The sequence below is a fragment of the Paenibacillus brevis genome (assembly GCF_018919145.1).
Lineage (GTDB): Bacteria > Bacillota > Bacilli > Paenibacillales > Paenibacillaceae > Fontibacillus > Fontibacillus brevis.
In genome coordinates, this window is the sequence record NZ_JAHLQJ010000002.1 from 173,015 (window position 1) to 230,685 (window position 57,671).

Genomic DNA, 57,671 nt, shown 5'->3' on the forward strand with positions numbered 1-57,671 from the left:
AGCAGAACAGTGATCTCTGTCCACATAAGCCCTCGCTTGCGCAAGGCTTTATAATCATACTTGCCCGAGCCCATCTTACGCAGATTCAGCCAGGATACGACAATCAGCACTCCCAAAAAGATAAAAGCACCGATCCAGTCTTCTCGTGCAATGGAGTTCAGCAACGTAGGTCCTCCCGCCTGTTATGTGTGTAGTTCCTGAATAAATTGTAGCTGATCGCCCTCTGGGCCGCAATGGTTATGCAATCCAGTGCTTCACGAACATGATGAATTCATAGCTTGGCAACGGCTTGCTGAAGAAGTAACCCTGGAATTGATCACATTCCAGCTCGGTCAAATACTCCAGCTCTTCGGACGCTTCAATCCCCTCGGCAACGACCTGGAGATCCATGTGATGTCCAAGCTCAATGACCGCCCGCACAATCGACGATTTCTTCGAATCTTCGAGCAGACCGCTAAGGAATGAACGATCAAGCTTCATCTCCGATAATGGCAAACGATCAAGCTGGCTTAACGACGAGTATCCCGTCCCGAAGTCGTCCATGGAGATATGAATTCCCATCTGCCTTAATTCCTCAAGCACCTTCACACTGTATTCCACATTACGGATCAGCATGCCTTCGGTGATTTCCAGCACGAGGTATTGCGGCTCGAGTCCGGTCTCGCGGAGGGTGCGGGTGATCATGGAAATGAGATTATTCTGGTAAAAGTGTCTGGCTGAGATATTCACGGCGACAGGGAATCTGGCCAGTCCTTCATCTTGCCATTGCTTATTCTGGCGGCAAGCCTCACGCAGCACCCATTCATCGATATCCAGAATGAGACCCGAATTTTCCGCCAATGGAATGAACTTGTCCGGAGGCACGGAACCGAGATCCGGGTGCAGCCAACGAAGCAGGGCTTCTGCACCGATAATCTCTCGGGAAGCGGCGTCGATCTTCGGCTGATAGTAGAGCCGAAATTGGCCGCCGTGCAAGGCCCGGCGAAGGTCGGCCTCCAGCTGCATGCTCTCAGCCCGTTCATTTTCGACTAAGTTGTCATAGAAATGGTAGAGGCCATCTCCTTGCTCTTTGGCTACGTACATGGCAATATCGGCGTTGCGCATGACTTGTTCCATGCTGAAGCCGTCGAACGGATAGACGCTGATGCCTACGCTTACCGTAATATACTGCGGGCGTCCTCCAATGTCGAACGGCTCGTCGAGCAGCCGGCAGATTTGCTGCGCCACCTCCTGCACGTCCTGGATATCCTCATAATGAAGCACGAACAGGAATTCATCCCCGCTCAACCTGAACAGCTTGCATGCCTCCGATACAAGTGTAGCGAAGCGGGCGGATACCATGCTGATAAGCAGGTCGCCTATGGAATGGCCAAGGGTATCGTTCACCTGCTTGAACCGGTTCAGGTCTGCAAACATGACCGCGAAGGGCCGTTTCGGCTCCTTGTCGCTCTCCAGATTCAGGGAGCGTGTATATTCCTTGAAATGCAGCCGATTCGGCAAATCGGTCAGCATATCATAGTAAGCCAGCTTATGGAGCTTCTTCTCTGACTTGAGCAGTCGTGAGGTCTGCTCCTCCAACAGCAGGTTATTCTGTAGGGAGTCCTGAAGCATATGAACCAGCTTGTTGGACATCATACGGAAGTTGCGAATGAGCGAACGCACCTCATAAATCCGGCTCTTAGGCCACGTCACCTGTTGGGAGGAGACCAGCTTGTCGGGCAGGTTGGTCGTCATCGTGGTCAGTTGAACTAGGCTCCGGAGAATTCGCTGGGTTAACAGCTTGCCTACGGCGGAAGCACAGAAGAACAGCAGGACAAGGACTAAAAATTGGTTCAGGTGCTGGGCATAGATCTCCGCGCGGTAGGGAGCTAGAGGAACCAGAATGTCCAGCCCCAAAGGAAGCGGTTTCAAATCTGATTGAAAAATATATTGTGCGCCATCCCATCTTTCCAGGGGCATCATGATCCTTGCCTTCTGCTCAGAGAGATAAAAGTTGGATGGCCGGTTTAAGGAGTACACCGGATCCATCATAGAGGAAGCTGATCTTGATTCGTTGCTGCGTTCAGACAGAGTAGCGCTATCCGCTATAATTTCATTCTGTGGTCCGCTTAGGATGATTCGATAGTCGTCCCTGGAGCTGTATCGCTCAATGAGGGATTTAAGTTCTTGTTCCTGCAGCGGGGTGAGGCTTAGCCCGCCATCCGCATAGGAGATATCACTGCTGTTGATATCCATCGATATATGTTGGGCCGTATTGGATGCCAGTTGCTCAGCATAGCCGGAGACAGAGCTTTCCGCGGTACGGCTGTTGTTCACAGCATAGAACAGGAAAGGCAGAGCAATGCAGACGCTAATGATTTGAAAGAGGATTCTGCTGAAGGTTAACGGAGCCTCGCGAATCGTAAAGCCCTTTTTTATCTGAACGACGGGCAAATACCTGCGCAGAATATCGGCAACGAGCACATTGGCTAAACCATTGGTTACCGAGACGAAAATCATTAACCAGCATTCGATAGAAACGCTATGGTCTTTTACGAAATAGACAGCCAGAATTAAGGGTCCTCCAATACATAGCCAGAACAGGCTATCCGCCCGCAGCATCGCATCCTTCTTGGATTGGCGCAGCAGCAAGCCGACAGCAATCAACTCCAGCAGGAAGACCGCACGGAAATAAGGAGCTCCCATGCCCCAGATAGAAATTCCGTACACAAGAACAGCGACAGGCAATCCAAGATATAATCCATAGCATCGGATCATCATCAGGAGCACAATATTGGTGAAGACCAGAGATATGCCGAAAATCAGGTGCAACTCATTTGCTTCAAGGACAAGGGCCAAGGCCGCCAAGGCGGTGAACCAGCCTGCCAGAAGTAGAGGAAGATATTTCTTCTTATGCTGCAACATACCTAAATTGCCCCCTAGGATGACAGATCTTTCTACAATCTTTTCTACATGGAGCAAGAGGATTCCTTTTTTTTCGTGATGTTCTGACATCCCATGTCGTAATGCAATATAATAAGCTAAGATGCGAGAGGATCAAGAGAGAGAGAAGGAGAGACAACATCTATGTTTATTGTAAAATACTTAAAGCTGGTTGAGATCCAGACGAAGGTTGCCAGCATCATTCCTTTCATTCTGGGAACGTTGTATGCTGTCTACCGGTTTGGGGACTTTGAACTTCTGCATTTTGCGTTAATGCTCATCTCATTACTGAGCTTTGATATGGCGACAACGGCTATTAATAATTACTACGACTATATAAAAGCCAAGCGCAAGCACGGCTACGGATACGAAGTGCATAATGCGATCGTTCAATACAAAATGAACCCTAGAGGAGTAGCGGCAATCATTATAGTATTGCTTATCCTCGCAATCGGAGCAGGCTTGTGGCTGTTCATGGAGACGGGCTGGCTGCTTCTGCTGCTGGGAGGATTATCCTTTGCAGTCGGCATTCTGTACTCCTTCGGACCGCTCGCTATCTCCCGGATGCCGCTCGGCGAGATTTTCTCCGGATTGTTCATGGGATTCGTCATTCCTTTCGTCTCTGTCTACATTCATGCACAGGACAAGCTGGCAAGTCTTGACCTGGATATTCAAAGTCTGACGGTGACCCTGCACGTGGATTTATTGGAGACACTGCTGATTCTGCTGATCTCCGTCCCGGCAATATTCGGAATTGCCAACATTATGCTGGCGAACAACATTTGCGATGTTGAGGATGATATCGAGAACAGACGGTATACCTTGCCGGTCTATATTGGCAGACCAAGGGCCATTCAATTATTCCGCTGGCTGTATTATGCCTCCTATATCGATCTGATCGTATTGATCATGTTGAAGGTGCCTCTTCTTCTGGTCATTCTGGCGCTTGCTACGCTGATTCCTGTTCGGAAAAATTTAATCAGATTTGCTGATAATCCGGTCAAGCAGTATACATTCAAGCTGGCGGTTCAGAACTTCGTGCTGATCTCGACAGGCCGGATTGTGATCCTGGCTCTGGCCTTGCTATTTATGCTCTGAGCTGCAACTGAATTGAATATTCTATAAATAGACGGTTATGAACAACAACTTCTAGAAGGAACAGAAGACTCTGACGAATGTGGGAGATGAGACGGATGCAAGAAGTGATAGCAGGGGGACAAGGAAAGTGTACCTTCGGTATTTTGGGAGGAGGCTGGCGCTCGGAATTTTACCTTAGGATTGCCAAGGCTTTGCCTGAGCTGTTCGAGATTGGCGAGATGTGGATGCGGGATAACCGGAAGGCCCGGGAAATGGAATTAAAGTGGGGAGTGAAAGCTACCTCGGATCTGGAAGGCTTTCTATCGCGAAGAGCATTTGACTTTGCCGTAGTGTCCTTGCCTCGCGATGTGGCCCCGGAATATATCATTCGGCTGTCGGAAGCCGGAATCCCTGTATTGACGGAGACGCCGCCTGCAGACAGCCTGGAGGGATTGGGGAATTTATATCAGCGGACGCATTCCGGTCAGGGGATCCAGGTCGCGGAACAATTCATTCGCCAGCCCCTGCATGCGGCCCGGTTAGCTGTAGTGAAGTCGGGAATAATTGGCGGCGTATCGCATGTTCAGGTGTCTTCCGGACATGGCTATCATGGCATCAGCCTGATCCGCCACTTGCTTGGCGTCGGGTTCGAAGAGGCGGAAATATCCGGTGAGCAGTTGGTCGCCCCGATTATTCAAGGCCCGGGAAGAGCAGGTTGGCCAAGCGAGGAGCTGCTGGTGGATTCGAGGCAGGATCTTGCTTTGCTGAAGTTTGGCGGCAAGAGCGCAGTGTATGATTTTTCCTATGACCAGTATTTCTCGGCAATCCGGCAAAATCGGGTCCTGATTCGAGGGTATCGGGGCGAAATGGAAGGAACGGATATCCGTTATCTGAAGGACTACCGTACACCTGTAGCGATTCAAATGCAGCGTGTGGATGCCGGGCAAGCCGGAGATTTGGAGGGTTATTACCATAAAGGGGTTCTGGCTGGCGGAGAATGGGTATATCAAAATCCATTTCCGGGAGCAAGGCTAAGTGACGAGGAGCTTGCCATGGCCTCATGCCTGCTGGATATGGCGGCCTATACTGCCGGGGGGCCCGCTTTCTACAGTCTGGCGGAGGCCTGCCAGGATCAGTATCTGAGCCTGCTGATGGGCGAAGCTATCCGGACCGGGCAGACCATGATCTCCGAGCGGCAGGTTTGGGCTGAAGCGTAGGGGAAGGCAAGAGCGCAGCAACAGCCATACGCATTTGTTTCGCCTAAACAGAAGATGGGCTATTTGAACAGATTCTGTAAAATTCCGACCAAGTCTGCATTATACACACCAAATTGCAAGACTGGAAACCAGTCTCTTAACACAAACAGGGCCTCCCGCCAAATCAAGTCTTTTGGGAAAGCCCTGTTTTGCTGTTCAAGAGATTGACTCAGCATCGAATCTTGCAGATTCTTGCAATTACCCTTGAAACTTTTTCTTTGAACTCGCAATTTAAAACTTTCTCTTCTTCGGAGATAGCATCACACCTGCACCAATTGCGATTAATGCAATCGCGAGCAAAGGCTGGCCGAGAATGGTCTTGTTGTAGAGAGAGCCCAGGGAGAAGACGGCGAAGAACAATACCGATAATCCGCCAAGGATGTTGATCGGAATGAGCAGCCATTTATTCCGATTTCCGAACCAGTAAAATTCAAACAGGCCGACGGCAGGAGCAAGAAGGAAACCCGGCCATAAATATTGCCAGCTGTCAAACAGCGTGGCAATCTGGCAGACGACGCCGACGGTAAACAGTATTCCCCCGGGAATGAGCAGTCCGGTTGTTCTATGGTTGCTTAGCGAGAAGTACAGCCAGTGGAAGAACAAGCCTAGCGGAATAATGAACATCGTAGCCCAGAAGGTGCCGAATAAGGTTCCGGCATCGATGGCCTCTTTGCGGAAAAAGAATAGATAGATCCCCAGTAAAATCAATACCGGGCCAAGCCAATTTTTACGGTGCATGCACATACTCCTTCACTTATGTAATGGATATAATACAGATTACTATATTCGAAGCCCCGATGCTTCCGTCTCCAGGGTAGATGATCGCTGGACTTTAGTCTAGGATTTGGGTGTAATTTACAGATAGATTACTTCCGGCCAGGAGCTAATGACACCGGTCAAAATTTACCCATTCCATCGCAGAGAAGTTCAGGTATAATTAGAGTGTGATATTTTTAACACTCTATATTATGAAACGGGAGATGAACTCAGCTTGAATACATGGACAAACTTCAAGAAAGCATCCCGATTCCGGGTCATTCCGGTCATGCTGGTTCCTGTCTTTCTTGGCGCCCTTGGCGCTTTTATGTGGAAAGGAGAGTTCCACCCCTGGCTGTTCGTACTTACTCTGATCGGTTCAGCCTCGGCGCACCTATTCTCCAATATGATCAATGACCTGTGGGACTACCGCAGCGGAGCAGATACTTTGGCCCAGGAGACGACAGATGCCATCTCGACCAATTCAGGTTATTTGGCAGGCGGCAAAATGAGTGAGCGAACCTTTGCCCAGTTAGCTTGGTCCCTGTTCGGACTGGGGATCCTGAGCGGTGTCATACTCAGCCTCTTCAGCGGTTGGCTCGTCATGGCATTCGCTATTCTCGGAGGGCTGATCGCTTATTATTATGTTGCACCGCCGATCCGGTTCGGCTACCGGGGCAAGGGATACGGCGAGGTGGCAATCCTGCTGTCCTTCGGAGTGCTGCCTGTCCTCGGCTCCTATTATGTGCAGACCGGGAGCTTAAGCTGGGAGGCGGCGTTATTATCGATGCCCGTCGGGTTGCTTACCACCCTGCTCTTATTTAACCATCATTTTCTGCATTGGCAAGCGGATAAGCAGGCAGGGAAGAATACGCTGGTTGTCGTGTGGGGAGAACAGCGGGCCCTGCGCTTCTCGAAATGGCTGCTCTTCCTCGCCTATGGCTTTCTGATCCTATGTGCCGTGATCGGTTTGGTTCCGTTATATGCGCTGCTGGCGCTGTTGACGGCGATTCCGCTTTACCGCATTTACGGACGGCTCGGGGCGCATAATCCGTCTTCGGCTTATCTGCCGCTGATGGGAGCCTCCCTGCAGGCTTCGATCCGCTGCGGGCTTATCATGATGGCAGCATTGCTGGTTCAAGGCTTGATCCAACTGTAGCTTGACGCATCTTGTATAAAAGGGCGGGACAGAATACCAATTAGGAGGATTATCATACATGGAACAGGTAAAAGTCTTCGGCGATTTTCATACGATCCTAAATGAGGGACAAGTCTGGAAAATGGGCGGTTTTCCGCTTCCGGACGGGAGCTTCTGGGAGTACCGCGAGCCGGAAGCAGTCGTTATTGTACGCAACGGCATCCTGTATGTGCGGGCACCATTGAGCCGCCAGCATCATCAGGTGCAAATTCTGGACAATGCCAAGCATATGTATTATTCGAATGAAGAGGTCGTCATTCCCGAGGAGGGCGAGGTCAGCTTCGAGCTTCAAATCCGAGCCCGGACGCAAAATACCGCACCGGGAGATCTATATGACGGCTATGTATCGCTGAATCTGCTTGATTTTTCAACCGGAGCTGCATTGGACTTCTTCGCAGGCAATGATAAATACGCCAGTGTCTATGCCGTGCTTCAATTCCCGGGAGTGACTGTACCGGATACCGGCAAGACCAAATACTTCTGTGTGTTCAAAGAAGATACGGACTTTAAGCCGCGCGAATTCAATACGTACAAAATTACGTACAACCGCGCAATAGATGAGGTTATTTTCTATGTTAACGGTCAGGAGGTTCGTCGGGAGAGCGGCGTGCCCATCAAGTTCAATCGCTTCACCATTGCCCTCGGCATCATGACGGAGAAGGATATTTCGCCGGAGGGCAGTGTTTCCGTTCATGGCCAGGTGGTTACTGCTGAATGGTCGCCGGTGACGGTAACGATTAAAGAGTAGGAAGCACAGCTTGGAGCTTCGCCCTCGTTCTCAAGACTGGCGCATAAAATCTTTCCGTCTGTCACAGCCTATTGCTTGAATACAGATATTCATGGCAGGAGGGTGCAAAATGGGAAAGCGTGATAAGCAGAGCCGCCGGGACGGAAATGGCAGCAGTAACGGACAGAATGCCCCGTCTGGAAATGGCGGAGAGGGCCGGGCTGGCCGGTTAAGCCAGATCAAAAATCATAAAGGACCCGGCGATGAGGCTCTCAATGAGTTCATCTCCGGCGAGGATCTTTATGATCACTAGCTTGCATTGGCGGATCAACACGAAGGGCTGCTCCTATCTAATAGGGCAGCCCTTCGTGTTGATCGGTATCGGTAAGCGAAGCAAAAGTAGACCGAAAAATGTTACTTTTTGGTTCCATGCTGCTTATTCGGCAATTGGCTGGAAGGGGTGCCTTTCCCATGCTTGCGGTTCTTGGCGTCCTTGTCCTGCTTATCGTGCACCTTCTCCACGAATTCATGCAGATTGTCCATTATCCAGGCTTCCTCCTTATCGGCGAGTTGAGTCGTTCTTAAGAATACACCCATTACTATGCGTAGGTGCATATCAATTCATGCGAAATAAATGCTTGTACATCAAAATCCTTCCCCGAGAAGCAGTGACAGCTGCTTGCTCCCGGAGGGATTTTTTGCGTTCGTCGCAAATGAGAATGAATACCAAGGTTAATCGCGCAATCCTTCACCTTTCCCTCATGCAAGCTTCATGAAGCAGGCTGGCAGAGGATGCTACAATAAAAACATAATTTAGACCAAGTCTAAGTATAATGATAACCGGAGGGTGATGAATAGATGAATAACAGAATGACCACAAACCAAGGAGCACCAGTAGGAGATAATCAGAATTCCCGGACAGCGGGACAAGGAGGCCCGACTCTGCTGGAGGATTATCATCTGCTGGAGAAGCTGGCCCACTTTGACCGCGAGCGGATTCCCGAGCGGGTTGTGCATGCTCGCGGAGCAGGAGCGCATGGGGTGTTCGTGACCGAGCGCAGTATGTCCGAGTTCACAAAAGCGCAGTTCCTGCAGGAAGCAGGGCGTGAGACGCCGGTACTTGTCCGCTTCTCGACGGTAATCCACGGGCAGGGTTCCCCGGAGACGGCCCGGGATCCTCGCGGCTTTGCTGTTAAGTTTTACACTGAGGAAGGCAACTATGATCTCGTAGGCAATCATTTGCCCGTCTTCTTTATTCGGGACGCGATCAAATTCCCTGACATGGTGCATTCGCTTAAGCCTTCCCCCGACACGAACATTCAGGACCCGGCGCGGTATTGGGACTTCATGACCCTGAGCCCCGAGTCGACGCATATGATGACCTGGCTGCTGTCGAACAACGGAACACCGGCGAATTACCGACAAATGGATGGGTTTGGTGTGCATGCCTTCAAGTGGATTAATGCGGAAGGTAAGACCGTCTATGTAAAATACACCTGGAAATCCAAGCAGGGGGTTCGCAATCTAACTGCGGATGAGGTCCGCGAGGTTCAAGGCGGCGATTTCAACCACGCAACGCGTGATTTATACGACCACATCGCACAGGGTGATTTTCCGCAGTGGGAACTGAATGTACAGCTGCTGCCTGTGGACGACCTGGATCTGTGGAGCTTTGATCCGCTTGATCCAACGAAGGTGTGGCCGGAGAGCCATTATCCGCTTATCCCTGTGGGGACGATGACGTTGAACCGAAACCCGGACAATTTTTACGCGGAGGTAGAGCAGGCGGCATTTTCTCCAAGTGTACTGGTGCCGGGCATCGAGCCATCCGAAGACAAAATGCTGCAGGGCCGCCTGTTCTCCTATCCGGATACACAACGATATCGCCTGGGAGCCAACTATTTGCAGATCCCTGTCAATTGCCCTTACGCACCGGTTCGTAATCACCAACGGGACGGCTTGATGAATGTGAAGCAGGATCCTTCGCCGGTGAACTACGAGCCTAACAGTCTGGAGAGCAGCCCGAAGGAGGACCCAAGCTATAACGACAGCGTAGTTCCGGTAGACGGAATGATCGGCAGAGCGAAGATCGCGAAGACCGATGATTTTACCCAGGCCGGCGAGCTCTATCGGGGCTTTACCGAAGAGGAGCGCAACCATCTGATTGCGAACATGATCAATGATCTGAAGCAAACCAATGAACAGATTCAGCTTCGTGCCATCTGCAATTTCTTCCGTGCCGATACCGAATACGGTATGCGGCTCGCCCAAGGGCTTGGCGTGGACATTTCCTCCTTCACTCGGCTGCCGTCCCAGCCCTAATACCATCATCGAAAGAACCGGTCTTTCCAGGAGCCGGTTCTTTTTTTTGTTCGTAATGTGATAGGAGTCCGTGCTTTTTTACCGTTATTCCTTCATAATTAGAGATTAGATAATTATGGAAACTCACTCATAGTGGAAAGGGTGGAGATGAATGACTTATCGGTTCGACGGTAAAAGCTCGGAGCCTGTCATCAGGATCCGCGATTTGCGGATGAAGTTCGGAGATCGATACGTGCTGAACGGCATTGATTTTGATGCGTATCCCGGACAAATTATAGGCTATATCGGACCTAATGGGGCCGGCAAAAGCACCACGGTAAAGATCATGCTCGGACTGGTGGAAGGCTATCAGGGAGAAGTACGGGTATACGGGGCAAATCCCGTTGACGGCGATACAGAGTACAAACGACGCATCGGCTATGTGCCGGAGACCGCAGATATTTACGATACGCTGACCGCCCGCGAATATTTGACGTTTATCGGCGAGCTTTACGGCCTGTCCATGGAGACTGCCGAAAGCAAGGCGCGGCGCATGATGGATCAACTTGGGCTCAAAGATGCAGCGAATGCCAGGCTTTCTACCTTTTCCAAAGGGATGAAGCAGAAGGTGCTGATCATTTCGAGCCTGCTGCATAATCCGGATATTCTGTTCCTGGACGAGCCGCTTAGCGGGCTTGATGCGAACAGCGTGATGGTCGTCAAAGAGCTGCTGGCCCTGCTGGCTGCACAAGGGAAAACGATCTTCTATTCCTCGCATATTATGGACGTTGTCGAGAAGATCAGTCATCGAATCATTTTGCTGGACGACGGGAGAATCGCAGCTGACGGAAGCTTTGAAGAGCTGAAAGGCCAGAATTTGCAGGGCTCGCTAGAGCAGATTTTCAATCAGATTACGGGATTTAATGAGCACCATGAGATCGCCGAACGATTCGTATCGATTGTGCAAGAGGTGTAGCAAATGAAGGAAATGAAATTTTTGCAGATTCTGGATCGATTTAAGAGCTTGCTGGAGAAGCAAGGCATCGATTATCCCGTGATGCGGCGCATTTTGCAGACCAAGCTGCTGATGGACGGGAGAAGGGCCCCGACCATTGTCGGCAAGTCCGGGAGAAACCGCCAGGGCCGTCATGTCCGCGATGCCGATCATGATAAGAATCAGTTCTTTGGCTCGTTGTGGCTCTATTTGCTCTTTGGAGGATTTACCTCCCTATTTGTTCTGAACGGCGACAATTATATTTTTCAGATGAGCCTTGTGTTCGGAATTTTGATGTTTATGATTATGACCTCGCTTATCTCGGATTTTTCTTCGGTGCTGCTGGATATCCGGGACCGAAGCATTTTACAAACCAAACCCGTGAACCGTAGAACGATCGCGATGGCGAAGGCCTTGCATATTTTCTACTATTTGTTTTTTCTAACAGGTGCGCTGGCCGTCATTCCTCTCGGTGTTGGACTATTCCGTCACGGAGTAGGCTTCTTTCTGATCTTTGCGGTGGAGCTTGTGCTGATGGATCTGTTGATCATTGCGCTGACCGCGATGCTGTATCTGCTTGTGCTTCGTCTGCTTGACGGCGAACGGCTGAAGGATCTGATCAATTACGTGCAGATCGGGCTTACGATCGGGATCGCTCTGGGGTATCAGTTGTTAATCCGGGCATTTGAGTTCATAGATCTGCAAGCGGTAATTCAATTTAAGTGGTGGCATTATCTGATTCCCCCGGTTTGGTTCGGAGCACCTTACCAGATGCTTCTTCAAGGAGATTACCGCACGGAGATAGCAGCAGCTTCAGGCCTTGCCCTGCTGGTCCCTGCTGTTGCCGGGATTATCTATGTCTTGCTGATGCCATCCCTGGAGAAGAACCTGCAGAAGCTGGCTGGCCCGGGTGCCAGTCAAAGAGAGGGAGCAGGAAGATGGGTGAACAGACTCGCCCGGATGCTATGTCCGGAAGGGCAAGAGAGGGCTTTCTTCCGTTTTGCCTGGAGGATGATGGGCAGCGAGCGTGAGTTCAAGCTGAAGGTATACCCTAATCTCGGCTTTTCGCTGATCTTTCCGCCGATAATGTTGTTTGCGATGGGGATGCAGGATGGATGGGCGAGCCTGCGGGGGACGCAGCTTCATCTCTTCATCTATGGCTGTGCCTTGTTAATGCCGAGCCTGGTCTGGATGCTGAGGTATTCAAGCAACTATAAGGCTTCATGGATATATCGCACGGCACCGGTGAGCAGCCGCATCCCGATTCAGCGAGGAACGCTGGCCGCCGCGGTCGTACGGCTGTTGTTGCCGGTCTATGCGCTTGAAGCCGCATGCTTCATGGTGCTCTTCGGTGCAGGGATCATTCCTGATCTGCTCGCGGCAGGGCTTGGGCTCCTGGCCTACGCCGTGATCTGCTTCTTAGTTGTGAACAACAAGAGCACCTATCCGTTTTCGGAAAGGTTTGAAGCAGCGCAATCGGGTGTAAGCTTAAAGATGATAGGCCTGATGCTGATGCTTGCGGTATTTGGCCTGTTCCATTATATCGCCGCCCAGTTCAGCTTCGGCCTATTGATTTATATTGCGGTATTGCTCGCAGCCAACTGGTTCTTGTGGTTGCGGGGATTCGGCGGTCCAAAGCTGACGGGACAAGCGGACGGAGGTCAAGCATGAATGTGACAGAACAGCGGGGGGCCAGCCGGACGGGAGAACGGCACAAAGAAATCGATGGTCCGAGAATCCGGCGGGAGAAGACGACCGTCAAGCGCATGATTTCCATGTATTGCAAAATCAAGCATCCAGCAGCGAGCATGGACAATGAGCTATGCCCAGAGTGCCGGAAACTGTCCGACTATGCCTCGAACCGGCTGACTTACTGCCGGTTCGGGGAGGACAAGTCCTCCTGCCGTTATTGCGAAGTACATTGCTATGCTCCCGATTATCAGCAGCGCATCCGCGAGGTGATGCGCTTTACTGGCATGCGGATGCTATGGAGACATCCCTGGTTGACCCTTCGGCATATGACAGATGAACGGCAAAGCAGGAAATGAATTTATAGAAGCCTTATGGTCACAAATCTTTCAAAGATGGAGCGTTTGGAGAAAACCGCGGCAGATCAAGGGATTCCCTCTGGCGTTCACGAATGTGACATTTGTCATGTGATTCTTGTCACAAAATTATTACTTTTAAGCCGTTCATTTTCATTTTGCCGTGATAGAATTCACATTAGTTAAGAATTAATATCGAGAGAAGAAAGAGGGAGTAAATGATGGATCCGTTGATTCTAGCGCGGCTTCAATTTGCAGCGACAACGATTTTCCACTACTTTTTTGTCCCGCTGAGCATCGGTCTTGTTGTGTTGATCGCAATTATGGAGACGCTGTATGTGGTAAAGGGCAAAGAAGAATACAAGAAGATGACCAAGTTCTGGGGCAAGCTGTTTCTGATCAACTTTGCCGTAGGGGTTGTCACAGGAATCATCCAGGAGTTCCAGTTCGGGATGAACTGGTCGGATTATTCGCGGTTTGTGGGTGATGTGTTCGGTGCGCCGCTCGCGGTAGAGGCCTTGTTTGCTTTCTTTATGGAATCTACCTTTATCGGTTTGTGGATTTTTGGATGGGACCGTCTATCGAAAAAAGTACACTTGCTCTGCATTTGGCTGGTAGCCCTCGGAACGACCATGTCGGCGTTCTGGATCTTGGCTGCTAACTCGTTCATGCAGCGTCCTGTGGGCTTTACGATTAATAACGGACGGGCGGAAATGAATGATTTCTTCGCCTTGATTACGAATGGACAGCTCTTGGTGGAATTCCCTCATACGGTACTCGCCGCATTTGCGACCGGGGCCTTTATGATCACAGGGATCAGCGCCTACAAGATGCTTCGCAAGCAAGACGTGGAATTCTTTAAAAAGTCGTTCATTATTGCAGTAATCATGGGTCTTGTATCCTCGTTCGGTACGGCATTGGCCGGCCATCAACAGGCGCAATATCTGGTTGAGACACAGCCGATGAAGATGGCTGCCTCCGAAGGCTTGTGGGGGGAGAGCGGAGACCCTGCTCCTTGGACGATTTATGCCCATATTGATACGACTGATCAGAATAATAGCTTTGAGATCAAGGTTCCTTATCTGTTAAGCTTCTTGTCCTATAGTAAATTCGACGGCGAAGTCAAGGGGATGCTTGAGCTTCAGAAGGAATATGAGCAGACTTATGGCCCTGGCGATTATATCCCTCCGGTCAAGACGACGTTCTGGAGCTTCCGGATCATGGTTGCCGCAGGAAGTCTGATGATCCTGCTTACCATGTATGGCTGTTATCTGGCATGGCGGAAGAAGCTGGATCGTCCGAACACCTGGTTCTACCGTGCGATGCTGTGGAGCATATCGCTTCCGTTCATCGCGAATACGGCTGGCTGGATTATGACCGAAATCGGGCGTCAGCCATGGACGGTATTTGGCTTGATGCAAACGAAGGACAGTATTTCGCCTAGTGTTACCTCCGGACAGATCCTGTTCTCATTGATTTCATTTTCTACCATTTACACGGCTCTGGGCATCGTCATGGTGTACCTGTTCCTGAAAGTCATCAAGAAGGGGCCGAATGCGGTCGACCTGGATCATGATGATCATGGCAGCGATCCATATGCGAAGGAGGGATACCATGCTATCTCTTAATGAGCTCTGGTTTGTTCTGGTAGCTGTATTGTTTATCGGATTCTTCTTTCTGGAGGGCTTCGATTTCGGAATTGGAATGAGTACGAAGTTTCTGGCTAAAAATGATACAGAAAAGCGCGTCCTGATCAATTCGATCGGACCCTTCTGGGACGCAAATGAGGTGTGGCTGATAACGGCAGGCGGTGCGATGTTCGCGGCGTTTCCGAATTGGTATGCCACGATGTTCAGCGGCTACTATACTCCGTTCGTCGTATTACTGCTTGCACTGATCGCACGCGGGGTTGCCTTTGAATTCCGTGGCAAGGTGCTGAATGAAAAGTGGAAGGGCGCATGGGATATTTCGATTTTCATCGGCAGCATTATTCCACCATTCCTGCTCGGCGTTGTCTTCTCCGGTCTGCTTAAGGGACTTCCGATTGACGGCCAAATGGAAATGAAGGCCGGCCTGTTCGATATGGTTAATCTGTACACCCTGGTTGGCGGAATTACGGTGGTCATGCTCTGTCTGGTACATGGACTGCTATTCGCTACACTGCGCACTACAGGCAGTCTGCAGGAACGGGCGCGGAAGCTTGCCCATAAGCTCCTGATCCCTCTTGCGGCATTGTTAGTTCTGTTTGCGATCATGACTTACTTCCAGACAGATATTTTCAAAGTGCGCGGCTTGATTCTTAGCATCATGGCGGTTGTAGGGGTTGTCTGCTTCTTGCTGGCAGGCAGATTCCTGCAGGTGAAGCGCGATGGCTGGGCATTCGGCATGACAGGCGGCTTGATCGCGCTTGCGATCTCCGGCGTCTTCGTGGGGCTGTTCCCGCGGGTCATGGTGAGCTCCATTAATGAAGCCTTCTCGCTGACGATTCATAATGCGGCATCCGGGAGCTATTCCCTGAAGGTGATGACCATTGTGGCATTGACCTTGCTGCCATTCGTATTGGGCTACCAGATTTGGAGTTACTTTGTCTTCCATAAACGGGTTCACGAAAAGGAGCATTTGGAGTACTAATGGGTCGCGGATTAATGAAATACAAGGGTATCATTCCGGTGATGGGAATCCTGGCCGGGCTGACCTTGATTCAGACGATAGCCATACTTATGCAGGCAAAATGGCTGGCGGAGGTGATCTCCGCCCTGTTTGCCGGCGGCAAGCTGCAGGAACAGGCCGGCGGAGTCGGTCTGTTCCTGCTTGCTTTTGGGCTGCGCCAATGCAGCGGTCTGCTCATGCAGAGAACAGCGGCGCGGTTCGCAGAGCGTACGGGCCTGTCTCTTCGGAAGCAAATGCTGTCCCGGCTGTTCGAATTAGGCCCGCGCTATGCGGGTAAAGAAGGGACGGGCAATCTGGTTACGCTTGTTCTGGAGGGCGTCACGAAGTTCCGCACTTATCTGGAGCTGTTTCTGCCCCGAATGCTGGCGACCGGCATCACGCCGGCACTGGTGTGGATCTACGTGTTCATGCTGAACAAAAATTCCGCGGTCATTCTCTTGTTGACGTTTCCGATCATCATTGTCTTTATGATTCTGATCGGAATGACTGCGCAGCGTCATACGCTTCGACAGTTAAAAACCTACAAGCAGCTCTCTAATCATTTTGTAGATTCTTTGCGGGGATTAGAGACATTGAAATTCCTTGGTCGCAGCAAGCAGCATATTTTGTCCATCGAGAAGGTCAGTGATTCTTACCGGTCTGCAACGATGAAGACATTGAGAGTTGCGTTCCTGTCTTCCTTCGCACTGGACTTCTTCACCATGTTGTCGGTGGCTTCGGTGGCCGTCAGTCTTGGGCTGCCTCTGATCGAGGGAGACATTGAATTACTTCCGGCCCTGACCGTACTGATCCTGGCTCCGGAGTTTTTCCTGCCAGTACGCATGGTGGGGGCGGATTATCATGCCACACTGGATGGGAAGGAAGCCGGAGAATCCATGGAGAAGATCATCTCCGCAGCAGAGGAAGAGGCTGCGAAGACAGCTCCGATCCCGGGAAATGTCTCCTGGACATGGACAGAACAGAGTACCTTGCAGCTGCGAGGTGTGGGTGTTCAGTATGAGCAGGAAGGACGGGCTTCACTGGATGCGGTAGACTTGACGCTGAAGGGATTAACCAAGGTCGGCATTATTGGCGAGAGCGGGGCGGGCAAATCCACGCTGGCCGATGTGCTTGGAGGCTTCCTGCGTCCGACCGCCGGCAGTATCGAGTTGAATGGAAGCCCGCTAGGCGATCTTTCCGCTGCGCCTTGGCGGGAGCAAATCACCTATATCCCGCAGAAACCGTATATATTCAGCGGCTCACTTGCGGATAATATCCGCTTCAATAAGCCGGCTGCTTCCCTGGATGACGTACGCCGCGCTGCAGAGGCGGCAGGGCTTGGAGGCCTTGTCTCTGGACTGCCGAACGGGCTGGATGAAATGATCGGCGGCGGAGGGCGCCCGCTCAGCGGCGGGCAGGAGCAGCGGGTCGCGTTGGCTCGGGCGTTGCTGAGCGACCGGCCGATTATTGTACTCGACGAACCCACCGCCCATCTCGATATCGAGACAGAGTATGAGCTGAAGGAGACGATGCTACCGCTGTTTGAAGGCAAGCTGGTCATCATGGCTACCCACCGGCTTCATTGGATGAAGAACATGGACGTGATCGTGGTGATGGATCAAGGACAGATCGTTGAAATAGGCACGCATGAAGAATTAATCCTGGCCCGTGGAGCTTATTATGCATTGGCCAGCTGGCAGAAGGAGGACGGCCGATGAGACGGGATTCGTGGATCGCACCTTATTTCAAAATTTATACCGGACGCTTCGTGCTGTATCTCATTCTTGGCGTGCTTACCCTGCTGGCAGCATCCATGCTGATGTTTACCTCCGGGTTTCTGATCTCCAAGTCGGCAACCCTGCCGTATAATATACTGCTCGTCTATGTGCCGATTGTAGGAGTTCGCACCTTCGGGATTGGCCGTTCGGTTATTCACTACGTGGAACGGCTGGTCGGGCACGATACCGTTCTCCGCATTTTATCCAAGATGAGAGTCCGCCTCTACCGGATGCTGGAGCCTCAGGCATTGCTTATCCGCTCCCGGTACCGGACCGGAGATATCCTGGGTGCGCTGGCAGACGATATTGAGCAATTGCAGAATGTCTATATCCGCACGGTATTCCCAAGCCTGGTCGCTATCGTGCTTTATGGGGCGGCGATTGCCTTGCTCGGATTGTTTGATCTTCCGTTTGCGCTGCTGATGGCTGCGTATATCTTTATTCTTGTGGCGGTCCTGCCCTATATTTCGCTTAAGCTCACCCGCAGTCTGGATAAGGCAGTGAAGGAGGAGCGCAACGGTCTGTACAGCAAGCTTACGGATGCCGTGATGGGCATTGGAGATTGGGTGATTAGCGGTCGTCCCGCCGACTTTCTGAGCGAATATGAGCAGGATGAGGCAGCGGTTACCCGCAAGGAGCGGAAGCTTAAGGCATGGGGCCGTGCCCGTGCTCTGATCGGTCAAATGGTCATTGGGCTAGCAGTCATTTCCATGATTTATTGGACGGGCGGAGAGGTCGCCGCAGGTGAATTGGATCGAGTGATGATCGCGGCCTTCGTGCTGGTGGTCTTTCCGTTGTCCGATGCTTTTCTGCCCGTATCGGAGGCTGTGCAGCGGCTGCCGGAATATCAGATGTCGCTGGCACGGCTGGAACGGATCTCCGGCTCAAGCCCGGATGGAGCAGCCTCGGAAGGAGAGGCTGCTTCCATTCCGGCCGGGATTAGCGAGGAGGAGATTCGGAGCGCTTCGCAAAGCGCCCGTCTGAGATTGACTGAGGTGCGCTTCGCCTACGATGCAGGCATGGAACTTGAAGGAGACGGTGCCTATTCCGTCGACGGAGTATCCCTGGACATCTCCCAAGGCAAACGGGTGATGATCATCGGGCGCAGTGGAGCCGGCAAGTCGACGCTGCTGAAGCTGATCCAGGGTGCCTTAGCCCCCTCCGGGGGCGAGGTCACCATCAATGGCATTCCGGCTGCGGCCTATGGCGACGCCGGAATGCCCAAGGTCATCTCCGTGCTGAACCAGTCCCCGCATTTGTTCGACACGACGGTGGCGAACAATATTCGGCTGGGACGGAACGATGCGGAGATGGCGGAGATTACGCACGCAGCGGAGCAGGCACAGCTTGCGGAACTGATCGCGGGTCTCCCGCAGGGGCTGGATACGCCGATGCGGGAGACCGGGCAGCGCTTCTCCGGCGGAGAGCGGCAGCGCGTCGCCCTGGCGCGCGTGCTGCTGCAGAATACGCCGGTGCTGGTGCTGGACGAGCCGACCGTCGGGCTCGACCCGAGAACCGAGCGCGAGCTGCTGTCGACGATCTTCGAAGCGACCGCAGGCAAGACGCTCGTCTGGGTCACGCACCATCTGGCCTTCGCCGAGCAGATGGACGAGGTAATCTTCATGGAGCATGGGAAGATTCTGATGCGGGGAACACATACCCAACTCATGGCGCGTGAGCCGAGATACCGTAATTTATATCATCTTGACCGTCCGTTGGACTAGGAGGCGACTCCGAATTTCGGTATTTGAAATCACATGAATAATATAGCAACACTAAGATCTCGTCCGCGCCTCTGCTTGCATGCGTAAATTGGGCGAGTCTTTTTGAATTCTCTTGAAGAGCCTTCCGTTCTTCCTCTTTACCCGCTATAATGGGGTTTAATATCTGGAACTTGACGCGGGTTGTCAGGGTTTGGTGAAGAAGGATTCGGGGGTGGGACCGTGGAACTGAGGCAAATCCAGTATTTTATCGAGGTTGCGAAGCTGGAGCATGTGACGGAGGCGTCTTATGCACTGCATGTGTCGCAGTCAGCGGTGAGCCGGCAGATTTTCAAGCTGGAAGCGGAGCTTGGAGTGGATTTGTTCGTGCATGAAGGACGCAAGGTCAAGCTGACGCCGATCGGGCGATTGTTTCTGAAGCATATGGAGCAGTTGATGAGCGTGATTGAGCATTCAAAGCAGGAAATCAGCGAATATCTTGATCCTGAGCGGGGGATAGTTCGAATCGGCTTTCCGAGCAGTCTCGCCTCGCAGCTTATTCCCCGCGTAGTCACGTTGTTCAGGGAGCGGTACCCGGCAGTTCATTTCCATCTTCAGCATGGCTCCTATAAGGAGCTGGTGGAATGGGTGATCGGCGGCGAACTGAATCTGGCTGTGATGGGCCCTGTGCCGACCAATGAACAGCAGGTTCGGAGTACCATTCTATTCGAGGAGAAATTCGTGGCGCTCCTTCCGGCAAACCACAATTTGGCCCACAGCAAGTCTGTGCTTTTGGATGGTCTGAAGGATGACCTGTTTGTGCTATTTCCGGAGGGGTTCATTCTTAGGGATCTTGTTGTCGAAGCCTGCGCGAAGGTGGGATTCAAGCCGAGAGTAACCTTTGAGGGGGATGACCTTGATGCCATCAAGGGACTTGTGTCTGCCGGTTTAGGCCTTACTGTGCTGCCAGAAATTGCCCTTGGAGAACATATCCCCTCTTCCATTGTCGCGGTTCCGATTGCAGGACCGCAGGTGAAGCGGGATGTGGGAGTCATTGTCCCGATCAACCGGGAGCTTCCGCCAACCGAGCGGTTGTTCTTCGACTTCTTGCAGCAGATAGGTGCAGAATGGACGCAAGCAGATTGAACAGTGCTTGAACTAAACTCGACAATAAACAATATATAGGTTGAAAAAATGAATATGATTAATGTCACGGAAATAGTCGCCAAACCAAACGTTTGGTGACTATTTTTATATTAAATGTGCTACAATGTTAACTGGGTTGTTTATGTTTAGGAATGTACAAATTTTCACTAACTTACAAAAGGAGAATGAACATGTCAGAGATGATTACCGATGTGAACTCGGCTCAAGAGGCGTTGGACACCGCAGACACTGCAGGTTCTGCAGCTCAGGCTACACCGCAGGCGCTCCTGGAGCAATTGCTTAAACCAGAGACCCAGAATTCGCTTACGGCACTAATTGAACAATTGCCTAAATTGACAGAAATGATGAGCACCTTGACCCAGTCCTATGACTTCGTCAAGACACTTGCTAATGACGCGACCTTTAAAAGCGATATGGTCGGAGCGATCGCGGAGATCGGCGGGCCGGTGAAGGAATCCGCAAAGGCTATTGCCGCTAATGTCATCGAGGCGAAGGATCGTGCAGAGGCCAGTCAGGAGACGATCGGCATGTTCGGCTTGCTCAAGCTGTTGAAGGATCCGGAGGCACAGCGTCTGTTCCGTTTTGTTCAGGCTTATCTTCAAGTATCCGGCGAGAAGCGCGGACAATAATACATCAATTGTGAGAAAGGAGTCTTCCAGATGTCTAAGCATATTTTAATTCTTGGCGCCGGTTACGGCGGTGTATTGAGCGCGCTTAGCGTTCGCAAATATTTGAGCAAGCAGGAAGCCAGAGTCACAGTGGTGAACCAATTTCCCACCCATCAGATTATCACCGAGCTGCATCGGCTTGCAGCAGGCAGTGTGAAGGAACGTGCGGTTGCTCTTCCGCTGGAGAAGCTGTTCAAGGGGAAGGATATCGACCTGAGAGTGGCAAAGGTAGAGAGATTCTCTGTTGAGAACAAGGAAGTTAAGCTGAGTGACGGTACACTTTTGTCCTATGATGCGCTGGTCGTTGGTTTGGGCAGTGTGACAGCCTATTTCGGAATTCCAGGACTGGAGCAATACAGCATGGTGTTGAAATCTGCGGAGGATGCGGAGCGCATTCACCGGCATGTGGAAGCCAAGCTTGCTGAATATGCCAAGTCCAAAAATCCTGCCGATGGCACGATTTTGATTGGCGGCGGCGGCTTGACGGGTGTTGAACTGGTCGGTGAAATTGCCGATAAACTGCCGGAGATGACGCAAAAGTACGGAATCAATCCTTCGGAAATCCGCCTGTTGCTGGTTGAAGCGGGTCCTAAGATTTTGCCAGTACTTCCCGACAATCTGATCGAACGGGCTACCTCCAGTCTGGAGAGCCGGGGGGTTACCTTCTTGACTGGTTTGCCAGTCACCAATGTGGAAGGGAACACGATCGAGTTAAAGGATGGGCAGAAAATCGTGGCTAACACCTTCGTCTGGACAGGCGGCGTTCAGGGCAATCCGCTCATTAGCGAGTGCGGTCTGGAAGTGAACCGTGGCCGGGCGACGGTCAATGAGTATTTGCAGTCCACTTCGCATAGCGACGTATTTGTCGCCGGAGACAGCGCAGTTGTCTTCGCCCCGGACGGACGGCCATACCCTCCGACAGCCCAAATCGCTTGGCAAATGGGCGAGTTAATCGGCTATAACCTGTCTGCGCTTCTGAAGGGCGGACATATGGAGACCTTCCATCCGGTCAATTCAGGCACCTTGGCCAGCTTGGGCCGTAAGGATGCAGTAGCTACGGTCGGAGCTAGCAATAGCCAGCTGCGCGGCATGCCAGCCAGCCTTATGAAGGAAGCGAGCAACATCCGCTATCTGAGCCACATCAAAGCCTTGGATTCACTTGCGTATTAATTGAATTAGCTTAAAAAAAGCAGCCCCTGCCGAAACCCGCTTTTTGATGCGGGCCTCCCGGCAGGGGCTGCTTTACTTTAACATAAGTTGAACAAAAGCAGAGCATAGGTAAAGGGCATAAGTTCATACGTTGCCCTGCACGAATGATTATTTGGTCAACTTTACAATTCTAGATAACGCCTTGGGCGACCATAATGTCGGCAACCTTCAGGAAACCGGCGATGTTGGAGCCGACAACGAGATTGCCGGGGTGGCCATATTGCTCGGCTGCCTGGACACTATTGTTATAAATGTTCTTCATGATCTGCTTCAGCTTGTCATCCACTTCTTCAAAGCTCCAGGCGAGACGTGCGCTGTTCTGGGACATTTCAAGCGCGGATACAGCTACGCCGCCTGCATTGGCAGCCTTGGCGGGTCCGAAGTAAACTCCGTTTTGAAGATAGATGTCAATAGCCTCAAGCGTAGAAGGCATGTTTGCGCCTTCAGCAACATATTTCACGCCGCCTTCAACCAGCTTTCGTGCCGATTCAGCGTTGATTTCATTTTGCGTAGCGCAAGGAAGTGCGATATCGCACGGGATACTCCAGATTTGATCGCATCCTTCGAAGTATTCCGCAGTAGGATGAATATTCACATATTCCTTGATCCGTTTGCGGTCCACTTCTTTCAGGCGCTTTACGGTATCCAGTTGAATGCCGTTCTTGTCATAGATATAACCGTTGGAGTCACTGCAGGCAATGACGGTTGCGCCAAGCTGTTGTGCCTTCTCAATGGCATAGATGGAGACATTCCCTGAGCCCGATACAACAACCCGTTTGCCTTCGAAGCTGTCACCCTTGGAAGCGAGCATTTCATTGGCAAAATACACAAGACCGTAACCGGTAGCTTCGGTCCGGGCAAGGCTTCCGCCGTACAGCAGGCCTTTTCCGGTCAAGACGCCGGCTTCGTTGCCGCCGCGGATCCGCTTGTATTGCCCGAACATATAGCCGATTTCACGGGCACCAACGCCGATGTCGCCGGCCGGTACGTCGATGTCAGGACCGATATATTTGGACAGCTCTGTCATGAAGCTTTGGGTGAATCTCATGACTTCCAGATCGGATTTGCCCTTAGGATCGAAGTCGGAGCCTCCCTTGCCGCCGCCGATTGGCAAGCCGGTCAAGGAGTTTTTGAAAATTTGCTCAAACCCGAGAAATTTAATGATGCTGGCGTTAACGGACGGATGGAAGCGAAGTCCTCCCTTGTAAGGTCCGATAGCACTGCTGAACTGGACCCGGAAGCCGCGGTTGACTTGAACCTTTCCTTGGTCATCGACCCATGGCACGCGGAACGTAATCAGTCTTTCCGGTTCAACAATGCGTTCCAGAATGGCATGCTCCTTGTACTTCGGATTTTGGACAAACACAGGAACAAGAGAGTCGAGGATTTCTTTTATCGCTTGGTGAAATTCACTTTCACCAGGATTCCGTTTCTTCACTGCCTCATAAACCTCATTCACATATGCTTGTGCTGCTTCAAGCTCTTGGGCTGTACTCGTTGTAATCGTCATGGTCGTTCTCCACCTTTCACTTTGCCGTAAATCACACCGGTTCTCAGGGTTCCAGTTGTACATGATTTCACGATATTTATTACTTCCATTGTAATGTCTATGTAAAGTATAAACAAAGCCTTATTGAGATCAAGTTGATGAGTTTTTGAGATCAACTTTACAGAGGATGTAAGGTTATTCCAAAATAAAAAACCGGATGACGTCGGGGGAAAGTCTCCGACATCATCCGGTTGCTGCTCGATGATGAGCAATATGCGTATTACAAGGTATTCCAGTTCACAATTTGCTCCAGCGGCAAGCGTACTGTAGGATGGGCTGGCTTGGCTGCTTTGCCTACAGCTATCAGCAGAATAGGCCTCAAGGTGTCAGGGAGCTGGAATTCCTGCGAGAATTTCTCGGGGTTGAACCCTCCCATAGGCACCGTATCATAGCCTTTGGATTTTGCAATGAGCATGAACTGCATGCTAATCAGACCGGCATCAAAAGTATTGATGTTATGCAGGCGTTCGGCTGGCAAAGAACCATACGTATTCTCGAGACGATCTACAAAAGCCGCCTTGGTAGCCTCATCCATATATCCTCCTGCTACAGCCTTGGAATAAATGGCATCTGCCTTCTCAAAGGATTTCAAATCTCCAAGCACGGCAACAATTGCGGAGGCATCTATAACCTGCTGCTGATTGTTGGCGATCGGGAGCAGCTTCTCTTTTAATTGAGGGTCGTCGATGACGAGGAAGCGCCATGGCTGCAGATTCGACGAGGAAGGAGCCAAGGTGGAAAGCTCGAGCATATCGTTCAGCTCTTCTCTCGGAATGGAGACAGATTTATCATAATGACGTACAGAATGCCGCTCGCGAAGCAGCGTATAGAAATCATTCAAATTGATGTTAGTTTGAGTTGACATTGGGGCAAACCTCCTGAGAACATGAAATGAGAAACATCGATAGTATATAATTTAACTGTAACTTTATCAACTACAGTTAATTCCTGACTTGAGATTCCTGGGAAGAGAGGATAGGCTAGAGATATTAGCACGCTTATTATAACCTGAGGGAGATGAATTCATGGAGCTGCAGATTGGAATTGTAGGTACAGGATGGTTTAGCAAGGTTCATGGTGATATATTGGCAGCGATGGATGGGGTGACGGTAGCTGCAGTATGCGGGACAAGCCTGCCCAAAGCGGAGTCGCTTGCTTCCAGATATGAGGGCTCGAAGGGTTATGATAATTTGGCGGATATGCTGGATAGCGTCAAGCTGGATGCGGTATATCTGTGTATTCCTCCTCATGCGCACGGGACAATTGAGGCCGAGTTGATTGACCGCGGCATCCCGTTTCTCGTAGAGAAGCCGCTCGGGGCGGAACTGGATACCCTCTCGATATTTATTCCAGACTTCAAGCAAGCTCCCAGCCGCTGATTCACTCTGTAGGGTATCATCTCCGTTATAAGGCACTGACGATTAAGCTTAAGGAAATCCTTGAAGGAAAGACGGTTGGCATGGCTCTTGGTTGCTGGATGGGCGATATGCCGCAAGTAGCCTGGTGGAGAGAGCAGAGCGGCTCGGGCGGTCAGTTCATCGAGCAGACGACCCACATTGTGGACTTGCTCAGATATACTGCCGGAGAAGTTGAGGAGGTATACGCCTCTTATGCGAACCGGGTGGTACATGAGCAGTATGAAGGAGTCAGTGTGGCGGATGTAGGTACGGTTACGTTGAAGCTGAAGGGCGGGGCCGTGGCGAATATCTCCAATACCTGTGTTTTGCCTGCGGGCGTTGGAGAGGTGGGGCTCAGCCTCTATACCGATCAGGGAATCCTGTCATGGAGCCCGGATGTTCTGGAGGTGTCACTGTCCGGAGAGAAGAGCAGTTTCCGAATTGAGGACAATCCATACAGAACAGAAAGTGAAGCCTTCATACATGCGCTGCGTACAGGCGATACTTCAGGGATTCGCTCCGACTATGGCGACGCACTGAAGACACAGTGGGTAACCTGTGCGGCCTTGGAGTCGGCCAGAACCGGAAAGCCGGTGCAAATCAACAACCTCTAAGTACGTGTTCATAAGGTGCTGCCTCTATAATATCTGCAATAAAACTGAAGGTGTCCTGAAGTCATCATAAATGACCAGGACACCTTCTTCTGTATATTTACCACTGGATATCATAATTGACAAAGTAGGTGTCTTCACTTTCGGTAACCGCGATATTCCCGCCCAGCAGCTTCACGATCTGCATCAATGGGCCGGCAAGACGGCCTTGTACGATAACAGCAGGAGCATCAAGGTTGACTGCTTCGCCGTTCAGGGTAGCGATTGGACTGTCAGCGGTCAGAATGAGTGTGTTGCTGCCCCGCTGAAGCGTTGCCTGCTTGGTGTCGTTGTCATAAGCGAATGCCGTGTCCGTGCCTTCTGCGAAGTCCTTGACAGCAACCCGTACCTGATCCTTCGAGGTTGTAGGAATCTGGACAAAGGAAGCTTCCTGGCCTTCTACCGTAAGTGTAAGTGAGAATATCGGACCATTCTCATTGATCACAAGCGTCTCGGCCTGGTGCTCCAGCTTGCTGGCCAGCTCATCCACATTTTCAGCCGTAATCCGATGGGTTCCGGCAGCAATTTGTTCAACGATCCATTGGTTGATGGCACCGGTATGGTGGGATAGGTCCTTGAAGTTTTCCAAATGATAAGTCACACTCTCATCACTCTGAAAATCAAAGAGCGTCACATTTTCCATAGACCCTAACTTCTCCAGCATATACTTCTTTATTTCCAATTGATTATAGAAGCGCTGCGGGTTGAGTTTGTACCACACCTGCTGGCGAATTACCGAATAAGGCGGATAATAAATCTTGAATTCAACCTCAGGGTGCGCCTTGATCAGACTGAGAACATTTTCGTCAAAACGCTGCTTAGCCAGTTCATAATCCGGCTCGCTCTCACCGGAGGTCTGCTCATAGTTCCAAGCTTCTATCCACTTGGCAAGCACCTTCTTAGATCCGTAAGTGGCATAGGAATCCCAGTTATTGAGCCGGTCAAGGTTCCGGTACTGGGGGTACTTGTCCTTCGGCAGCAGAAGGGCGCCGAAAGCATGCTTGATATTGGATATATTAAAAATATACTTATAGTCGTTAAATACATTGTCATCATACAGATAGAACGGGAAGCTCTCGGCATCCCGGACATTATTATCCCGGACGGTGAAATAGTCAAATCCCCATAGCACTGTCTTGACTTGGCCGGTACCAAAGGCAAGTTCTGCAATCATCCGCTGCTCGATGGAGGTAGAGCCTTCGATGGATAATTTCAGCACTTTTCCGCCAAGCGCTTCCTCTACCTTGGAGGGAATGAAGTTTTCCGTCATGGAGCTGCCGAGGATGATGGTGTCGTATTCATAGTTCTTGGCCAGTCCGGGATTCTGATAACGCTGCTCCCCTGAATATAGCGGCTCATACGCTGCTTTGTGATAGAACTGAAGCGGATCGACAGTGATCATGAAGCCGCCCACTGCACCTGCAAAGACCAGAACGAAGGCCAGGAATGAGAGGATAAACCGAATGTTCTTCAAGAAGATAATCTCCTTTTCCTAGAAGGTAAAGTATAAAAACTCGCTGACTTGGTTGAAGTACAGCACGGAGAATACGAACAAGAATGCGATATATACAGCGTGCTTCCAGGTAGGCTTGAACTTGCGTGCCATTTGCATGGAGTTGCGTGCGAACACCGCTACAAGGAAGGCTGCCGCGATCAGCAGAACGTTACCTGCCAGATCCAGCGACAGGGTCAGACCGAGATCCCGGAAATTCACCATGCCTTTGAGAACCTTGATGGCATCGTCAAAGGTTAGAGCGCGGAAGAACACCCAAGTAAAATTGATGAACATGAAGGTGATGAACCAGCCGCCCCAGCGAGGAATCTTTATGCCGGTTTTTTGCCACAAGCGCTGAATGACCTGGGCCGCCCCGTGAAGAAGCCCCCACAGGATGAATGTCCATCCGGCGCCATGCCAAATGCCGCCGATGACAAAGGTGGCAACCAGGTTAAAGTAGGTCCGGAAGATCCCCTTGCGGTTACCGCCCATCGGAATATAAATGTAGTCCTTCAGGAACCGGCTGAGCGTCATGTGCCAGCGTGCCCAGAAATCCTTGATGCTGACAGCCTTGTAAGGCGAATTAAAGTTAATCGGCAGCTTGATATTAAAGAGCAGGGCAATCCCGATCGCCATATCCGAATAGCCGCTAAAGTCGAAGTAGAGCTGGAGCGTATAAGACAGCGAAGTGACCCAGCCGCCAATGAAGGTCAGGTAATTGGCAGTATCGAAGCCTTGTGTCGCAATCGGCGCAAGTGTATCGGCAATGACAACCTTTTTGAACAGACCGATACAGAAGATGAACAAGCCCCGCGCTACATTGCCCGGAAGGATTCTTTTTCCGCGCTTGCGGTCGAATTGCGGCATCATCTCCCGGTGATGAAGAATCGGTCCGGCAATTAAATGCGGATAGAAGGTAACGAACAGAACATAATTAACGACGTCATATTCCTTTGCTTTCCCCCGGTAAGCATCGACCAGATAAGCAATCTGGGTAAAGGTAAAGAAGCTGATCCCGAGCGGAAGCGCCAGATGCAGCAGACTAATATGGGCGTCCGTTAATGCATTAACGTTCGTGATGAGGAAGTCTGCATATTTGTAATATCCCAGCAGCAGCAGGTCCCCGACAATTGCAAGAGTTAGAAGAAGCTTGCGTGACCCCTGTTTCTTGGCGTGGCTGATGCTTCTTCCCATAATATAGTTAAACGCGATCGAGCCGAGCATGAGCGGCAGCGATTTAATGCTCCACCAAGAGTAGAAGAATAGGGAGGCCAAAGCAAGCCATAGTTTGCCGAATAAGGGCGGGCAAAAGCGGTTGAGCAGAAAATAGACAATAAAGGTAACGGGCCAGAAGGCAAATATGAATTCATACGAGTTAAACAGCACGTCCTGTGTACCCCTTTGCAAGATAGAAGTTTTTAACCAAATACTAAAATCATACAGTAATTCGGCCTATTCCACAATGTCGAAACATCTACGGTTACAGGAAATAACCAAAAAGGAAGCCTGCCGTCAGGCAGGCCAAGAGAGAAAGCAATATATAAAAATTAGGAGGAAACACAAGTCTGGGGTTCATGCTCATCAATGGAAAAATAATAATATGATGACTGGAGCGGCTACCAGGGTAAACAAGCCTGCTACAATCATGGAAATACTGGAGATGGTGCCCGTTAAGGAACTGAACTCGAAGGCTTTGGAGGTGCCTGTGCCGTGGGCGCTTGTTCCAAACAAGACACCCCGGGCAATTTCGCCCTCAATTCGAAACAGCTTCGCAACGAGCGGGCCAAGCGTGACTCCGAGCAGTCCGGTCATAATGACGAAGACGGCAGTAATATTCGGCACGCCGCCGATCATCTCGGAGATGTTCATGGCAATAGGTGTGGTAACTGAGCGAGGAATCAGACTCGTAATCAGTTCACTATCCAGATGCATCCACTTGGCCAGGATGGCCGAGGAGAGCATCGCAACGACCGAACCGCTTAATACGCTGGCCAGGATCTCGACCATATGTTTTTTCAGCACATCAAAATATTTATACAACGGGACCGCGAACGCAATGGTCGCTGGCTGCAGCAGGAAGCTCAGCCATTTGCCCCCGGAATGGTAGGTCTCATAAGGAATCTGGGTCCAGATCAATCCAATCACAAGGGTAAGCGGCGTGATCAGGAGCGGAGACAGATAGACCCTTGGATGAATCCGGTACAGATGCTTGGAGAGCACATAGACGACAAGAGTTATGGCAAGACAGATCAGTCCAGGGAACATGTTGTCTTCTGCTCCTTTCTTCTGCTGATTCGCGTGGCGATCAGTCCGGAGCTGACCATGACAATCACGGTGCTCGAGAGGACAACGATCAGAATCCGGACGCCGTCACTCTTGAGCATCGGAATATATTCCATAATTCCGACTGCGGCCGGAATGAAGAACAGTAGCAGTTCGGCAAGCAACCAGCTTGCTCCGGCCTCGACCCAGTCGAGCTTAACAATATTCAGCTTAAGCAGAAGAAATAATACAATGATGCCGAGTATCGTGCCGGGAATCGGAAGGTGAAGCCATCGGGCCAGCGCATTCATCGCCAGAGTGAACAGAATGAGGACAATAACTTGCAGCACGATTTTTGCAGCGATGCGAATGACATTCATCTTGGCCGATCCCTTCCTGCTAGCATTTGATAATGGAAATTTTACAGTATTAATTTTCATGAGTAAAATGAATAAAACGAATGATAATCATTCCATTTGTCTATACATATTAAATTGTGGAGGAACGGTATGGATATTAAGCAAATGCAGTACCTCATTGAGGTTGCCAGGCATAGAAGCTTCACGCGGGCCGCAGAAGCGCTGTATATTACTCAGCCGACCATTAGCAAGACGGTGAAAGGACTGGAGGATGAGCTTGGGGTGGTGCTGTTTGAGCGGATCGGCAAAAAAATTGTACTGACCGATGCGGGTCAGCTTATTGTCTCCAAGGCGCAGCAAATTGTGACTGAATATCACAATATGGCCGCGGAGCTGGATGATCTCAGAAATATGAAGCGAGGGCATTTGCGGATCGGCTTGCCTCCCATGGTGGGAGCCAGCTTCTTCCCAAACGTGATTGGCAAATTCCATGAGCGCTATCCGAAGATTACGATTCAGCTATTTGAGGATGGGGCCAAAAAGGTGGAATCCAATGTCGTGGAGGGCGTGCTGGATGCGGGCGTTGCGGTGCTGCCCACCCTGCAGGAGGGCTTGGCCAGCTTTCCATTCGTGGAAGAAAGACTTCATCTCGTGCTTCCGCCTGAACACCATTTATCCGGCCGGGATCAGGTTCATCTGAAGGAGCTGGCAGAGGATGACTTTGTCCTATTCAGGAAGGACTTTACCCTGCACGACCGGATTATTGCAACCTGCGCACAGATAGGGTTCCAGCCTCGCATCGTCTATGAAAGCTCGCAATGGGATTTGATTAGCGAGATGGTTGCAGTAGGACTTGGAATTACGCTGCTGCCGGAGACGATCTGCCGGGAAATTGACGATGAGCGGGTTCGGATCGTTCCCCTGAATCCCGTAATTCCCTGGAAATTGGGTATAGTATGGAGGGAAGATCGTTATTTGTCATTTGCCACAAGAGAGTGGATTCAGTTTGCCAGAGAGATGCTTGTCACTTCAATCGATTACAGGGGAGAAGCTTAACAGCATAAATCCGCTAAATGTTCATATTTATCCCATCTTGGACCTATGCACTCCCCTTTTGATTTATTATAATTACGACTTGTGAAAGAAAATACAATGAAAGAATTAGGGGATAAACTCAAAATGAGTATATTTAGAAAAAAGTCGATTACCGAGATGCTGCAGGAGAAGGCGGCAAGCAGTGCGAAGGGCATGAAGAAGGAGCTGGGCGTCTTTGACTTGACGATGCTGGGCGTTGGCTGTGTGGTCGGGACCGGAATCTTCGTGTTAACGGGAGTTGCGGCTGCGAATCATGCGGGGCCAGGCTTGATCCTGTCCTTCCTGCTTGCGGGCATTGTTTGCGCCTTTTGTGCGCTTTGCTATGCGGAATTCGCCTCCATGGTTCCGGTATCTGGAAGTGCATATACTTACAGCTACGCTACGTTCGGAGAGATTTTTGCCTGGGTGCTGGGATGGGATTTAATTCTGGAATATGGCTTTGCTGCGTCCATGGTGGCAAGTGGTTGGTCCGGGTATTTTCAAGGCTTGCTGTCCGGGCTTGGGCTGGACCTGCCCAAGGCAATCAGCAGCGCATTTAATCCCGCCGCCGGCACCTATTTCGATCTGCCGGCCGTGTTAATTGTCCTGTTGCTTACCTTCGTGGTATCCAGAGGAGCCAAGGAATCGACACGATTAAATGCGATCATGGTCGTTGTCAAAATAGCGGTCATCATCCTCTTTATTATTGTGGGTGTCTTTTATGTGAAGCCGTCCAATTGGACCCCGTTTATGCCGTTTGGGTTTAGCGGAGTCGTGACCGGCGCTGCGACTGCCTTTCTGTCCTATATCGGCTTCGATGTGGTTGCAACGGCCGCTGAGGAAGTACGAAATCCGCAAAAGGATTTGCCTCAAGGCATTCTTTGGTCACTGGCGGTATGCTCCTTGCTCTATATCCTGGTTACCGCCGTATTGACCGGCATGGTTCCATATCATCTTCTTGATGTCAAAAATCCGGTTGCCTTTGCGTTGCAGTATATTCATCAAGATTGGGTGGCCGGGTTTATTTCCCTTGGTGCTATTGTCGGCATCACGACGGTATTATTTGTTCTCTTATTTGGACAGACCCGTCTGTTCTTTGCGATCGGCCGGGATGGCTTGCTGCCAAAAAAATTATCCAAAGTGAACCCCAAATCAGGCGCACCGGAATTCAGCACCTGGGTGACCGGGGTGATTGTGGCCCTCTTTGCCGGCTTGATCCCGCTCAATAGGCTCGCAGATTTGGTTAGTATCGGGACTTTATTTGCCTTCATCTCCGTATCGGTGGGAATTATCATCCTGCGCAAGACGCGAGCCGACCTGGAACGATCCTTCAGAGTACCGCTCGTGCCCTTTATTCCGATTATTGCCGCCTTAACCTGCGGATACTTGCTGATCAGCCTTCCGCGGATCACGTGGATTGCATTTCTGATCTGGATGGCAATTGGCTTATGCGTTTACTTCTTCTATGGATATAAGCACAGTCTCTTGGCCAAAGACAAAGGAAACTCTTGATTCATGTATATTCCGTACGCAAAATGAAGAAATTAAGGCGGAGCTTGCACATCTACAATGAAGGAGAGATTCCCTCATGCTGGAAAGGTTCGCCTTGATATCGGCTATATTGAGCTGTACGTTGCTCATTCAGCCGGCGGCAGCAGTTGCCTCTTGCTTGCCTGCAATACCTGTCAGCCTCAATGAGGTTGAACAGACAGCTTCTGCCTCCGAGAACCAGCCCTATCATTTCGGCTTCAAGCGAAGTGTGAATGGTCAGCTTCCCTCCATTAATGAAGAAGGCTTCAAGACGATTGTTGATCGCTATGATGCTGTTTTTACGGGGGATACCAGCCGTAAGGAGTTGTTCCTTACCTTTGATAACGGCTACGAGAATGGATATACAGCGCCAATTCTGGATGTACTAAAAGCCAAGAAGGTTCCCGCAGCCTTTTTTGTGACAGGACATTATGTGAAGGACCAGCCGGAGCTGGTGAAGCGTATGGCGGAAGAGGGGCATATCGTCGGTAACCACTCCTGGAGTCATCCGGATATGACCACCCTCGCCGACGGGAAGATCAAGGAGGAGCTGGATCGGGTTAAAGCAGCGGCTTCCCCACTGACAGGGACGGATCAAATGCGGTACTTGCGCCCGCCTCGCGGCATCTTCAGCGAGCATGTGCTCAGAGTTACGAAAGAGCTGGGCTATACGAACGTATTCTGGTCACTGGCCTACAAGGATTGGGACGTCAATGATCAAAAGGGAGCCTCGTACGCTTATCATAAGGTCATCGCCCAGCTTCACCCGGGAGCGGTGCTGCTGCTGCACTCTGTATCCAGGGATAACGCGGAGGCCCTATCATCCATCATTGATGAAGCCAGACGCCAGGGTTATGAATTTAAAACGCTGGATGAATTATCACTGAAGAGGAAGGCCGGATTCGGCACACCATAATAAGACAGGGAGCAGTGCCAGAGGTGATGATTTCACCGGCGCAGCAAGGCTCCCTGTCTTATTTTTTTGATATCAGGACGTATAAACTTCTGAGTATTTGCTTGACAATCATCAAGCGGGCTCCTATAATTAGGTCTGCTAATAAATAGGTTACCTAACTATTAAATATCTTAAACAATAAGAAAAGAAGGTGATCAGGTGGACAGGATCAAGGATCTCCAGACCCGCCGTCTGATGGAGATACTCAGAAGATTCGGGAGAGCCGATTGGCGTAACTTCGAGACGGGGGGCCTCAAGCCAAGTGAGATCAGAATACTGTTTGCTGTCCAGTCAGGATGCTCTGAACAGCCGGAGGGGGTTACGGTATCGGAGATTAGCAGCTTTCTGCAGATCAGTTCTCCGACAGTGACACCGTTAATCAAGAGTCTGGAAACGCAGGGACTTGTGCATCGTTACAATGATCAGGATGATCGGCGTGTAGTGCGTGTCAGATTGACGGAGGAAGGAAGCAGGTTCACCAAGAAAGCAAGGGAATCGCGGCTCCGGCGCTTTCAGGAATTAAAGGACTTCTTGGGTGAAGAGCGCAGTGAGGAATTTATCGATACGCTTGAAATGATCTATCAATTTATGGAACGGAAGCATGTGAAGCCAGAGAAAGAGTAACGCTATATAAGTTGAACTTTAAAAGTTACGTAGAAAGGGGCATATACGTAGAAAGGGGCATAAGTGTGAAGTGTTACAAGCTTTCTGTAAGAAAGCTACTTCGAAAGCATAGAGCGTAAGCGTTCGCCTTTGTGAGTGGATTTCTACTGTATAATATCTTAGTTCAATTAAGAGAAATCCGGCGATCAACAGTGATCGTAAGAACACTTCACACATTGCCCCCAGAACGTAAAATTCAGTAGTTGAACTTATATAGATACGATCAGAGATTTTATCGAGAAAGTGGAGCTGATAGGAATGATGAAGCTGCTTCAACATTTGAAGCCATACCGCTGGCTTGTAGCAGCCGTATTGGTTCTGGTATTTTTCCAGACCTTGACGGAGCTGTATTTGCCGACATTGATGTCTGATATTGTGGACACCGGGGTCGTAAATGGAGATACCGAATATATCTGGAAGGTGGGCGGCGTTATGCTGCTTGTCGCACTGGGCGGAATGATTTGCTCTGTCGGCTCAAGCCTTTTCTCCGCGAAGGCGGCCTCCGGCTTTGGGAGAACGCTCCGCGGGAAGGTATTCGGTCATGTATCCAACTTTTCGTTGGAGGAATTCGATAAGGTCGGGACAGCTTCATTGATTACCCGTACGACCAACGATATTACCCAGGTCCAGCAAGTGCTGATCATGATGCTTCGTATGATGATTATGGCACCGATGATGTGCATCGGCGGAATTATTATGGCTGTCTCAAAGGATGCGACGCTGTCGCTGACCTTGATTGTCATTATGCCGGTGCTTGCGCTGGCGATTTTTCTGATCGCGAGAAAAGGGTTGCCGCTGTTCAAGGCGATCCAGAAGAAGATTGACCGTCTGAACCTGGTGCTCCGCGAGGAGTTGACAGGGATTCGGGTCATTCGCGCCTTTAACCGCATGGGACATGAGCAGAAGCGGTTCGATCAAGCGAACCGGGATCTGACGGACACGGCGATCCGCGTCAATAAGATTATGGCGCTGATGATGCCGCTGATGATGCTGGTTATGAATGTCTCCTCTATTGCGATCATCTGGTTCGGGGGATTAAGAATTGATTCAGGACACATGGAGGTCGGCGATCTTATGGCCTTCCTGCAGTATGCCATGCAAATTCTGTTCTCATTAATTATGGTATCCATGATGTTCGTCATGATTCCGCGCGCCCAGGCCTCTGCAGTCCGGATCAGAGAGGTGCTGGACATGGAACCGGTGATTAAGGATGCGGCTTCAAGAGCTTCTGCTGGTGCACTGAAGGGATACGTCGAGTTCGATAATGTCACCTTCAGCTATCCGGGAGCCGAACAGCCCGCCATTCAGAACATCTCCTTCAGTGCCAAGCCGGGTGAGGTTACGGCGATCATTGGAGGAACCGGGTCCGGTAAATCAACATTAATCAGCCTGATCCCGCGCTTCTATGATGTAGACAGCGGAAGGGTCATGGTTGACGGCATAGACGTTAGAGAGCTCTCCCAGGAGGAACTGCGCTCGAAGATCGGCTTTGTTCCTCAGCAGGCGGTGTTGTTTACCGGTACGATTGCAGAGAACATTCGTTACGGAAAAGAAGATGCCAGCGACGAGGAGATTCGCCGCGCTGCAGAGGTAGCTCAAGCATCGGGCTTTATTACCGAGATGGAGCAAGGCTATGAATCCATCATTGCCCAGGGCGGATCGAATGTATCGGGAGGCCAGAAGCAGCGGCTATCCATCGCCAGAGCGCTTGTGCGCGGAGCGGAGGTATACATCTTTGACGATAGCTTCTCCGCACTGGATTTCAAGACGGATGCGAAGCTGCGCGCGGCCTTGAAGAACGAAACTCGAGAATCGACGGTGATTATCGTGGCCCAGCGGGTAAGCACCGTGCTGGATGCCGACCGGATTATCGTGCTGAACGAGAGCCAGGTTGCCGGTATCGGTACGCATGCCGAGCTGATGGAATCATGTGAAGTCTACCGCGAGATTGTATATTCCCAGCTGTCGGAGGAGGAGATTGCATGAGTCAGAATAACAGACACCAGCCATCCGCACAGCGAGGACGAGGTCCAAGACCGGGCGGTCCCCATGGAGGACCGGGAATGGGAATGCCGGTTGAGAAGGCAAAGGATTTCAAGGGTACCCTGAAGCGGTTGATCCGTTATTTGCGGCCGCATAAGGTACAATTGATTGCTGTGCTTGTCATGGCGATTATCAGTACGATTTTCAGCATTGTCAGCCCGAAAATTATGGGAAAGGCAACCACCAAGCTGTTTGAAGGCATTATGGCAAAATTTCAGGGAGTACCTGATGCTACGATTGATTTCCAATATATATGGCATATCATTCTGATTCTGCTGGCCTTCTATGTATTAAGCGCATTGTTCAGCTACTTTCAGCAGTTCCTGATGGCAGGAGTTGCACAGAAGACCGTCTATGACCTGCGGCGCGAGGTCAATGATAAGCTGTCCCGGCTTCCATTGAAATACTACGATGCCAGAACACATGGGGAGACACTAAGCCGGGTGACGAATGATGTGGACAACATCAGCTCCACCTTGCAACAGAGTCTGACTCAATTGATCACCTCCATCCTGACGTTGATCGGTGTTCTGGTCATGATGCTGACCATTAGCCCGCTCCTGACATTGATTGCGGTACTTACCCTGCCGGTCAGCATTGTGGCGATCAGTTCCTTCGCCAAGCGTTCGCAGAAGCAGTTCGTGCGCCAGCAGGCTGAGTTGGGGAAATTGAATGGTCACGTTGAAGAAATGTATACCGGCCACAAGGTCATTAAAGTGTTTGGAAGAGAGAAGAAATCGCTGGAACAATTTGATGAGATTAACGGCCGATTGTATGAAGCAGGCTGGAAGGCGCAATTTATCTCAGGGATGATCATGCCGATCATGGGCTTCATCGGGAATATCGGTTATGTGCTCGTTGCAGTTGTAGGCGGGATATTGGTCACGAAGCAGTCGATTACAATCGGGGATGTGCAAGCCTTTATCCAGTATTCAAGACAATTTACGCAGCCGATTACCCAGACAGCGAATATCGCCAACATTATCCAATCTACGGTGGCTTCGGCAGAGCGTGTATTTGAAATTCTGGATGAAGAGGAAGAAGTGCAAGAGGCTGCCAAGCCTATCTCGCTGCCTGAACCGCAAGGGCGCGTAGCATTCGAGCATGTGAAGTTTGGTTATGAAGGCAAGCAGCCGCTGATCCCGGATATGAACATTGAAGTCAGCCCGGGCCAGATGGTGGCAATCGTTGGTCCGACGGGTGCCGGGAAGACAACCCTGATCAATCTGCTCATGCGTTTCTACGAATTGAATGACGGGGCAATTACGATTGATGGCGTGAATATTACGGAGATGAAACGCGGGGAATTGCGTTCGCTGTTCGGCATGGTGCTCCAGGATACATGGCTCTTTAACGGAACCATTCGCGATAATATTGCATATGGGCGCGAAGGGGCGACAGAGGCGGAAGTCATCCGCGCAGCCAAGACAGCGCATGCAGATCACTTTATCCGTACACTTCCGGGAGGCTATGACACGATTCTGAATGAAGAAGCCTCGAATATTTCGCAAGGGCAGAAGCAACTCCTGACCATTGCCCGCGCAATTTTGGCTGATCCGGCGGTGCTTATTCTGGATGAAGCAACCAGCAGCGTCGATACCCGGACCGAGGTCTATATCCAGAAGGCCATGAACGAATTAATGAAGGGCAGAACGAGCTTTGTTATCGCTCACCGCCTGTCCACCATTAAGGATGCTGATCTGATCCTGGTCATGAATCATGGTTCCGTGATCGAACAAGGCAATCATGAAGAGCTTCTGGCTAAAGGCGGCTTCTATGCTGACCTCTACAATAGCCAGTTCTCCAAAGGCGGCTTCGATCAGGAAGTTGGTTAATAGCAAACCTCATCATCTAAGAGCCATGTGCCTCTGGCCATGGCTCTTTTTTACTACAACCCTCAAATTTCGACATTTTTCTCCGATATTTTATTAGCAAGCAACTAGACCTACAGGAGGCATTATATGACAGCTTTATCGACTCAGGAAGAACTGTACTATCAAGATTTTCGCAAGAGGAACCGGCTGCTATGTATCATTTTTACCGCTCTGACGGTCCTGTCCACCTTCAGTGTGGTCGGATTAAGCGGAGAGGCTGGAGTCAGGGTCGGCATTATAGCCCCCTACATCCTGATCTGTATTTTTATTTGGTGGGCTCATAAGTTCAGACGATTCGAAAAATGGATACCGGTCATTGTGATCTGGGCGATTTTTTTGATCACTGTAGAGCTGATCATCCAGACAGGAGGGAGTATCGGCAACTCGATCACGGCATTCTTTCTGCTCAGCCTCGGCGTGATTCATCATCGGCGCCATATCGCCTGGAGTGCGTTGTCCGCAGGACTGGGCGTCATTATCTTTAATTTTATAATGACAGCGGACAGAACGGACGTCCTTGCCGATTCGTTTGCAGTATTATTCTATTTCGTCCTTATTTCCTCCTTCTTGGCTACCCAATCCAAATATGGCCGTGAAATGATGGAATCATTGGTTGGATACAGTAAGGAATCCAATGAATCGCTTCATAAGGAATATGAACGGGAAAAAATGATAAAGTCGGCTACGCTGACCATTTCCGAGACTCTAGGCGAGATTCGGACGATGGGCCATGATAATCAGCAAGCCTTCAGGGAAATGAATACAGCCTTCCAGGAAATGACCAGCGGCTCGGCGGTTCAAGCCGAGACCATCGCGAATATTTCGGAGCAGATGTATGCTTCCAATCAGAAAATAACCGAGATGCTTGGCTCGCTCACCAGGCTCGTAGGCTCCGTGGCGGCTACGAAGGATGCCTCTGAGACGGGAGCGGAAGTTGTGGAGGGCCTGACCCGGACGATTGATCAATTCCATCTGAACATGGATGAAATGAAGCAGGATATTCAGGCATTGATTGTGAATATCCATCGAATTGACGAGCTGACCAGCTCTATTCAGGAGATTGCAAGCCAGACCGGGTTGCTGTCGCTCAATGCCAGTATTGAAGCAGCCCGTGCAGGCGAGCAGGGGCGGGGCTTTGAGGTGGTAGCTAATGAGATTCGCAAGCTTGCCGAGTTGACGAATGATTCCGCAAAGCAAATCACGGACAATATCGGGCAGGCCACACGGCAAGCCGATCTCTCGCAGGTTCGTCTGAACGAAAATGTAACCAGCATGCAGCAGAGCCTGGAGCTTGTTGAGCAGACCAGACGTAACTTTCAGGTGATCGATAGCTACGTATCGGAGCTGTCGGAGGACGCGGAGTCAATCTCCTCGAAGGTTGGAGGAGTCAAGAACGCCAGTGAATATGTGGAGCAGGCAGTGAATGACTTTGTTGCTGTCATTCAACAATCCTCGGCAACGCTGGAAGAACTGCTTGCAACAGTCGATAGCCTTACCTCGCAAAATGAGCCGATGGTCCAGCGGATCGAAGAGACCGACCAGGCAGTGAAGCAATTGATCGTCATGGAGAGGTAATCGCAGAAGAGGGTGTCCAAATCATCGGCAGATGACCGGGACACCCTCTTCAACGTAAACTATGCGATTAAGCGCTTATGAGCAGATTCTCTATTTATTCGCGAAGCTATTGAATCACGATCTCGCCAGCAAGTAGACTCCGAACAGGATAACCGCCACTCCGGCAGCCTTCGAAGCGGTTATTGATTCGTGAAAGAGAAAATAAGCCGGGATCATAGCGAGCACATAAGCAAAGGCCTGCATAGGATAGGCGACGCTTAACGGCAGCCGGGTAAGCACGGCGAACCACAGAACGGTAGCCACGGCATAGAGCATAATTCCGCCGAGAACGGCCGGTGAAGTAACCAGCTTCCCCCAATTCAGGCCGCCGGTGCGGGCGAGACCAACTTTGAATAATACTTGTCCAGTAACCAGAAGCACAATATTTCCTAATAAAAGAAGGTAGCTAATCATTCTGTCCATGCAGCGAATCGCGCTCCTTGAGAATCGTCAACTCCTGAGTCAGACGCAGCACTTGGGCGGTCAGCTTGGTTAAGACGATGGTTAGATGAAGAATAATCGTGAAGCAGAACAGCAGTCCGAACAGAAACAGAATGGCGGGAGCGTATTTCACGCCGAACCGGTTCGCGATCCATTCGATGAACGATATATTAAGCGATACAGTGACAAGAACCACACTGAACAGAATCCACAGCAAGGAGTACTGCTCTCTAAGCTTCTGCCTGCGAACCAGCTCCAGAACGAGCATGAGGAACGAGAAGGCCAGTATAATCGACAAGGCATAGATACTCATGACCGGGACACCGCCGATCTGCTGTAACGCATCGCGCTCATCAATACCGCTAAAGTAACTTTTACCATATAATAGACCGATTTCCAAGGGGTAATCGAGGAACGCCCCGCCTTCCGCCGATGCATCTCTGTGGATACCTCAGCTATCCGGCAGCCGCTTCGCTTCAGATAGACGATGGACTCTACCTCCGGATAATCTATAGGATAGTAGCGGGCATACAGGTCAATCGCTTTACGTCCCGCTGCACGGAACCCGCTTGTCGTATCGGTGAACCGCTGTCCCGTGACGAGTGTAACTAGCCCCGAGAAGAAAAGCATGCCTAGCCGCCGCATCCGCGAGGAGCGGTAGGAAGTGGTCTCCGTATACCGCGACCCGATCACGAGATCATAAGCCCCGATTTCGGCAATCAGCTTCGGCAGTTCCTTGGCTGGATGCTGTCCGTCGGCATCCATTTGGATGGCGACATCATACCCCATTCGCTGGGCATAGATGTAACCTGTCTGCATGCCGCCGCCAATTCCCACGTTGTACGGAAGCGTGAGCACACGGGCGCCCGCAGCTTCGGCAAGCTGCTCGGTTCTGTCGCGTGAGCCGTCATTAACAACGACAATATCCGCATCCGGCACATGCTGCCGAATATCTGCAATGACCGAGGAGATGCTGGCTTCCTCATTATATGCCGGGATGATAATCAGGATTTTCATGATGAAGAAGTCCTCCTTCTATCGGTCTTGAGAGACGGTGTTTGACGATACGCCAGAATTCCATCGATCAATCCGGCTGCGAACAGGATCAATAGGGCCATATTGGGATAGCCATAGCGGCCAAAAGCCACGAACGGCATATAAATAACGGTAAAATAGCCCAACGCAAGCCAGAGCGGGAGCAGCCGAAGGAAACCCCGTTTGAACATGGCCCAAGCGATCCCCGCCATGTTACCGAGCATCAGCAGAATCTGAAGGGCAGCCATGATCGGACGGGTTATCGGCCAGATCGGCCGGGAATAGAAGGGGTGGAAATACAGCTCGATCCATCTTCCCAGCGTGAGCCAATAGATATACTTCAGCGGTTCATGACGCAGTCCGTAAGAGAGAATGTCCAGGCCCTTTTGCACAGCTGTATGATCTGCCCCTTGGAACAGAGTCTCCGGCGAATACCGAGGATACTCCTCAAAGAATCCGGGAGGCGGAAGCTGTCCATAGATTCGGGTTCCAAGCAAGAACGGGCTCCCTCCGGAGTTCGTGAACGTAATCCATTCGTGAAAGGTGAGCCAATTACGAATCCACCATGGGCATAACAGCAAGACATACACGCCCGTCATCACAGACAAATACTTGACGGCTTGCCGCCAGGAGAGCTTGTCTACATACCAGATTACTAGAAAAACAGCGGGGTAGAGGGAGGCATGCGGCTTAAAATAGGCAGCGGCTGCCGTCAAAATACCGATTAAGACATAGAGCCAGGTTCGGTTCTTCTCCCGTGCAATCAAGGTTACGCAGACCAGTAGCAGCAGCAGCGTCCGAAACGTACCCTCAGATAGAATCACTCCCGAGGCGAAGTAATCCGGCATATAAAAGGCGCTGATAATGGCTGCAATCAAGCCGGCCCTTGGCGAGAACACTTTGCGTCCAATAAAATAGATCAGATAAATTGAAAAGGCCTGAAGCAAGCATTGGTACAGGCGGAAGGCAATTACACCGCCCTGCTCTTGGCCGAATACGGCCATGAAGCCGCCCAGCAGAACAGGCATGCCCGGCATAATGAATGCGGAAGGGCGCTCCTTCGTGTTATAGGCCAGAACGCCCTCATTGAGCAGCAATCGGGCGCTCTGGATATATTTCACGTCATCGTTATTCGGCTGAACCGGGTCTCCCAGCAGAAAATAATCGTGATACATAAGTACAATAATGCAGGACAGAGCACCGACTAAGGCGATCAAACCTGCGAGAAGCCGCCTGTGGCTGCGGCTGGTCTCTGTGGTTGGAAGCAACAGGTCTCAACTCCTTACAGTTCTCTTTGTTTTATTTCCTGTATATTCCATTATAACATGTCCTATCCATTTTTATCCATCTGAAATCAAACTCTTATTTAGTACCCATTTGCGGCCACAACGCAACATAAGGGGAATCCAGCCTTTATTTTTCTTCTTCCTCAAGCAGCGAAAAATATTGCTCCAGCAGCTGGTCCAGCCGTCCCGAGCAGCTCTCCCGCTCGGCCAGCAGCTCGCTCAGCTGCCCGGCATCGCGAGCATTCTGCGGCTCGAGCATCGCCGCATCCACCGCCGCCAGCTCCGCTTCGGCGGCGGCAATCTCGCGCTCCAGCCGCTGCACTGCGGCTGGATTCGCGGCCTTGCCGCGCGCACCCGCACCGCTGTGCGGCGGCAAGGCGTCCTTCGCCCCGGCGGCACGGCTCTGCGTGCCACCGCCGGGGCTTTGCTGTGCCCGGGCGCTCCCGCCAGTCTCTGCCGCTTCAGCAGCGGCAGCTCCTCTGCGGGCCCGCTCCGCCCGGTAATCATCATAGTCGCCCGGCGTGACGGTCATCGATCCGTCCGCCAGCGACCAGACCTGGCCGGCCACCTTATTGATGAAGTAGCGATCATGCGAAATCGCCAGCAAGGTGCCGGGATACTCCTCCAGCGTCTCCTCCAGCGCTTCTCTGGATTCGATATCCAGATGATTCGTCGGCTCGTCGAGCAGCAGCAGATTCGGCTTGCGATACATCAGCATCGCCAGCCGCAGGCGGGTCCACTCGCCGCCGGACAAGCTCTGCACCTTCTTGAACACATCGCTGCCATAGAAGAGGAAGCGGGCCAGTTGGCCGCGGGCTTCCCCGGTCTCCATGCCGAGCTCTCTGCGGAAGTAGTCGAGGACACTTCCGTTCTCCTCGGCCGGCGCGGATTCCTGAGCCAGATAGCCCGGCTCAACCCGGGCCCCGAGCTTGGCCTCGCCCTCATCGGGCTGGATCAGGCCTAGAATGCTTTTCATCAAGGTGCTCTTGCCTGTTCCGTTGCCGCCGATCAGCACGGCTCGCTCCCCGTAGCGGAGCGTCTGGCTGATCCCTTGGTACAGCTGTCTCTCAGCAACAGAGTGGCTAAGCTCCCGCAGAATGATTGCATCCTTGCCCGAACGATCCGAAGGATCCAGTTGAAGCTCCATCCGCTTGCGTTCCAGAATCGGGCGCTTCAGCTTCACCATGCGGTCCAGCGCCTTCTGCATGGAAGCAGCCCGGCGGTGGAATCCCGGATTCGGCGGATTAGAACGGTTGCCCCATTCGATCAATTGCTTGATCGTCTCCTGCATTTTTTTGATTTTCTTCTGCTGTTCTTGATAATCGGCAAACTGCTGGAGCAGGCGGGCTTCCTTCTCCTCCTTGTAACGGCTGTAGCTGTAATGATAGGTGAACGCCTCGCCATCCTCCAACTCGATAATTTTCTGTACAACTGCATCAAGGAAGTAGCGGTCATGGGAGACGACGATCACTGTCCCGGTGTAATCTCTTAAGAACTCTTCCAGCCACTCGATAGCCGTCATGTCGAGGTGGTTTGTTGGCTCATCCAGCAGCAGTAAGTCAGGCCGCTGGAGAAGAATCACTGCCAGGCCGACCTTGGTCTTCTCCCCGCCGGAGAGGGAAGAGAATGGACGATCGAAATAGGAGCGGGGAATCCCGATCCCGGCGGCAACCCGGTCGATCTCGGAATCCATGCTGTAACCGCCGCCCTGCTCAAACGACTCCTGCAGCCGTCCGTATTGCTGGAGCAGACTGTTCATCTTCTGCTCCTCACCGGCCGTCCCGTTCAGGCTGCTCATCTCGGTCTCCAGGCGGCGCATATCCTGCAATGCCTCTAATTGACGCTTATAAGGGGAACGAAGTACGCCAAGGACGGTTTCCTCCAGCCCGTAATCCGGAATTTGCGCCAGGGAGGCAATGACGGCGTCCTTTCGGATCATGATCTGCCCTTGGTCAGGCGATTCCTCTCCTGTCAACAGGCGAAGCAGTGTCGTCTTGCCGGTGCCATTTCGACCGACCAGTCCTACCCGTTCTCCTTCCTTGACCTCGAATGTGACGTCTTGCAGCACCAGCTCGGCACCGTAATATTTTTGAATGTTTTGACCTTGAATCATCATGGAGATTCTCCTTTCAACCGCTCCGGAAAACCTGCCAGGACAACAAAAAAGGCTGCAGGAAATTCCTGCAGCCTTCTAGCGCGCACAGTGACTAAATCAGTCCGTGAGGCAGGGGAGGAGCGGGTTTTCGCAATTGGATTTGGATATCGAGTTTGTAAAAATGGACAGACTAATCCCGTTGAAGGTCTGAACATGAACAATGCCAGATAATGCCATAGGCAATTGGCTGACTCGATTCCATACTAAATTGCGATCCACTTTCCCCACCTCCTTTTCGAAATAACAAGATATGGAGATTATATGACGAGAGCTCTTATTATGCAAGCAGAACGAAAAAAGAAGGCGGCTTGCTTGTTTTTTTTCAGAGCACAGTTCTCTATAATCATTCTAAGATGCGTCGGCCGTCATCGCCGAGCTTATGTCCAGAGTAAGATTTAACTTTATTTCCGTACAGCAAGGAGTTTTAATTTGTATACCTTAAATGCCAGAATGATCGTAAAGCAGCTATTGAAACAATCCGGCAGCCAGGCCCAAATCCGATTGAAGCATCGGTTCCCCGGCGGCAGGAATGTAGGAGGGAAATACAGTATTTCCGACCATAGCGTAACCCTGTATCTCTATGAAATTCGTAAGCAATGCCGCATTATGTTTGGCTCGGCGTCGTTATCGCTCTGTAAGCAGCTTCTGCGAATTGTGCTTGCCCATGAATTGGGACATGCGCAGGACCCCCAGTTGTCCGAACTCAGTGATTCGATGGATGCCAGTGAATCTCTATTGGAGCGCAGCCGCCTTGCCCTGCAGATTGAGGAGAACGCCTGGAATTACGCAAGACAATTGCTGCCGGCGGCCTCCATGGAGATGCTGGAGGTTGTAGTGGGACACTCGTTGAGTGCATATCGTGAAGTCATCGCAGAGGAACAGGCCAGACAATATATTGCCTGACCTGTTCTCCTATATAGGATGATCCCCGGCTTGCCGCTGTTAATCGATGCGGATATTTCCTGAGTTCGCCCGAATCTTGATCATATCCGTCGTCTCCATGGGTGAATCCGGTGCCTTGATCGTACCGGAATTGGCCTTCAGATCATAGATGCCCTTAAAGGCTTGATCCTTGGATAGCGTAACATTTCCGGAGGTCACCGTAATATCAAGCTGATCAGAGCGTTGATCCTCCAGTTTGACATTCCCCGAAGTATTTTTGATTACACCGGAGCCTTGAAGATCCCGGATCGTGATGTTTCCGGAGAATCCCTCCACTTGAAGATCTCCCTGAACCGAGTCCGCCTTGATATTGCCCGAGATTACCTTTAACTTTGCTGAACCGGTAAGCGCCGAGAGGGTGATATTGCCTGAGGTTGTCTCCATATCAAGCTGTTCGGCAGAAGCAGAATCCAGCTTCAGGTTGCCGGAGAGGGTCGTCAGCTCAATCCGATTCGCCTGTAATCCGCTGAAGGTGCCATTGCTATGGCTCAGTTCTACCTGCAAGCGTTCCATAAGCTCTGCATCAGCCAAAGCTACGGTAACGGATTGATTCGTCGACTGGAAGTCCACGGTGAAGAAACTCCAGGATTCCGGATTCGTCAGATCCAGAGAAACCTTTGGACCGCTTAACTCGGAGGACTCCAGCTTGTCGATCAGTTCCTGCTTCATATTGCCCGAGACCTCGATATAGTTGCTGCCGTCCTGACTTGCAATGAACTCCATATCCACATTTGAACCGCTCTTGATGCGAAGCTCCTGGATGGAATCCAGCTGCCATTGTTTTTCAAAGTATGGAAGCTTATCGGTAAAGCGAAAGCCTTCATACGCCATGCCGGCAAGTCCGATGAGGATAAATATGATGGAGAGCAGGGACCATTTTTTAGTGTTCATTTTGTTGTCCTCCTCTGACGACGCGTTTGTTCCAGTTCATATAGCTCAGGGATAAGGAGAGCATTCCCTTGAACAACGGTTTGCTTCCAAGCCCTAGAAGAATTCCGATCCCTAGTATGCATAATGATGCATAAGCCTTGGCAGGGAAAAATCCGTTTCCGATGGCATAATCCAGGCCCACCAGCACAGGGGAAAGGATGCTGACGGCTGCGGTGACCGCAATGGATACGACGACTGCCCAGAACGAAAAAATCAGAGGAACGGCGACAAGGTTCAGCAGAACCAGGCCGGATACCACAAATGTATGTGCTACACCCCCGCGCGCTTGGGCCGCAGGCAAGCCGGGTAAGGGAGGTGTTGTCGATGACGGCTGTGAAAAGGAATGATCAGCGGCAGGATTTGACCAATACACATGCTCATTCACGGTATTGCGTTCCCTTATGGCCTCTTGCGCAAGCTCATACGGATCTCCAAGCTCCCGGGCAATCTCCTGCTCCGTCTTGCCGCTCTGCAATCCGAAGGCAAAATGAGCCTCATAATCCTCCATTAATTCATGGTATTCTTCAGGCGGCAGAACCGATAAATGCCCCTGAAGCTCCATTAGAAATTGTTCTTTATTCATATTCGGCTTCCTTTCTCGATAAGTTTCGATACACCGGCCGTAAACAACCGCCATTCTCTGACCAGCGTTTTCATATGGGCCTCTCCGGAAGCGGTCAGCTTGTAATACTTCCGGGGAGGTCCTTCGGACGACTCCTGCAAATAAGTCGTGCAATAGCCTTCGCTAACGAGCCTGCGCAAGAGCGGATAGAGCGCACCCTCGGCAACCTCGATGTGCTCGGAGACCGATTGGGCCAGCTCGTAGCCATACCGGTCCTGTTCATGAATCAGAACCAGCACGCACAGCTCCAGAGCGCCTTTCTTGAATTGAACGCTAATATCCAAGCTGTAATCACCTCAATCCAGAATTCTAGTTAATGTACGAGCACAGCTATCATGATCCATATAAGATGAACTATTGATTATGCATGCCGGGGGCAACGTGTTGAAGAAGAACACTTCATACTCATGCTCTTTCCACGCATTAGCTTTATCAGTTCAGCTTATATAGCGAAGGCATACGCGCATTGTACTGATTAATGTTCAGTAGTGGTTTAAGAAGATGATATCACTAGGTACTGAACAATGCAAGATAGTGGAGAAACAATAATAGCTCCTCTTTATGAGCGGAATTATAAGAACAGGTTTTTTAACTCTGGCATAGGTGAAATAACGGGTTACCTTGGGTCATACTGTTCAGTAAAGAACCGACTCTAAGCTGGAGTGGAAGGAATCTGTATTTTGATTTTATGCGGAAAATCGTACAAAGACTTATCGTTATGGCGGGATTTCTGGATTTTGTACGAAAAAACATCCGACTGCTACAAACTGCTGCATTGCTCATCCATATAGCCTATATAAGTTGAACTAATGATTATATAGGATGCAACGTATAAAGTATTATTACGATCATTGTTGTTCGCCGATTTCTTGGATTGATTTAGACCCTCTGAAGGAAGAATTCCGCTCCCAAAGGCGAACGCTGACGCTCTTCAGAATACTTTACACATATGCTTTTTCTGTGCAGTTATTTTGTTCAACTAGCATAGCTTACTGAGCCTGAAAAGAACAAAAAGGATGCGAGCTTATCAGTTCGCGTCCTTTTTGTGAGCGGATTGCCGCCCTATGATGGGGCTAATTCATGCAGTTATACTATTCCCGGGTCCCATACTGCGGGGTAAGACGGGAAAGGTCTTCGGTTGCAGGGCCTTCCAGAACATGTCCCCTGTAATCGAAGCGGGAGCCGTGACAAGGGCAGTCCCAGGAGCGCTCGGCCTGATTCCAGGCGCATTCGCAGCCCAAATGGGTGCAGGTGGTGTCAACGAGGTGGATGACGCCCTCCGGATCACGGTATGCGCCCGCACGTTTGCCTTGATGCTTGACGACCGCGCCCTGATCCGGCATCAGATCCTCCAGCTTGCGGTGCACCATTTCCACCTTCCCTGAAATAAGCTCCTTGGCGACATCCGCATTCTGCACGACGAGGTTTTTGAGCCCGGGGTTCACCTTGAAGCGGGAAGGGGAGAATAAATCGGCAAGCTTGTTATCCTTACCCTGAATCAGGTCGGTGATCAGCAGGGCGGCCAGCGTGCCAAAGGTCATTCCCCATTTAGCGTAGCCCGTAGCGACGAAGATTCGGGGATGCTTGGAGGTGACGGGACCGATATAAGGGACCTGGTCGATCGTGATCAGATCCTGGGCAGACCACCGGTAAGGAATGCTCTTAGCCCCGAAGGTCGAGCCTCCGAATTGCTCCAGTGTCTCGTAGTGCTTGATTGTACAATCGCTCTCGCCTGTTTTATGATTTTCGCCGCCGACGAGGATCAGTTCCTTGCCGTCCCACTCTGCCGCGCGAAGCGACCGTTTAGGATCGCCGCAGTTGATATACATTCCCCCCGGGAAACTTGTCTCGGGCTCCAGAGCTACCACATAGGAACGCTCGGCGTGAAGTCTGGTGAAATACAGCCCTCCGCCGTCATAGAACGGGAAGTGAGAGGCGGACACCGCATAGCGGCAGGTTATCTTGAAGCCGTTCTCGGTATGCAGCAGCAGGCTGCCGTCCTCCAGCTCCTTGGCCTTATCCGCCATTGTAGTCTGCTCGTAGAAAGCCCCTCCATGCGAAGAAATGTATTCCACCATATGCTTTAAATAGAGCAAGGGATGAAAACGGGCTTGGTTCGGCATTTTTATGGCGCCCAGCACGTTGATCGGAAGCGGGAGGGTATCGGTCCACTCTGCCGGAATTCCAAGCTGCTCATAGGCCTCCCACTCCTTCTTCAGATCAGCGAGCTGTTGCTCCGAGTCCGCGTACAAGTAGGCATCTTCCATGTGAAGATGGCAGTCGATCTGGTGCTCCTGTGCGATATCGATGATATAATGCTTCGCTTCTTCATTGGCATCATAGTACAGCCGCGCTGCTTCTTTCCCGAAATGATCGGTCAAGTGGCGGTAAATCAAGCCGTGCTGGGAAGTGACTTTAGCGGTAGTAAAGCCCGTCGTTCCGTCCAGGATCCTTCCGGCATCAATGACGGCGACTTTGTAGCCTGCCCGGGTCAGGGCATAAGCGGAAGTGATCCCGGTGATTCCCGCTCCTGCAATCAAAACATCGGCGGTCAAGTCGTCTTTCAGAACGGGAAAGTCAGGGAGTGAAGCGGTTTTTCTCCATAGGGATTCAGGATACTGGGGCAGACCAGTAGAAGTGGACGAGCTGCTGTTCATGAGAGTTCCTCCTTTTTGGATTCTGCTGTACATTATTACCACCGATGGAGGTTCAGAAACGAAGCGGGAATGGAATCCAATAAATTGACGAACAATGAATTAAGACTTATACTAATTCTAAATAGTTTAAACTACAAAAAGGACTGATTGCATAGATGAAAGCCTTGAATCTTACAACCCAGCGTCAAGCAGTATATGATGTCGTACGTCAGGCTCATGATCATCCTACAGCTGCGGAGGTCATGAACCGGCTGGTGGAAAAGGGATATAACTTTGCATACGGAACGGTGTACAATTCTTTGCGCTACCTTGTGGATAAAGAAATGATCCGCGAGCTCAAGCTGGGTGAAGCGGCAAGCCGCTACGATGCCAAGCTGGATGAGCATCAGCATATTTTGTGCGAAGTGTGTGGACGAGTGGACGAGGTCATGACCCAGGTTCCTGCAGACTGGAGCTTGGCGGTTGCCGGCGAGACCGGCTATGAAGTTCACCATGCGCATGTCGTATTCGGGGGGGTATGTGGGGCATGCCAGCGGAAAAGATCATGAAGCGAGCCGTCCTGCAGAACGGTAATATAACGCCGATTCGCCGTCCGCAGGAGCCTGCATTTGAGGCACCGGCAGACGGAGAGCTTATGATGTGCCCGGTGACCCAACGGGTCATTCTTGTCAGTCCATATCCAAGCGGGATTCACGAGCTGGTTCGGGATCTTTCCGAGGACTGCTTCGATGTACTGGTGTTCCACCATTGGGATCAAGGGATTCGCAATGCCCAATCCGCCGACCTGCTTATCTTCGACTTGACTCCGGTTCGGAGCCGGGAAGAGATCTCCAAGGTACAGGCGCTGCTTCATGAAGCGGGAGAGGTGCCTTCAATGCTGCTTGTGAATGAGGCCCTACTGCTTCAATTCAGCAAGGAGATGCCGAATCAGGAGCTGCTGGTATGGCCGTCACGCTCCGGAGAGGTAACTTACCGGGCGCGCCGGCTTATGCGTACAACGAATCAGCGGAGTAATTCCTCCCGTCTGCTTAGCGGTTCAGCCACGGCGATTTTCAAGGATCTGTGGATTGACCGCAAGAAGATGAGCGTCTATAAGGACGGCAAGATCCTCGAGCTGACGAAGACTGAATATGAATTGCTTACCAAGCTGATTGAGCGGGAGGGAGCTGTGCTGTCTCGGGAAGATTTACTGACGGAAGTTTGGGGGACGACCTTTATGGGCGGCAGCAATATTGTAGATGTCCACATCAAGAGCTTGCGCAAGAAGCTGGGAGATCGTGCCGTAAATTCACTATATATCGTGACCGTTCGCGGCGTAGGCTATCGTCTCGCGGACTAACATTCCAATAATGAAGTCATGAGGGTGGAGGGGAAGCCTCCGTACCGTATTCAGACCGGGAGGAGAACAGCATGGCACGTAGATTAGAGGGGAAAAGAATTGCAATCACCGGACCGCGTCGGGCGGAGGAATTGAGTAAGCTCGTCGAGAATATGGGCGGTGTTCCGCTGCTGAGACCAGCCCAGGGAACCGTGCTGCTCGATGATCAGGAGCTGCGGCAGGGGCTGGCGGACTGGATGGAGCATCCGCCCGACTGGGCGGTCTTCACAACGGGAGTCGGCCTGAATGCGCTGCTTGATCTGGCGGAGCAATCGGGACAAGCGGCAGCCTGGCTCAAGGTGTTGGAGAATAGCCATATTGCAGCCCGGGGCTATAAGACGGTTAACGTTCTGAAGAAGAACGGTCTGTCCGCCAAGGTGCGGGATGATGACGGCAGCTCTGAGGGACTGATCCGCAGCTTTCAGGCGGGGGGCTGCGTGCTGGAGGGCAAGGAGGTTATTCTCCAATTGTATGGAGATACGGCCCCGAGGCTGTCCTCCTGGCTTGAGGAGCAGGGCGCTCATTTGAGACAGCTGCTGCCGTATCGGCATATTGCTCCTCCAGAGGAGCAATTGGAGCTGCTGCTCTCCGATCTGCTTGACGGACGAGCCGATGCGGTGACATTTACGAGTGCCCCGCAGGTCCGCTTCCTGCTGGAGCATGCTGCGTCGCAAGGGAAGCGCGAGGCATTGCTTGAGGCGTTCTGCGGCCCTGTCGTAGCTGTAGCGGTGGGCAAGGTTACAGCCCACGGGCTGTATGAAGCGGGCATTCCCCGCGTCGTAGCTCCGCGGGAAGAACGTATGGGCAGCATGATGGTAGAGCTTGCGCGTTACTATGCGGGCGAGGCGCAAGCGTTAGTTGAATCCTGATAAATACAGGCCATTTCTGGGCCGGTGTGCCGGGGTTACCGGAGTACACCGGCCCTTGGTGTGAGAATAGGAATTGTACTGCCGACTCTGTTACAATAGTGCATGAGAAGTCGCGGGAAGAGAAGAGCGGCTTAATAACTAATGAGGTGAATGTATTTTGACGATAACGTTTAAGAGCATGGGCATGTCCCAGGCCGTGGTTAACATATTACAGGGGCAAGGAATCGTGAGTCCAACCCCGGTACAGGAGCAGGCCATTCCGGTAGCTGTCGCAGGCGAGGACGTCATCGTCCAGGCCCAGACCGGAACCGGGAAGACGCTGGCTTTTCTGCTGCCGATTCTGGAGAAGATTTCGCCGGCCAAGCCGGATGCCCAGGCATTGATTATTACTCCTACCCGCGAGTTGGCGATTCAGATTACAGCGGAAGCGCGTAAGCTGGGTGCGGCGCGGGAAGGGTTGTCTGTGCTTGCGGCATATGGGGGACAGGATGTGGAGCGTCAGCTTCGCAAGCTGCATAACGGCACACAGATCGTCATCGGTACGCCGGGCCGGCTGCTGGACCATCTGCGGCGCGGTTCGCTGAAGCTGGGTGCGGTGCGGTTCCTGGTGCTGGACGAGGCGGATCAGATGCTTCATATGGGCTTTCTGGCCGAGGTGCAGGATATTCTTGCCCAGGTTCCGCGGAGCCGGCAGACGATGCTGTTCTCAGCGACGATGCCGGATAATGTGAAGCGGTTGGCGAAGAACTACATGTCTCAGCCGCGCGATATTAAAATTGCTGAAAACTCACGGGTTACCCTGGATAGCATTAAGCAAATTGTCGTGGATTGCACAGACCGCTCTAAGCAGGATGCGCTCAAGGCAATGATCCGCGAGCATCGTCCTTATCTGGCAGTCATCTTCTGCCGGACGAAGCGTCGGGCCAGCACCTTAAATGAGGCGCTGCAGGCTGCAGGCTTCGCTTCGGACGAACTGCATGGCGACCTGTCGCAGTCGAAGCGCGAGCAGGTCATGCGCGCATTCCGCGACGCCAAGCTTGAGCTGCTGGTGGCTACGGATGTAGCCGCCCGCGGCATTGATGTGGAAGGCGTCACGCATGTATTCAACTACGACATTCCGCAGGATGTCGATAGCTACATTCACCGCATCGGCCGGACTGGCCGTGCAGGGGAGAAGGGGATCGCTATTACCTTTGCGGCCCCTAAGGATGTGGAGGCGCTGCGCAGTATTGAGCGCGGCATCGGGATTCGCCTGGAGCGCCGGCGCTTCGAGAACGGCGCGGTGAGTGTGCCGGGCCAAGGCGGAGGCCGCCCTGCGGCAACCGGGCCCAAGGCCGGCGGTGAATCGGCCCGGCGCGGCCGGGGCAATGCCAAGGGCACGGGCAGCGGCCAAGAGCGGGGCCGGAATGAGCGCGGTCAGCGCAAGAGCGGCGGCGCGGCTGGAGGCCGAAGCGCCGACGCCGGCCGGGAACGGCGCGGACAAGGACGCAATCAGCAACAGGGCGGCAAAGGCCGCCGCGGCGGGCGTTGAGCTGCTTGGAGCAGAGAGGCGCAGTTTTTTTCCAGAAGTTTATAACTTATCAAGGGGATCATGCGTCTAGTAGGATAGACAGAGTAATCAGGTTGAGTCAGTGACCTGAATACCTAACAGCATGGGAGGATAATGAGAAATGAATGCAATGCGGAGAAGATACGGCAGGGGACTAGTGCTTGGGGTGTTAATGCTGGTGCTGGTGATGGTTACAGCTTGTGCGAAGGATACGCAGGGCGTGCTGCCTTCGCCGTCAGCTCAAGAGGAGCCCGGAGACCAGAATACGGCCACAACGGATAATACGGGAGAGAATGCGGATGGATCCTCCGACGAGCCTGTAACTCCTGTTGAGGATGATTCGACCGGCGGAGAGAACGGCACGGGGCAAGAACCTGCTAATGAAGAGAAGCAGCCGGACCCCGCCGACCAGGTGGATTTCTCCGATGCGCAAAGTGTTACGGTACTAGTCAACAAGGAGTATGCTTTGCCGGAAGACTATGAACCGTCCGATCTGGTCTATCCGGATGTACGGTTTACGTTCTCCGAGAAGATCGAGAAGCGCATGATGCGGAGTGAAGCCGCGGCGGCGCTGGAGAAGCTGTTTGACGGAGCCGAAGAAGACGGTATTTATCTGGCAGGTGTGTCTGCTTATCGCTCACACAGCACGCAGACCTCGCTTTTTAACCGGTATGTGAAGAAGGATGGCCTGGAGAAGGCTAAGACTTATAGCGCGGTGCCGGGACACAGCGAGCATGAGACCGGATTGGCGATCGATGTATCCGGCAGTGACGGAAAATGCGCGGCCGAAGACTGCTTCGGGGACACAAAGGAAGCGGAGTGGCTGGCGAAGCATGCCACGGAGTACGGATTCATTATCCGTTACCCGGAGGGCAAGGAGGGTATTACCGGATATAAATACGAGCCTTGGCATCTGCGTTATGTCGGAACGGAGATTTCCTCCGATATTGCGGAGCGCGGAATTACATTGGAGGAGTATTATAATGCGGTGCCGGTGACAGCCAATCCGTAAAAAGGATGGTCCGGTCCGGAGCTTTTTACAAAAAGGTATGCGGGACTCGAGGTCGAAACAACAGGTACCATGGATAGAGCAGAAAGCAGTCCATCCTTCATCGAGGGGGGCTGCTTTTGTTTGCCTTTGGCGCCGCGCAGACTTGTGGCCCGGTCTTCCGGGCTGTTATGATGAAGAAGGCAAGCGAAGCAACCATCGCATCGTTGTTGCACCCATCCGTAACCCTAGGGCAGGAGGTGGTTCCCATGGCTCAGATAACCAAGAAGGCGCTGGCAGCGTCCTTGAAGAAGCTCCTCAGGGAGAAGCCGCTGGATAAGGTGACGATCATAGACATCGTTGAGGACTGCGAAGTGAACCGTCAGACATTCTATTATCATTTTCAGGACATTTACGATTTGATCGACTGGATTTTCCTTACGGAAGCATTGGTCACCATCGATGACAAAAAAACATATGCGACCTGGCAGCAGGGCTTCCTGGAAATATTTCAATACGTCCTTGCTAACCATGCCTTCGTATCGAACATGTACCATTCGGTGAGCCGTGACCAGTTGGAGCGCTATTTATACAGTGTCACTTACGAACTCTTGATCGGCGTGGTGGAGGAACAAGCAGCCGGGATGGGTGTTCGCGACGAGGATAAAAAGTTCATCGCTGATTTTTATAAGTTTGCGTTCGTCGGATTGATGCTGGATTGGATTCGTCAAGGCATGAAGGAGGATCCCGTCAAAATCATCAACCGGTTAGGGGTGTTGGTTCAGGGAGACATTGCCCGGGCGCTGGAGAAGTACAGTATGGATTATAAAAGTGCGTGTTCAAAAGATGACTTTTTGAACAACCTCTAGAAAGATAAAGATATCAGGCCTGTCCAAAATTTAGACAATACAGCCGTTGTGTCGAAGCTTTCGGCATGAGGGCTATATTGTCTATTAAGTGTGCCTCCCAAAAGGATTATGCTGGGGTTATCCAAAATGAGGAGGTATCCGAAATGTACTATTCGAATGGAAATTACGAAGCCTTTGCACGCCCGGAAAAGCCAAAAAATGTGGAGAGAAAATCCGCTTATCTGGTAGGCAGCGGCTTGGCTTCGCTGGCAGCGGCCTGTTTTCTGGTTCGGGATGGACAGATGAAGGGGGAGCATATCCATATCCTCGAAGAAATGAGTCTGCCGGGAGGCGCCTGCGACGGGATCAAGGATGCGCAAAAGGGCTTTATTATCCGGGGCGGCCGCGAGATGGAGAACCACTTCGAATGTCTGTGGGACCTGTTCCGCTCCATTCCGTCGATCGAGACGAAGGACTTGTCGGTCCTGGATGAGTTCTATCGGCTCAACAAGCACGATCCGAACTATTCGCTCATGCGCGCTTCCGTCAACCGGGGGGAGGATGCGCATACGGACGGCAAATTCACGCTCTCTGAAAAAGCATCCATGCAAATCGTGAAATTATTCATGACCCGGGATGAGGACCTCTACGACGTAACAATCGACGATGTGTTCGACGAGGAATTTTACGCCTCGAATTTCTGGCTCTACTGGCAAACCATGTTTGCATTCGAGAAATGGCACAGCGCGCTGGAAATGAAGCTGTATCTGCAGCGCTTCATTCATCATATCGGAGGGCTGCCGGACTTCTCGGCGCTGAAATTCACGAAATATAACCAGTACGAATCGCTCATTCTGCCGATGGTGAAGTTTCTGGAGGATCACGGCGTTCACTTCCAGTACGATACCCGGGTCACAAATGTTATTTTCGATATTCGGGACGGCAAAAAAACAGCCAAACAGCTAATCTGCATCCATAACGGCAAGGAAGAGACGATCGATCTGATCGAGGATGATCTGGTGTTCGTCACCAACGGAAGCTGTACCGAAAATTCTACGCTCGGCGACGACGATCATGCGCCTGTCATGAACACTCAACCCGGCGAGGGCGGCTGCTGGCAATTGTGGAAGAACATCGCCGCACAGGACCCTTCGTTCGGCCGTCCGGACAAATTCTGTACAAACATTCCCGCCACGAATTGGGAATCGGCCACAGTAACTACCCTGGATCACCGGATTCCCCGCTATATCGAAAAGATGAGCAAGCGTGATCCGTTTTCCGGCAAGGTTGTTACCGGTGGCATTATTACAGTTAAAGATTCCAGCTGGCTCATGAGCTATACGATCAACCGGCAGCCTCATTTCAAGGAGCAGCCGAAGGACCAGGTGGTTGTCTGGGTTTACGGCTTGTATACGGACGTTCCGGGCGACTTCGTCAAGAAGCCGATGAAGGAATGCACCGGGAGGGAGATCGTCGAGGAATGGCTCTACCATATGGGGGTTCCGGAGGCGGAGATTCGTGAATTGGCCGCCACCGGCGCACATTGCATTCCTTGCATGATGCCTTACATTACCGCTTTCTTCATGCCGAGAACAGAAGGAGACCGTCCAAAGGTCGTACCGGAGGGCAGCGTTAACTTTGCCTTTATCGGCCAGTTTGCCGACACTGTCCGCGACACCGTGTTTACGACCGAATATTCGGTGAGAACGGCAATGGAAGCCGTCTATACGCTGCTGGACGTGGACCGCGGCGTACCGGAAGTATTCGCTTCCTGCTACGATGTCCGGGTGCTGCTCGATTCGACGGCCAAAATGCTGGACGGGAAGAAGCTGACCGATCTCAAATTGCCGTTCATTGCGAAGCTGGTTGAGAAGCAATTGCTCAAAAAAGCATCCGGTACGATCATCGGCGAGCTGCTGGAACGATATAAACTGATCTAATAATCTGAACTGAAGCCAAATTAGCTGCGTGTTTTGAGAAGTCAAAAAAATACACGTCAGCGGGTTGTGAAACTATACCGTACTCCACAAGCCCCCTAGCTACAATAAGGATCATAAAG

Annotated in this window: 53 protein-coding genes (1 of these 53 cut by a window edge); 33 read left to right on the forward strand and 20 right to left on the reverse strand. The window is 51.5% G+C overall.

The window, feature by feature from the left end; translation table 11 throughout:
• A protein-coding gene (locus KQJ23_RS02965; protein WP_216477191.1) for a hypothetical protein crosses the window boundary here: on the reverse strand, positions 1–164 show its 5' portion. 133 nt of this gene lie to the left of the window's left edge; the window shows 164 of its 297 coding nt (coding positions 1–164); it begins with the start codon at positions 162–164; its stop codon lies beyond the left edge, outside the window.
• A gap of 73 nt (positions 165–237) precedes the next feature.
• Positions 238–2,904 (reverse strand): putative bifunctional diguanylate cyclase/phosphodiesterase, encoded by a 2,667-nt coding sequence (locus KQJ23_RS02970; RefSeq protein ID WP_216477192.1) that lies wholly within the window; start codon positions 2,902–2,904, stop codon positions 238–240.
• A gap of 162 nt (positions 2,905–3,066) precedes the next feature.
• Here KQJ23_RS02970 and KQJ23_RS02975 point away from each other — a divergent pair, with 162 nt between their 5' ends.
• Together KQJ23_RS02975 and KQJ23_RS02980 are read left to right on the forward strand one after the other, a co-directional pair.
• Complete coding sequence (locus KQJ23_RS02975; RefSeq protein ID WP_216477193.1) at positions 3,067–4,020, forward strand: 1,4-dihydroxy-2-naphthoate polyprenyltransferase; 954 nt, start codon at positions 3,067–3,069, stop codon at positions 4,018–4,020.
• Between the two features lie 95 nt (positions 4,021–4,115).
• Positions 4,116–5,216, forward strand: a complete 1,101-nt coding sequence (locus tag KQJ23_RS02980; protein WP_216477194.1) for a Gfo/Idh/MocA family oxidoreductase — start codon at positions 4,116–4,118, stop codon at positions 5,214–5,216.
• 270 nt (positions 5,217–5,486) lie between these two features.
• Here KQJ23_RS02980 and KQJ23_RS02985 read toward each other — a convergent pair whose 3' ends face one another.
• Complete coding sequence (locus KQJ23_RS02985) at positions 5,487–5,993, reverse strand: hypothetical protein (protein WP_216477195.1); 507 nt, start codon at positions 5,991–5,993, stop codon at positions 5,487–5,489.
• Between the two features lie 253 nt (positions 5,994–6,246).
• Between KQJ23_RS02985 and KQJ23_RS02990 the strand changes: the two genes are divergently transcribed.
• From KQJ23_RS02990 to KQJ23_RS03000, 3 genes are all read left to right on the forward strand, one after another.
• On the forward strand, positions 6,247–7,170 hold the full coding sequence (locus KQJ23_RS02990) for a prenyltransferase (protein WP_216477196.1): 924 nt from the start codon (positions 6,247–6,249) through the stop codon (positions 7,168–7,170).
• 58 nt (positions 7,171–7,228) lie between these two features.
• Positions 7,229–7,957, forward strand: coding sequence for a DUF6081 family protein (locus KQJ23_RS02995; RefSeq protein WP_216477197.1), 729 nt, complete (start codon positions 7,229–7,231; stop codon positions 7,955–7,957).
• Positions 7,958–8,066: 109 nt separating this feature from the next.
• On the forward strand, positions 8,067–8,249 hold the full coding sequence (locus KQJ23_RS03000) for a hypothetical protein (RefSeq protein WP_216477198.1): 183 nt from the start codon (positions 8,067–8,069) through the stop codon (positions 8,247–8,249).
• Positions 8,250–8,350: 101 nt separating this feature from the next.
• On the opposite strand, the gene KQJ23_RS03005 is transcribed toward KQJ23_RS03000, so the two are convergent.
• Positions 8,351–8,479: a DUF4023 family protein gene (locus tag KQJ23_RS03005; RefSeq protein WP_216477199.1), complete on the reverse strand. Its 129-nt coding sequence runs from the start codon at positions 8,477–8,479 to the stop codon at positions 8,351–8,353.
• Between the two features lie 315 nt (positions 8,480–8,794).
• Between KQJ23_RS03005 and KQJ23_RS03010 the strand changes: the two genes are divergently transcribed.
• The 11 genes from KQJ23_RS03010 to KQJ23_RS03060 all read left to right on the forward strand — a co-directional run bounded on the left by KQJ23_RS03010 (position 8,795) and on the right by KQJ23_RS03060 (position 22,408).
• Complete coding sequence (locus KQJ23_RS03010) at positions 8,795–10,258, forward strand: catalase (protein ID WP_216477200.1); 1,464 nt, start codon at positions 8,795–8,797, stop codon at positions 10,256–10,258.
• Positions 10,259–10,409: 151 nt separating this feature from the next.
• On the forward strand, positions 10,410–11,213 hold the full coding sequence (locus KQJ23_RS03015; RefSeq protein WP_216477201.1) for an ABC transporter ATP-binding protein: 804 nt from the start codon (positions 10,410–10,412) through the stop codon (positions 11,211–11,213).
• 3 nt (positions 11,214–11,216) lie between these two features.
• Positions 11,217–12,902 (forward strand): hypothetical protein, encoded by a 1,686-nt coding sequence (locus tag KQJ23_RS03020; protein ID WP_216477202.1) that lies wholly within the window; start codon positions 11,217–11,219, stop codon positions 12,900–12,902.
• Positions 12,899–13,279: a nitrous oxide-stimulated promoter family protein gene (locus KQJ23_RS03025; protein WP_216477203.1), complete on the forward strand. Its 381-nt coding sequence runs from the start codon at positions 12,899–12,901 to the stop codon at positions 13,277–13,279. The genes KQJ23_RS03020 and KQJ23_RS03025 overlap by 4 nt, the downstream gene beginning before the upstream one ends.
• 218 nt (positions 13,280–13,497) lie before the next feature.
• Positions 13,498–14,904 (forward strand): cytochrome ubiquinol oxidase subunit I, encoded by a 1,407-nt coding sequence (locus tag KQJ23_RS03030; RefSeq protein ID WP_216477359.1) that lies wholly within the window; start codon positions 13,498–13,500, stop codon positions 14,902–14,904.
• Positions 14,891–15,907 (forward strand): cytochrome d ubiquinol oxidase subunit II, encoded by a 1,017-nt coding sequence (cydB, locus tag KQJ23_RS03035; protein ID WP_216477204.1) that lies wholly within the window; start codon positions 14,891–14,893, stop codon positions 15,905–15,907. The genes KQJ23_RS03030 and cydB overlap by 14 nt, the downstream gene beginning before the upstream one ends.
• Positions 15,907–17,643 carry a thiol reductant ABC exporter subunit CydD gene (gene cydD, locus KQJ23_RS03040; RefSeq protein ID WP_216477205.1) on the forward strand — a complete coding sequence of 579 codons (1,737 nt, stop codon included), beginning with the start codon at positions 15,907–15,909 and terminating at the stop codon, positions 17,641–17,643. Before cydB ends, cydD begins: the two co-directional genes overlap by 1 nt.
• On the forward strand, positions 17,640–19,427 hold the full coding sequence (gene cydC / locus KQJ23_RS03045) for a thiol reductant ABC exporter subunit CydC (RefSeq protein ID WP_216477206.1): 1,788 nt from the start codon (positions 17,640–17,642) through the stop codon (positions 19,425–19,427). Before cydD ends, cydC begins: the two co-directional genes overlap by 4 nt.
• A gap of 219 nt (positions 19,428–19,646) precedes the next feature.
• A complete protein-coding gene (gene gltC, locus KQJ23_RS03050; RefSeq protein WP_216477207.1) occupies positions 19,647–20,549 on the forward strand; it encodes a glutamate biosynthesis transcriptional regulator GltC in 903 nt (300 codons plus the stop codon).
• A gap of 191 nt (positions 20,550–20,740) precedes the next feature.
• Positions 20,741–21,199, forward strand: coding sequence for a DUF1641 domain-containing protein (locus KQJ23_RS03055; RefSeq protein ID WP_249529465.1), 459 nt, complete (start codon positions 20,741–20,743; stop codon positions 21,197–21,199).
• 30 nt (positions 21,200–21,229) lie between these two features.
• Entirely contained in the window at positions 21,230–22,408 is a 1,179-nt protein-coding gene (locus KQJ23_RS03060; protein ID WP_216477208.1) for an NAD(P)/FAD-dependent oxidoreductase, read from the forward strand.
• Positions 22,409–22,577: 169 nt separating this feature from the next.
• On the opposite strand, the gene gdhA is transcribed toward KQJ23_RS03060, so the two are convergent.
• Both gdhA and KQJ23_RS03070 read right to left on the reverse strand, forming a co-directional pair.
• On the reverse strand, positions 22,578–23,957 hold the full coding sequence (gene gdhA / locus KQJ23_RS03065; RefSeq protein ID WP_216477209.1) for an NADP-specific glutamate dehydrogenase: 1,380 nt from the start codon (positions 23,955–23,957) through the stop codon (positions 22,578–22,580).
• Positions 23,958–24,216: 259 nt separating this feature from the next.
• Positions 24,217–24,861: a nitroreductase family protein gene (locus tag KQJ23_RS03070; RefSeq protein ID WP_216477210.1), complete on the reverse strand. Its 645-nt coding sequence runs from the start codon at positions 24,859–24,861 to the stop codon at positions 24,217–24,219.
• Between the two features lie 160 nt (positions 24,862–25,021).
• On the opposite strand from KQJ23_RS03070, the gene KQJ23_RS24070 reads away from it, so the two are divergent.
• A complete protein-coding gene (locus tag KQJ23_RS24070) occupies positions 25,022–25,375 on the forward strand; it encodes a Gfo/Idh/MocA family protein (protein WP_346779334.1) in 354 nt (117 codons plus the stop codon).
• A 98-nt stretch (positions 25,376–25,473) separates the two neighbouring features.
• The gene (locus KQJ23_RS24075) at positions 25,474–26,007 is read left to right on the forward strand and encodes a Gfo/Idh/MocA family protein (protein ID WP_346779335.1); all 534 of its coding nucleotides are present in this window, start codon (positions 25,474–25,476) and stop codon (positions 26,005–26,007) included.
• Positions 26,008–26,104: 97 nt separating this feature from the next.
• Here the strand turns inward: KQJ23_RS24075 and KQJ23_RS03080 are convergent, their stop codons facing one another.
• The 4 genes from KQJ23_RS03080 to KQJ23_RS03095 all read right to left on the reverse strand — a co-directional run bounded on the left by KQJ23_RS03080 (position 26,105) and on the right by KQJ23_RS03095 (position 30,180).
• Entirely contained in the window at positions 26,105–27,517 is a 1,413-nt protein-coding gene (locus KQJ23_RS03080; protein WP_216477211.1) for a copper amine oxidase N-terminal domain-containing protein, read from the reverse strand.
• An 18-nt stretch (positions 27,518–27,535) separates the two neighbouring features.
• Positions 27,536–28,924 carry an MBOAT family O-acyltransferase gene (locus KQJ23_RS03085; protein ID WP_216477212.1) on the reverse strand — a complete coding sequence of 463 codons (1,389 nt, stop codon included), beginning with the start codon at positions 28,922–28,924 and terminating at the stop codon, positions 27,536–27,538.
• A 195-nt stretch (positions 28,925–29,119) separates the two neighbouring features.
• On the reverse strand, positions 29,120–29,803 hold the full coding sequence (locus KQJ23_RS03090) for a CidB/LrgB family autolysis modulator (RefSeq protein ID WP_216477213.1): 684 nt from the start codon (positions 29,801–29,803) through the stop codon (positions 29,120–29,122).
• On the reverse strand, positions 29,788–30,180 hold the full coding sequence (locus KQJ23_RS03095; protein WP_216477214.1) for a CidA/LrgA family protein: 393 nt from the start codon (positions 30,178–30,180) through the stop codon (positions 29,788–29,790). The genes KQJ23_RS03090 and KQJ23_RS03095 overlap by 16 nt, the downstream gene beginning before the upstream one ends.
• 129 nt (positions 30,181–30,309) lie before the next feature.
• Here KQJ23_RS03095 and cidR point away from each other — a divergent pair, with 129 nt between their 5' ends.
• The 7 genes from cidR (at position 30,310) to KQJ23_RS03130 (ending at position 39,873) form a co-directional block, all read left to right on the forward strand.
• Positions 30,310–31,215: a cidABC operon transcriptional activator CidR gene (gene cidR, locus KQJ23_RS03100; protein WP_216477215.1), complete on the forward strand. Its 906-nt coding sequence runs from the start codon at positions 30,310–30,312 to the stop codon at positions 31,213–31,215.
• Positions 31,216–31,338: 123 nt separating this feature from the next.
• Entirely contained in the window at positions 31,339–32,745 is a 1,407-nt protein-coding gene (gene bcaP, locus KQJ23_RS03105) for a branched-chain amino acid transporter BcaP (protein ID WP_216477216.1), read from the forward strand.
• A gap of 76 nt (positions 32,746–32,821) precedes the next feature.
• Positions 32,822–33,679 carry a delta-lactam-biosynthetic de-N-acetylase gene (pdaA, locus tag KQJ23_RS03110; protein WP_216477217.1) on the forward strand — a complete coding sequence of 286 codons (858 nt, stop codon included), beginning with the start codon at positions 32,822–32,824 and terminating at the stop codon, positions 33,677–33,679.
• A gap of 198 nt (positions 33,680–33,877) precedes the next feature.
• Positions 33,878–34,342, forward strand: a complete 465-nt coding sequence (locus KQJ23_RS03115; protein ID WP_216477218.1) for a MarR family winged helix-turn-helix transcriptional regulator — start codon at positions 33,878–33,880, stop codon at positions 34,340–34,342.
• A gap of 297 nt (positions 34,343–34,639) precedes the next feature.
• The gene (locus tag KQJ23_RS03120) at positions 34,640–36,367 is read left to right on the forward strand and encodes an ABC transporter ATP-binding protein (protein WP_216477219.1); all 1,728 of its coding nucleotides are present in this window, start codon (positions 34,640–34,642) and stop codon (positions 36,365–36,367) included.
• Positions 36,364–38,259 carry an ABC transporter ATP-binding protein gene (locus tag KQJ23_RS03125; protein WP_216477220.1) on the forward strand — a complete coding sequence of 632 codons (1,896 nt, stop codon included), beginning with the start codon at positions 36,364–36,366 and terminating at the stop codon, positions 38,257–38,259. Before KQJ23_RS03120 ends, KQJ23_RS03125 begins: the two co-directional genes overlap by 4 nt.
• Positions 38,260–38,385: 126 nt before the next feature.
• Positions 38,386–39,873: a methyl-accepting chemotaxis protein gene (locus tag KQJ23_RS03130; RefSeq protein WP_216477221.1), complete on the forward strand. Its 1,488-nt coding sequence runs from the start codon at positions 38,386–38,388 to the stop codon at positions 39,871–39,873.
• Positions 39,874–39,987: 114 nt separating this feature from the next.
• Here the strand turns inward: KQJ23_RS03130 and KQJ23_RS03135 are convergent, their stop codons facing one another.
• The 6 genes from KQJ23_RS03135 to KQJ23_RS03160 form a co-directional block, all read right to left on the reverse strand.
• Positions 39,988–40,335: an EamA family transporter gene (locus tag KQJ23_RS03135; protein ID WP_216477222.1), complete on the reverse strand. Its 348-nt coding sequence runs from the start codon at positions 40,333–40,335 to the stop codon at positions 39,988–39,990.
• Positions 40,319–40,666: a DUF2304 domain-containing protein gene (locus tag KQJ23_RS03140; protein WP_216477223.1), complete on the reverse strand. Its 348-nt coding sequence runs from the start codon at positions 40,664–40,666 to the stop codon at positions 40,319–40,321. Before KQJ23_RS03140 ends, KQJ23_RS03135 begins: the two co-directional genes overlap by 17 nt.
• A complete protein-coding gene (locus KQJ23_RS03145; protein WP_216477224.1) occupies positions 40,663–41,370 on the reverse strand; it encodes a glycosyltransferase family 2 protein in 708 nt (235 codons plus the stop codon). Before KQJ23_RS03145 ends, KQJ23_RS03140 begins: the two co-directional genes overlap by 4 nt.
• Entirely contained in the window at positions 41,367–42,656 is a 1,290-nt protein-coding gene (locus tag KQJ23_RS03150) for an ArnT family glycosyltransferase (RefSeq protein WP_249529466.1), read from the reverse strand. The genes KQJ23_RS03145 and KQJ23_RS03150 overlap by 4 nt, the downstream gene beginning before the upstream one ends.
• Before the next feature lie 145 nt (positions 42,657–42,801).
• Complete coding sequence (gene abc-f / locus KQJ23_RS03155; RefSeq protein ID WP_216477225.1) at positions 42,802–44,790, reverse strand: ribosomal protection-like ABC-F family protein; 1,989 nt, start codon at positions 44,788–44,790, stop codon at positions 42,802–42,804.
• A gap of 96 nt (positions 44,791–44,886) precedes the next feature.
• Positions 44,887–45,048 (reverse strand): RAxF-45 family protein, encoded by a 162-nt coding sequence (locus KQJ23_RS03160; protein ID WP_216477226.1) that lies wholly within the window; start codon positions 45,046–45,048, stop codon positions 44,887–44,889.
• Positions 45,049–45,279: 231 nt separating this feature from the next.
• Here KQJ23_RS03160 and KQJ23_RS03165 point away from each other — a divergent pair, with 231 nt between their 5' ends.
• Positions 45,280–45,732, forward strand: coding sequence for a hypothetical protein (locus KQJ23_RS03165; protein ID WP_216477227.1), 453 nt, complete (start codon positions 45,280–45,282; stop codon positions 45,730–45,732).
• 39 nt (positions 45,733–45,771) lie between these two features.
• Here KQJ23_RS03165 and KQJ23_RS03170 read toward each other — a convergent pair whose 3' ends face one another.
• From KQJ23_RS03170 to KQJ23_RS03185, 4 genes are all read right to left on the reverse strand, one after another.
• Entirely contained in the window at positions 45,772–46,662 is an 891-nt protein-coding gene (locus KQJ23_RS03170; RefSeq protein WP_216477228.1) for a DUF4097 family beta strand repeat-containing protein, read from the reverse strand.
• Positions 46,652–47,284 (reverse strand): DUF1700 domain-containing protein, encoded by a 633-nt coding sequence (locus KQJ23_RS03175; protein WP_216477229.1) that lies wholly within the window; start codon positions 47,282–47,284, stop codon positions 46,652–46,654. The genes KQJ23_RS03170 and KQJ23_RS03175 overlap by 11 nt, the downstream gene beginning before the upstream one ends.
• Positions 47,281–47,607, reverse strand: a complete 327-nt coding sequence (locus tag KQJ23_RS03180) for a PadR family transcriptional regulator (protein WP_216477230.1) — start codon at positions 47,605–47,607, stop codon at positions 47,281–47,283. Before KQJ23_RS03180 ends, KQJ23_RS03175 begins: the two co-directional genes overlap by 4 nt.
• A gap of 807 nt (positions 47,608–48,414) precedes the next feature.
• Positions 48,415–49,980: an FAD-dependent oxidoreductase gene (locus KQJ23_RS03185; protein WP_216477231.1), complete on the reverse strand. Its 1,566-nt coding sequence runs from the start codon at positions 49,978–49,980 to the stop codon at positions 48,415–48,417.
• Between the two features lie 155 nt (positions 49,981–50,135).
• Between KQJ23_RS03185 and KQJ23_RS03190 the strand changes: the two genes are divergently transcribed.
• From KQJ23_RS03190 to KQJ23_RS03220, 7 genes are all read left to right on the forward strand, one after another.
• Entirely contained in the window at positions 50,136–50,528 is a 393-nt protein-coding gene (locus KQJ23_RS03190) for a Fur family transcriptional regulator (RefSeq protein WP_216477232.1), read from the forward strand.
• Positions 50,507–51,319, forward strand: coding sequence for a response regulator transcription factor (locus KQJ23_RS03195; protein WP_216477233.1), 813 nt, complete (start codon positions 50,507–50,509; stop codon positions 51,317–51,319). Before KQJ23_RS03190 ends, KQJ23_RS03195 begins: the two co-directional genes overlap by 22 nt.
• 71 nt (positions 51,320–51,390) lie before the next feature.
• Positions 51,391–52,227, forward strand: coding sequence for a uroporphyrinogen-III synthase (locus tag KQJ23_RS03200; protein ID WP_216477234.1), 837 nt, complete (start codon positions 51,391–51,393; stop codon positions 52,225–52,227).
• Positions 52,228–52,405: 178 nt separating this feature from the next.
• Positions 52,406–53,758, forward strand: coding sequence for a DEAD/DEAH box helicase (locus KQJ23_RS03205; protein WP_216477362.1), 1,353 nt, complete (start codon positions 52,406–52,408; stop codon positions 53,756–53,758).
• A 139-nt stretch (positions 53,759–53,897) separates the two neighbouring features.
• Positions 53,898–54,788, forward strand: a complete 891-nt coding sequence (locus KQJ23_RS03210; RefSeq protein ID WP_249529467.1) for a M15 family metallopeptidase — start codon at positions 53,898–53,900, stop codon at positions 54,786–54,788.
• 245 nt (positions 54,789–55,033) lie between these two features.
• Positions 55,034–55,633, forward strand: coding sequence for a TetR/AcrR family transcriptional regulator (locus tag KQJ23_RS03215; protein WP_216477235.1), 600 nt, complete (start codon positions 55,034–55,036; stop codon positions 55,631–55,633).
• A 143-nt stretch (positions 55,634–55,776) separates the two neighbouring features.
• The gene (locus KQJ23_RS03220; protein WP_216477236.1) at positions 55,777–57,552 is read left to right on the forward strand and encodes an oleate hydratase; all 1,776 of its coding nucleotides are present in this window, start codon (positions 55,777–55,779) and stop codon (positions 57,550–57,552) included.
• The last annotated feature ends 119 nt before the right edge of the window (positions 57,553–57,671 follow it).

Bases quoted from the DNA above. Each gene is read 5' to 3' on its own strand.
- KQJ23_RS03020 (WP_216477202.1), top strand. From the start codon at position 11,217: ATGAAGGAAATGAAATTTTTGCAGATTCTGGATCGATTTAAGAGCTTG.
- KQJ23_RS03175 (WP_216477229.1), bottom strand. From the start codon at position 47,284: ATGAATAAAGAACAATTTCTAATGGAGCTTCAGGGGCATTTATCGGTT.
- gdhA (WP_216477209.1), bottom strand. From the start codon at position 23,957: ATGACGATTACAACGAGTACAGCCCAAGAGCTTGAAGCAGCACAAGCA.
- KQJ23_RS03090 (WP_216477213.1), bottom strand. From the start codon at position 29,803: ATGTTCCCTGGACTGATCTGTCTTGCCATAACTCTTGTCGTCTATGTG.
- KQJ23_RS02980 (WP_216477194.1), top strand. From the start codon at position 4,116: ATGCAAGAAGTGATAGCAGGGGGACAAGGAAAGTGTACCTTCGGTATT.
- KQJ23_RS03055 (WP_249529465.1), top strand. From the start codon at position 20,741: ATGTCAGAGATGATTACCGATGTGAACTCGGCTCAAGAGGCGTTGGAC.
- KQJ23_RS03130 (WP_216477221.1), top strand. From the start codon at position 38,386: ATGACAGCTTTATCGACTCAGGAAGAACTGTACTATCAAGATTTTCGC.
- cidR (WP_216477215.1), top strand. From the start codon at position 30,310: ATGGATATTAAGCAAATGCAGTACCTCATTGAGGTTGCCAGGCATAGA.
- KQJ23_RS03000 (WP_216477198.1), top strand. From the start codon at position 8,067: ATGGGAAAGCGTGATAAGCAGAGCCGCCGGGACGGAAATGGCAGCAGT.
- KQJ23_RS03190 (WP_216477232.1), top strand. From the start codon at position 50,136: ATGAAAGCCTTGAATCTTACAACCCAGCGTCAAGCAGTATATGATGTC.
- KQJ23_RS03210 (WP_249529467.1), top strand. From the start codon at position 53,898: ATGAATGCAATGCGGAGAAGATACGGCAGGGGACTAGTGCTTGGGGTG.
- KQJ23_RS03220 (WP_216477236.1), top strand. From the start codon at position 55,777: ATGTACTATTCGAATGGAAATTACGAAGCCTTTGCACGCCCGGAAAAG.
- KQJ23_RS24075 (WP_346779335.1), top strand. From the start codon at position 25,474: ATGGGCGATATGCCGCAAGTAGCCTGGTGGAGAGAGCAGAGCGGCTCG.
- KQJ23_RS03125 (WP_216477220.1), top strand. From the start codon at position 36,364: ATGAGTCAGAATAACAGACACCAGCCATCCGCACAGCGAGGACGAGGT.
- KQJ23_RS02970 (WP_216477192.1), bottom strand. From the start codon at position 2,904: ATGTTGCAGCATAAGAAGAAATATCTTCCTCTACTTCTGGCAGGCTGG.
- KQJ23_RS03025 (WP_216477203.1), top strand. From the start codon at position 12,899: ATGAATGTGACAGAACAGCGGGGGGCCAGCCGGACGGGAGAACGGCAC.
- KQJ23_RS02985 (WP_216477195.1), bottom strand. From the start codon at position 5,993: ATGCACCGTAAAAATTGGCTTGGCCCGGTATTGATTTTACTGGGGATC.
- KQJ23_RS03015 (WP_216477201.1), top strand. From the start codon at position 10,410: ATGACTTATCGGTTCGACGGTAAAAGCTCGGAGCCTGTCATCAGGATC.
- KQJ23_RS03120 (WP_216477219.1), top strand. From the start codon at position 34,640: ATGATGAAGCTGCTTCAACATTTGAAGCCATACCGCTGGCTTGTAGCA.
- KQJ23_RS03060 (WP_216477208.1), top strand. From the start codon at position 21,230: ATGTCTAAGCATATTTTAATTCTTGGCGCCGGTTACGGCGGTGTATTG.
- KQJ23_RS03135 (WP_216477222.1), bottom strand. From the start codon at position 40,335: ATGGACAGAATGATTAGCTACCTTCTTTTATTAGGAAATATTGTGCTT.
- KQJ23_RS03170 (WP_216477228.1), bottom strand. From the start codon at position 46,662: ATGAACACTAAAAAATGGTCCCTGCTCTCCATCATATTTATCCTCATC.
- pdaA (WP_216477217.1), top strand. From the start codon at position 32,822: ATGCTGGAAAGGTTCGCCTTGATATCGGCTATATTGAGCTGTACGTTG.
- KQJ23_RS03005 (WP_216477199.1), bottom strand. From the start codon at position 8,479: ATGGACAATCTGCATGAATTCGTGGAGAAGGTGCACGATAAGCAGGAC.
- KQJ23_RS03030 (WP_216477359.1), top strand. From the start codon at position 13,498: ATGGATCCGTTGATTCTAGCGCGGCTTCAATTTGCAGCGACAACGATT.
- KQJ23_RS03140 (WP_216477223.1), bottom strand. From the start codon at position 40,666: ATGAGTATCTATGCCTTGTCGATTATACTGGCCTTCTCGTTCCTCATG.
- KQJ23_RS03070 (WP_216477210.1), bottom strand. From the start codon at position 24,861: ATGTCAACTCAAACTAACATCAATTTGAATGATTTCTATACGCTGCTT.
- KQJ23_RS03145 (WP_216477224.1), bottom strand. From the start codon at position 41,370: ATGAAAATCCTGATTATCATCCCGGCATATAATGAGGAAGCCAGCATC.
- KQJ23_RS24070 (WP_346779334.1), top strand. From the start codon at position 25,022: ATGGAGCTGCAGATTGGAATTGTAGGTACAGGATGGTTTAGCAAGGTT.
- abc-f (WP_216477225.1), bottom strand. From the start codon at position 44,790: ATGATGATTCAAGGTCAAAACATTCAAAAATATTACGGTGCCGAGCTG.
- KQJ23_RS03205 (WP_216477362.1), top strand. From the start codon at position 52,406: ATGGGCATGTCCCAGGCCGTGGTTAACATATTACAGGGGCAAGGAATC.
- KQJ23_RS03185 (WP_216477231.1), bottom strand. From the start codon at position 49,980: ATGAACAGCAGCTCGTCCACTTCTACTGGTCTGCCCCAGTATCCTGAA.
- KQJ23_RS03195 (WP_216477233.1), top strand. From the start codon at position 50,507: ATGCCAGCGGAAAAGATCATGAAGCGAGCCGTCCTGCAGAACGGTAAT.
- KQJ23_RS03010 (WP_216477200.1), top strand. From the start codon at position 8,795: ATGAATAACAGAATGACCACAAACCAAGGAGCACCAGTAGGAGATAAT.
- cydC (WP_216477206.1), top strand. From the start codon at position 17,640: ATGAGACGGGATTCGTGGATCGCACCTTATTTCAAAATTTATACCGGA.
- KQJ23_RS03215 (WP_216477235.1), top strand. From the start codon at position 55,034: ATGGCTCAGATAACCAAGAAGGCGCTGGCAGCGTCCTTGAAGAAGCTC.
- KQJ23_RS03165 (WP_216477227.1), top strand. From the start codon at position 45,280: ATGATCGTAAAGCAGCTATTGAAACAATCCGGCAGCCAGGCCCAAATC.
- cydD (WP_216477205.1), top strand. From the start codon at position 15,907: ATGGGTCGCGGATTAATGAAATACAAGGGTATCATTCCGGTGATGGGA.
- KQJ23_RS03095 (WP_216477214.1), bottom strand. From the start codon at position 30,180: ATGAATGTCATTCGCATCGCTGCAAAAATCGTGCTGCAAGTTATTGTC.
- KQJ23_RS02995 (WP_216477197.1), top strand. From the start codon at position 7,229: ATGGAACAGGTAAAAGTCTTCGGCGATTTTCATACGATCCTAAATGAG.
- KQJ23_RS03200 (WP_216477234.1), top strand. From the start codon at position 51,391: ATGGCACGTAGATTAGAGGGGAAAAGAATTGCAATCACCGGACCGCGT.
- KQJ23_RS02975 (WP_216477193.1), top strand. From the start codon at position 3,067: ATGTTTATTGTAAAATACTTAAAGCTGGTTGAGATCCAGACGAAGGTT.
- bcaP (WP_216477216.1), top strand. From the start codon at position 31,339: ATGAGTATATTTAGAAAAAAGTCGATTACCGAGATGCTGCAGGAGAAG.
- cydB (WP_216477204.1), top strand. From the start codon at position 14,891: ATGCTATCTCTTAATGAGCTCTGGTTTGTTCTGGTAGCTGTATTGTTT.